Genomic DNA, 54,341 nt, shown 5'->3' on the forward strand with positions numbered 1-54,341 from the left:
CGCCGCAGCCGACGTTGATCACGACTTTATCCAGCTTCGGGATTTGCATCACGCTTTTGTAGTTGAATTTCTTCATCAGAGCGGGAGCAATTTCCTTGGCGTAGGTTTCCTGTAATCTTGCCATTCTTTTCTACTCCCTTTCTTAAAACTCGGCGCCGCATTTTTTGCAGACGCGAACTTTTTTGCCGTCCTTTTCGGTGTGGCCCACACGCGTGGCCTTGCCGCACTTCGGGCAAACCGGCATGACCTTGCTGGCGTACATGGCGCCCTCGGCCTTGACGATACCGCCCTGCTCGCCCTGACGGCGGGGTTTCACGTGTTTGGTCACCATATTGCGGCCTTCCACGATCACTTTGCCTTCCTTGGGGCTTACCTGCAGTACCTTACCGGAGTTACCGCGGTCTTTGCCGCTGATAACCATAACGGTGTCGCCGGTTTTAACATGAACTTTTGCCATTCTGTTAAACCTCCTTACAGCGATTCCGGAGCAAGGCTGACGATCTTCAGGTAGCCATTGTCACGCAGCTCGCGCGCGACTGGTCCAAAGATACGAGTGCCCCTCGGGTTTTTGTCGTCGCGGATGATGACCGCGGCGTTTTCGTCGAAACGGATATAGGAACCGTCCTCGCGGCGCAGGCCCTGTTTGCTGCGAACCACAACAGCCTTGACCACATCGCCTTTTTTCACTTGGCCATTGGGCGCCGCTTTCTTCACGGAAGCTACGATCACGTCGCCAATGCCGGCATATCTCTTGCGGGAGCCGCCAAGCACGCGGATGCACATGATTTCCTTCGCACCGGTGTTGTCAGCCACTTTGAGATAGCTTTGCATCTGTACCATAAGACAGAATCTCCTTTCAAAGCTGCTCGCTTATTTCGCCTTTTCGATGATCTGCACCAGGCGCCAGCGTTTGTCGGCGCTGATGGGGCGGGTCTCCATGATTTCCACACGGTCGCCCACGCCGCACTCGTTTTTCTCGTCGTGCGCTTTGAACTTCACGGTGCGTTTCATGATCTTTTTGTAGAGAGGGTGCTGCACACTGTCCTTAACGGCGACAACGATGGTCTTATCCATCTTGTCGGACACAACGACACCCACGCGGGTTTTTCTCAAATTGCGTTCCATGTCTTTCCTCCCTCTCTTATTGTGCGTCTTTCAGCTCATTGCTGCGCATGACGGTCTTCACGCGGGCAATGTCTTTTTTGACGGTTTCGATACGGCCGGGATTCTCAAGCTGGTTGATCGCGTGCTGGAAGCGCAGGTTGAAAAGCTCTTCTTTCAGCTCGGCCAGTTTCTTGGTCAGCTCGGCCGCGCTCATATCACGCAGTTCATTCGCCTTCATTTACGCTTCCTCCAATCCTTCACGTTTCACAAACTTGCACTTGACGGGCAGCTTGTGTGCGGCAAGGCGCAGGGCCTCGCGCGCGGTCTCCTCGCTCACGTCCGCGATCTCGAACAGAACGCGGCCGGGCTTTACCACGGCCACCCAGTACTCGGGGCTGCCTTTACCGGAGCCCATTCGGGTCTCGGCCGGCTTCTCGGTAACGGGCTTATCCGGGAAGATCTTGATCCAAACCTTACCGCCACGTTTGATGTAGCGGGTCATGGCGATACGGGCCGCCTCGATCTGGTTCGAGGTGATCCAGGACGGCTCCAGGGCAACAATGCCAAAATCGCCCTGAGAAACTGTATTACCGCGCATGGCCTTGCCGGTCATACGGCCACGGTGCACGCGGCGGTATTTAACGCGTTTCGGCAGTAACATTATTTGTTGCCTCCTTCTTTCCGTGCTCTGGGCTTCGCGCCTTTCAGCACTTCGCCCTTATAGATCCAAACCTTGATGCCGATCTTGCCGTAGGTGGTGTCCGCCTCGGCAAAGCCGTAATCGATGTCCGCGCGCAGCGTCTGCAGGGGAATGGTGCCCTCGTGATAGCTCTCGCTGCGGGCGATGTCGGCGCCGTTCAGACGGCCGCCGATCTGGATCTTGATGCCCTTCGCGGCAACCGCGCCGGAGCCGCGGCGGGGGCTCATCGCATTGCGCATGGCCATCTTCGTGGCGCGGCGGAAAGCGATGCGGCGCTCAAGCTGGGACGCAATGTCCTCGGCCACAAGCTGCGCGTTGGTGGACATGTTGTTTACTTCCACGATGTTCACCAGCACGTCCTTGCCGGTCATCTTGGAGAGCTGAGCCTGGATCTTCTCCTTCTCAGCGCCCTGACGGCCGATGACCATGCCCGGCTTCGCGCAATGGATGGTAACGCGGATGCGGGGCTTGCTGGTGGCGTTGTCGATCGTGCGCTCGATCTCGATCTTGGGCACGCCGGCATTGTAAAGCTGCTTTTTCAGCACCTTGCGGATCTTGTAATCTTCAACCAGGGTGTCGCCGAATTCGCGCTTGGACGTAAACCAGCGGCTGTCCCAATCTTTGATGACGCCCACGCGAAGTCCGTGGGGATTGACTTTCTGACCCATACTGTTTTACCTCCTTACTCTTTCTCTTTGAGCACGACCGTGATATGGCTCGTTCTCTTCAAGATACGGAACGCACGGCCCTGCGCGCGGGGCATCACGCGCTTCAGCGTGGGGCCCGGGGTGACGAAGCACTCGGCGACGTACAGGTTGTTCTTATCCATATTGTGGTTGTTTTCCGCATTGGCGGCGGCAGATTTCACCAGTTTGTAAAGGAGCTCAGAGGCGGCCTTCGGGGTGTACTGCAGAATCGCCAGCGCTTTGTCAAGGTCCTCGCCGCGGATGAGGTCCAGCACGACGGAAACCTTGCGGGGCGCGATGCGGGCGTATCTAAGATGTGCCCTTGCTTCCATTGTAATCCTCTCCTATCCTTCTTTATCGACCGGTGGTCTTGCCGCCCGCGTGGCCCTTAAAGGTGCGGGTGGGGGCGAACTCGCCCAGCTTGTGGCCAACCATGTCCTCGGTAACGTATACGGGAACATGCTTGCGGCCGTCATGCACAGCGAACGTGTGGCCGACAAAATCCGGGAAAATGGTAGAGGAGCGGCTCCAGGTTTTGAGCACGCGCTTCTCGCCCGCTTCGTTCATCGCTTTCACGCGTTTCAGCAGCACCGGCTGTACAAAAGGTCCTTTTTTAACACTTCTACCCATGACAGCTCTCCTCCTTACTTCGTGGCGCGTTTCACGATGAACTTATCGGAACGCGCGTGATGTTTGCGTGTCTTGTAACCCATAGCGGGCTTGCCCCACGGGGTGACAGGGCCGGGACGGCCCACCGGGCTCTTGCCCTCGCCGCCGCCGTGCGGGTGGTCGCAGGGGTTCATGACGGAACCGCGGACGGTCGGACGCCAGCCCATATGGCGCTTGCGGCCGGCCTTGCCGATGTTCACGTTCTCATGGTCGACGTTGCCGACCTGGCCGATCGTGGCGATGCAGTTCACGGGAACGTTGCGCATTTCGCCGGACGGCAGGCGCACCAGAGCGTATTTGCCCTCTTTCGCCATCAGCTGCGCCATGTTGCCGGCGCTGCGCACCAGCTGCGCGCCCTTGCCGGGGTACAGCTCGATGTTGTGGATAATGGTGCCGACGGGGATATTGGCGAACGGCAGGCAGTTGCCCGGCTTGATGTCGGCGCCTGCGCCGCTCATCACGGTGTCGCCCACCTTCAGGCCTTCCGGAGCAATGATGTAGCGCTTTTCGCCGTCCTCATACTGCACCAGCGCAATGTGCGCGGAACGGTTGGGGTCGTACTCCAGCGTCTTGACAACGGCGGGCATATCCACCTTGTCGCGCTTAAAGTCAATGACGCGGTACTTCGTGCGGTTGCCGCCGCCGTGATGGCGGACGGTGATGCGGCCCAGGTTGTTGCGGCCGGCGGATTTTTTCATCGGCTCGAGCAGGCTTCTCTCGGGCTCGACCTTGGAAAGAACCGAATAGTCGGTCACGGTCATGCCGCGGCGGCCCGGCGTAGTCGGTTTATACTTTTTGATAGCCATGTTCTTTCTCACTTTCTTGTCTTATGACATTATTATCGGAGTCATATCTCCATAGGCGGCCCCTCTGGGGCCTTGGCGCCTTCTTATGCGGCGCGCGCACCCATGTGCGCTTAGACCATGGATTCGAAGAAGTCGATGCCCTTGGAATCCTTGGTGAGGGTGACGATGGCTTTTTTGGACGAAGCCGTGTAGCCTGCGTGGGCACCCTGGCGGCGGAAACGACCGCGCACGGAAATGGTGTTCACCTTGGCGACCTTCACGCCGAACAGCTCTTCAGCCGCACGGGCGACGTCCACCTTGGTGGCGTTGGTGGCAACCTTGAAGGTGTACTTCTTCAGCGCGATGCCAGCCATGGAAGCCTCGGTAATGACCGGGGCGAGGATGATGTCCTGAGCGGGAGTTTTCATTACGCAAATACCTCCTCGAGTTTCTTCGCGGCATCCACGCTGATGACGAACTTGCCGCCGTTCAGCACTTCATAGGTGTTGATGCTGTCGGCCGTAGCGGTCTTGACGCCCGGGATGTTGGCGGCGCTCTTCACGAGCTTCGCGTCCACAGCCGGGGTGACGATGAGCGCCTTCTTGTCGGCGCCGATGGCCGTGAGCATGTTCACGACGGTCTTGGTCTTGTACTCGGCGGCCTTCAGCTCGTCGATGACGATGATGTCGCCGCTCTGGGCCTTGCTGCTCAAAGCAGACAGCAGCGCCAGACGCTTGACCTTCTTGTTCAGGCGATAGCTGTAATCGCGGGGCTTGGGGCCCAGCGCTACACCGCCATGCGTCCACTGCGGGCTGCGGGTAGAGCCCTGGCGCGCACGGCCGGTGCCCTTCTGGCGCCACGGCTTGCGGCCGCCGCCGGACACTTCGCTGCGCGTCTTGGTGCTCTGCGTGCCCTGACGCTGATTGGCGAGGAAATTCACAACAGCCGCGTGCATAACTTTTTCATTGGGAGTGATGCCAAAGACGGCGTCGGAAAGCTCAACCGTGGATACCTTCTTGCCGTTCATATCTAAAACGTCAAATTTTGCCATGATGCTTTCCTCCTTTACGCCTTCACGCTGTCAGAGATGCAAACCACGCTGCCCTTGGGGCCCGGGATCGCACCTTTGATAGCGATCAGATTATTTTCTGCGTCAACCTTGACGACCTTGAGGTTCTGGATGGTAACGCGCTCGGCGCCCAGATGGCCCGGCAGGCGTTTGCCCTTGAACACGCGGGACGGCGTGGAGCAGGAGCCCATGGAACCGGCGTGGCGCGCCACAGGGCCGGTGCCGTGGCTTTCACGCAGACGGTGCTGGTTCCAGCGCTTGATGGCGCCGGCGTAGCCCTTGCCCTTGCTGGTGCCCACAACGTCGATGCGGTCGCCCACGGCGAACACGTCGGCCTTGAGGATATCGCCCACGTTCATGGCGCTGATGTCGTCCAGGCGGAACTCACGCAGCGTGCGCTTGGGCGCGACGTCCGCTTTATCGAAGTGGCCCTTGGCGGGTTTCGAAACCTTCTTGGCCGAAATATCGCCGTAGCCCAGCTGAACGGCCACATAGCCGTCGCTCTCCACCGTTTTCTTCTGCACGACCGTGCAGGGGCCTGCTTCCACAACCGTGACGGGCACGACTTTGCCGTTCTCGTCAAAGATCTGGGTCATGCCCATCTTCTTGCCGATGATACCTTTTTGCATTTCGTTTTGCCTCCTAACAGGTTATTGGTTGATGCCGTTCACGGGGCACCAACATGACCTCTCCTACGAGAGCTGACAAACGGGGAACCCGCTGCATTGTCCTTTTATAAAAAAGAATTACAGCTTGATCTCGATGTCAACGCCGGCGGGGAGCTGCAGGCTCGTAAGAGCCTCGACCGTCTTGTTGGACGGCTTCAGGATGTCGATGAGACGCTTGTGGGTGCGGTTCTCGAACTGCTCGCGGCTGTCTTTGTACTTGTGTACCGCGCGCAGGATCGTGATGACCTCTTTGTCAGTGGGAAGAGGGACCGGGCCGGACACGCGGGCGCCTGTGCGCTTCGCCGTTTCCACGATCTTCTCCGCCGCGCTGTCGATGAGGGACGCATCGTAGCTCTTCAAACGAATCCTGATTTTCTCCTTGACTGCCATTTGTTTCGCCTCCTTAAAATTTTGCGTGGGACGAACCATTCGATAAATACTGAACACTGCGCCGGGTGTTTCACGCCATTGCATCAGAAAATCCGGTGAACCGCCATGCAGTTCCTCCGGAAGCACTTTCAGCAAATTAGTGTGGACATTGGTTTGAGGGGAGCAACTTCCCGCAAACGTATCCCTTTGCATTCAGTATTCTTTCGCCCGGTTCATTGATCGGACATACTCGGCGGAAAAACCGGCACAAAGTGCCGCAACCTCCCGCGTCAACGCATATCGCTGCCCTGCGAAAATGCAGGGCATTCGCAGTCGCCTAATAATAATACCAAAAACCCCTGCGCAATGCAAGGGTTTTTGATAAATTTTATAAGAAGTTTTCGATTTTACGCTTTGCACAGAACCCCCGATTTTCACCGGGCGGCGCTTGGTTATTTTGCCGCGCCTGCTCATTTCGCCCGCAGGCGCTCCGCCAGCGCCGGGTCCGGCGTGACGACGGCCGTCTCGTAAGGGTCGTACAGCACCATGCCGGGCTTTGCCCCGTTCGCCTTCCAGACGTTCCGCACCTCGGTATAATCCACCTGCACCTTTGCGCCGCCGTTCTGGCTGGAGTGCACCGCCGCAAGGACGGCCGCCTCCGTCTTGGTGGTGTCCGGCACGGGCTGTCCGCCGCTGAGCACCACCGCGTGGCTGCCGGGCGCGTTCTTCACATGGAACCAGACATCCCTACCCCGCGCGGTCTTGAGCGTCAGCCTGTCGTTTTGGGCATTGTTCCGTCCCACCAGGATGGGGAAGCCGTCCGAGGACACATACCGCAGAAAATCCGCAGGCTTCTGCTTTTTGTCCTTCGCTTTATAATACTTCAGGTATCCCTGACTCTTCAGCTCGGCGCGGATCTCCGCCAGCGCGGCCTCGCCCTCGGCCGTCTCCACCTCGTATTGCACCGTAGCCAGATACTCCGCCTCCGCGTCGCTTTCCGCGATCAGCTCCGTCAGCATGCGGGCGGCCGTCTGTTTTTTCTTGTATTCCTTAAAATACTTCTGGGCATTGGCGCTGGGCGAAAGGCGCACATCCAGCGGGATCGTCACTTCCTTACCGTCATAGTAATTCGTCAGCGTCACGTTTTTCGCGCCGCGCTGGATGGCCCACAGATTGGCACTCAGAAGCTCACCGTAAACGCGCAGTTCCTCCGAGGCCGCACTCTGCGCCTGTTCCTCCCGGCGGGCGGCGGCTTTGCGCACGGCACGCTCGTGCAGATTGTGCACGGTCTTTGCCAAATCGCGGCTCTTCTGACGCAGGCGCTCCGCCTTGTCCTTGGCTGCGTAGTAGCTCTCCAGCAGTTCCGAATAGCTGCCGTATTCCACAAGATCCGCCCCGCTGTACTGCGTCAGCGGCAAAAAGCTGAATTCCACCGGGCGCCCGTCCACCACAACCGCCACCGGCGTGCCGCCGTCCGCGTAAGCCGCCTGAACAAAGGTCACCGCCTCCAGCAGAGCCGCCTTTTCCTGCTCCGTCATCCGGCTGGCGGTCACGTCCCGCCCGCCGAAAGCGCGGTACGCGGCTTCGCGGCAAACCACCGGGCCCACGCCGCCCGTTGTCTTGATGAGTGCCTCCGCTACGGGCAGTTCTTTCTGCGACACCGCCGCCACGATGCCCGCCGCGCTGACGCCCAGAAACGACGCCTTCTGCGGCTGGGGCGGCAGCGTGTAAGCAAGGCCCGGCAAAAGCTGCCGAACCTCGCTGTCCTCAAAGTCCACGCGTTTGAGCGCGTCGATGATCTTCCCCTCCGCCGCCGGGTTTGCCGGGTTTTTCGTCTGCACCAGCACCAGGTTGGAATACCGGCCCATCAGCTCGGCCGCCATCGTGTTCACCACGGTGTCGCCCATTTCGTTGGTGCACTGGAAGTCAAAAAACAGAATGCGCTCGTCCGGCAGCGTGCGCACCTCCAACAGCCGTCCGCCCGTGAAATGCTTGCGCAGCAGCATGCAAAACGAGGGCGGCGTCTGCGGATTCTCAAACGTCTCTTTTGTCAGGCACGCGCGGGCCGAGCCGCTGCGGGCCGAAAGGAACAGGCGCGGATTGTCCGTGCGCGTGCGCAGATTGAGTACGACCTCGTCCCGGGTCGGCTCGAATATTTTATCGATCCTCGCGTCCGCCAGTGCGGCGGACAGCTCTTTTGCGCACAGCGCAAGGGCAGCGGCGTCTAAAGCCATTGTTTTCTCCTTTTTCCATCCGGGCCAAAGCATTTCATCCCGCACACGCCCGGCAGCGGTTTCACCGGCGCGTTATCACTCACGCCGCAGATATTTCACAAAGCATACGGCCCCAGCACATACCGCGCTGTGGGAAACACCGAAAAAATCATCAGCATTCCAGCCTCATCCATCTTCTTCAGATCTCTTTCCATCGGCCGGAACCGTCGTTCGTCCGGCGCGCGCCTGTTTTTGGCATATTACTCTTTGCTGTCTATCATTACATTATATAATATATAACGCAAGCGGTCAAAGACCGTCTCTGCGTTCCAAAAAATCTTATGTATGCAGGCAGGCCAAGGCTCCGCCCGTGCGGCCGCGTCAAAAGCAGCGATGCGCCTGCCAAACGACCGCGCTTCCCCGTTGTTAAAAATAAAGGAAAGGGTCCGCATCCGCAGCGCTGCGCTGTACACGCAGGCCCGGGAACGCTTCGGCGATCCGGTGCGCCAGTACACCGGCAATGGCTGTCTCCGTGGCAAAATGCGTCGCGGCTATCAGCGTGACGCCTGCCGCCAATGCATCCAGCGCGTCATGGTGCCCGGCCTCGCCCGTCACAAGGCAGTCCGCGCCCGCGGCGGCCGCCTCTGCGGAAAAATCGCCGCCGCTGCCGCTCACAACGGCCACGCGGCGCACCGGGCCGTGGGCGTCCGCCCATTTCACGGGCGCGGCAAGCGCCTTGCCCACAAATTGCGCAAACGCGGCCGCTTCCATCGTTTCCGGCAGCACGCCGACACGTCCGATGCCTCCGGCAAACGGCTCTGTGTCCCGCAGGCCCAGCGCCTGCGCCAGCACGTCGTTTACACCGCCCTGCGCCTTGTCCAGATTCGTATGCATGCATACGGCGGAAACGCCCTCCCGCACCAACAGGGCGGGAACGTCATCCTGGCGAAGCTCCTTCAAAGGGCGAAATATGACCGGGTGGTGCGAAACAATTGCATTGCACCCCACAGCACGCGCTTCCCGCACCGTGGCGGGGGTGATGTCCAGCGCGCACAGCACGCCCGTCACCTCCTGCGCGCAGCGCACCAAAACGCCCACGTTGTCCCAGCTCTCCGCAGTCTGCGCCGGAGCGATGCTTTCCAGATAAGACGCAAGCTCTGTCAGGCTTGGCATGTATTCGCTGCCTCCTCCACCGCGGCGGCAAGCGCCAGCAGCCGTTTTGATTCCTCCGGCGCGGCTCCCCGCGCCTCCTTTTTAAGAAGCATGGCCTCCCGGGCAAGATAGCCTGCCGCATGCGGTCCGCGCCCGGCACGGCCCACGACGCACCACAGAGGATCGGGCGTCTTTGTTCCGCCAGTATAAGCCGCGTGCATCACGGTATAATACCGTCCGGCGGCCAAAACCGGCGTCTCATCCAGCAGCGTAAAGCCGTGCTGTGCCAGCCAGCGGCGCAAAAAAGGGTGCTTTGTAGCCGGGATGAAGATGAAGCGCATGTCGGGTTTCGCGGCATAGAACGCTTCCGGAGCCTGCTCCAACATCCCGCACACCGTCACGCCCGAAACGCCCGCAATGACGATATCGTCCGCTTCGCCCGGGCGCAGCACAGAAAGCCCCGCGCCAAGGCGGCATTCCACCACGTCCCCGCAGCCATGCAGGGTAACGAGGCGCTGCGCCGTGGCAAGCGGGGCCGAGCGGATATCGCTTGCGATGATCTTTCTGCATTTGCCCTGCGCGGCCAGCGCCACGGACAGCCTGCCGTGGTCGCAGCCGACGTCCGCCGCCACGCAGCCCGGCCGTACATAAGCGGCCGCGGCGGCAAGGCGTGCGTCCAGGACCGGGGGCTGCAGCATCTTACTTTCCGGCAATGGCCGCGTTCAGCTTGGCCAGCAGCGCGTCAACGTCCTGGCCGTGGACATAGCAGGCCTGCTCCACCGTCTCGCTGCGGGCGGACGGGCAGCCCAGACAATGCATGCCGATCTCAATGAACAGGGGCGCGGTCTCCGGCGCGGCGTCCAGAATATCGCCGAGAATGGTGTCTTTGGTAATGGTCATGGAAAAATCCCTCCGTAAAACGATATACAAAAGCCGGCCTTTCCGGCTCTGCTGCTGATGATGCTTCCAGCCTCATGCGCGCAAAGCGCGCGTGGCGGCGTAAGCGGCGGCCTTGAGGTTATTATACCACGATGCCGCCGCAGGCGGCCACAACAAAACCGCACTTGCTGCGGTTTTGCGCGGTTCAATGTTCTCAAAGCCCTGTGCGTTAGCGCAAAAGCGAGTGCGGCGCACACGCGCAGCCGCGGCAGCGGCGGCTTTGAGGTTATTATACCCCAAACGCCGTCAGGTTTGCAAGAGGCTCCCCGCCTTGCCGGAGCCTCTGAGGCAACAGAGAGAAAGCAGCGGCCGGGCACCGCTGCTTTTATCAACCGTAAAGGGCTTCATTCATTTTGCGAAGGGAAGCGTCCAACGCCGTGCCACGCGCTCAGGCACGCAGCAAAAAGCACCGGTCGGCCAAAAGCGCCGTCCAGTACACGGCGTTTTTATAGCGCAGCGTCACCCAGGTAAAGCCGCCGTAGCAGCCAACCGACTGCGCCACCGCCTCGTACCGGCCCACAGGAAGCGTACCCGCCACGTCATAAATATCCGGCTTGTAAAAATACTCACAGTTAAGCGTCCCATATACCTCCAGCTTCAGGCCGGGCACCGGCACCATCTCCAGCCCGGGTATCTCAGGTTCATAGCCATTGTAGCCTCCCGCCTGAATGGCCGGCAGAAAATCCACATACGAATGGTCCAGGTCCACATTGCCCGATATACCCGGTACACGCCCTGTGCTGGAATACTGCCACATCTGGTAAGTACCCGGATAGGTAACGCTGCCCGTGTAATCCGCCACAAAAAACGGATAAGCACTGAGCTTCGCCATATCCAGCCGGTTTTTCGCAAAATTGGAATAGGTGTACAGGCCCGGATACCACCCCGCCGCACGCAGTTTTTCCAGTGCGTAGAGCGCAAGCTGCGTCGCCCTCGCCCGGCCCAGTGCGGCGATGCCCTCGGCCTCCATATCTACAAATACCGGATATTCCAGCTTCTTGCCCGCCAGAACTGCCGTCAGCGCCTCCAGCTCCCTGTCGGCGTAGCTCTCTGTTTGGGCATAGGTGTAGTAATAAACACCCACCCGAAGCCCGGCGGCCTTTGCCCCCGCATAGTTCTTCTCGAACATGGGGTCTACATACACGCCGGAATTGTTGGAGGATACCGCGCGGATAACGGCAAACTGCTTGCCCGCCCGGGCCACCGCGGCCCAGTCGATGGTACCCTGATAACGGGATACGTCGATTCCCGTTTGATAAATAGCTGCCATAAAACCTCCCTGCTGCCGCACAGGCTGTGCCGGGCGGCGGCCGCCTCTTTCGGCGGGCGGCTGGCCGGTCTGCAGCGGAGCGCGGCATGCGCCCCCTGCGTTCATCCTATGCGTATCCGCAGCGTTTTGTCCGCGCTTCGGGCGCATGATGTTCGTTTGCACAGCAAGGGCGTACATGCTATACTGAAAAAGCACGGCGCTCCAACAGGACAGCGCCGCATCGGGAGGCTTTTTTGTGGAGATCGATATCAGACGTGCAGCTCAGGAGGATCTGGATGCCGCGGAGCAGCTTTACAACGATGTCTGCAGCGCTTTGGAGGCCGGTACAAACTGGCCCGGCTGGCGGCAAGGCGTTTACCCCACCCGCGCCGACGCCCGGCGCGCCCAGGCGGCCGGGGCGCTGTACCTCGCCTGGGACGGTGCCCGCGCCATAGGAAGCATGGTGCTGAATCACGACGCCGCCCCGGATTATGCCCAGGTTCCCGGCTGGGGACCGGACGCGGACTGGCCGCACCTGCTGCTGATCCACACGTTGGCCGTGCATCCCGCGTATCAGGGGCGGGGCCTGGCCCGGCGGCTGCTCGCCCATGCGGAGGTCCTTGCGCGGCAAAGCGGCATGCGTGCGCTTCGCCTGGATGTCTGTGTGGGCAACGTCCCTGCCATCCGCCTGTATGAGCAGTGCAGCTTTGCGTGCGCCGGCACAGCCGAGATGCACTTCTGCGTCGGCACCGTCGACCCGTGCCGCCTGTACGAGAAAACGCTGTGACACGGGACAGCACGCGGAAAGAAGGCCGTGCGCACCCGGACGACCCGCGCGTCCGTATTTTGCTGCACCGCATCGCCGCAGCCTGCCGCAACACCCTCGGCGACACGCTTGCGGGTGTTTACGTCCACGGCTCTCTCGCTTTCGGCTGCTTTTGTTGGACACAAAGCGATATCGATTTTCTCGTTGCCGTGCGAAGGCCGCTTTCTCAGACGCAAAAGGAGGCCCTGCTCCGCGCGCTGCTGGCGCTGGAGCCGGACGCCCCGTCCAAAGGGCTGGAGGTGAGCGCAGTACTGGAGGCATACTGCCGGGCCTTTATCCACCCCACGCCCTACGAGCTGCATTATTCGCCCATGCACCGCGCCCGCTGCCTGCGTGACCTCCCCGCTTACTGCGCGGAAATGCATGGCGCAGACCCGGACCTTGCGGCGCATTTCACCGTAGCCCGCGCCGTCGGCCTCACCCTTTGGGGGCCGCCTGCCGAAAGCATATTCGGTCCTGTGCCCCGCGCGGCGTATCTGGACAGCATCCGCCAAGACGTGGGCACCGCCTGTTCGGACATCCTGCGGACGCCCGCCTCCACCACGCTGAACCTGTGCCGAACGCTTTCTTTTGCACAGGAAGGGCTCGTCTTGTCCAAAGAACAAGGCGGGCTTTGGGCCGCGCTTTGTGCGAAGCCGCCCCCATATGCCGGCTTCGCACAAAGCGCGGCGGAAAGCTACCGTTCCGGCGCGCCTTTTCTGCCCGCGCCCGCACAGGCACAGGCATTCGCAGCCTTTCTTCTGCCGTCCATCTTCCACCCGGACCTCTTCGGGCAAAACATTTGAGCACAAGCCGGGATACGACAGTGAAAAGAGCGTTTCCCGCAGGCTGTCCCGCCTGTGGAAAACGCTCTTTTTATCTCCTGTTTTACCGTTCAGCCGCCCCGCAGCGCGCGCTGTGCCACACCCTCGGCGGCTTCCAGATCCGCGCTGCGCACATAAACATACCAGATGCCCGCATCCGCGGAGTGCGCGTTCGTCATGCGGCGGTCGGCCCCGGTGTAGTTGCGTCCGCTGCGCACGATGCATTCAAAGCCGATACCGGCCTGCTCCAGTGCTGTGCGCACGGCGTAAAGCTGTGGGCCGTCTTTTCCCATATACACCTCTCTGCGCTGCCAAAACCACATGCCCGCTCCTTTCCCTCGCAGCCGCTCACCGCACCGCAGCGATGCGTTCGATCTCGTCCAGCTCCTGCTGGGTAAACGGCGCGGCGTTTACTATGGCGGCGTTCTCCACGATCTGCTGCGGACGGGACGCGCCAATGAGCACGCTGGTCACGCCGCTGTCCTTGAGCACCCACCAAAGCGCCATCTGCGCCAGCGTCTGGCCCCGGGCGGCAGCCAGCTCGTTCAGCGCCGCGATCTGTGCCAGCCGCTCCGGCGTAAGGGCGCTCTCCTTCAAAAAAACACCGCTTTTTTTGATGCGGCTGTCTGCGGGCACGCCGTGCAGATATTTGTCCGTCAGCAGTCCCTGCGCCAGCGGGCTGAAAGCGATGACACCCACACCATGGGCCGCGGCATACGCCTTCAGCCCGTTTTTTTCGATGGTGCGGTCAAAGATGGAGTACCGGCTCTGATTGATGATGAACGGGCAATGCAGCTCTTTCAGGATAGCCGCCGCCCGCGCTGTCGTCTCGCCGTCGTAATTGGAGATGCCGGCGTACAGCGCCTTACCCTGCTGCACGGCGGAAGCCAGCGCGCCCATGGTCTCCTCCAGCGGGGTCTCCGGGTCCATCCGATGGGAATAAAAAATATCGAAATACTCCAGCCCGGTGCGCTTGAGGCTCTGGTCCAGGCTGGCCAGCAGATACTTGCGGCTGCCGAAATCCCCGTAAGGGCCGGGCCACATGGTATATCCCGCTTTGCTGGAAAGCACCAGCTCATCCCGGTAGGGACGCAGGTCTTTTTCAAAAATACGGCCGAAATTCTCCTCGGCAGCGCCGGGCACAGGGCCGTAGTTGTTCGCCATATCGATGTGCGTGATGCCGCAGTCGAATGCGGCGCGCAGCATGGCGCGCATATTGTCGAAGGCGTCGCACGAGCCGAAGTTGTGCCACAGCCCCAGCGAAACGCGGGGCAGCTTCAGGCCGCTTTTGCCGCAGCGGGCGTATTGCATCGCCTCATAACGGCGCTCGTTGGCAGTGTAAGGCATGGTTTGGTCCCCCTTTTGTCTTTTCTTTTATTTTGAATTCCGCGGCGGACGGCCCGCCAGCAGATATGCGACCCAGGCAAACGGCGCAAGCGCCACCAGCAGCACCCAGGTGCGGTAATTCAGCGTGCGCGTTCCGCCGTGGCCCCTCTGGTACAGCAGCACGCAGATGCGCGCCAAAATATCCGCCAGCCCCGCCAGAGCGACGATCAGAATCTGTTCCGTAGCTTTCCCTCCCCGGCGATATTCTTGCCTATTTGTTGCTGTACTGCCATATTTCCAGGCTCGCACTTCCCATCCTGCCCGTGTTCCCTGAGAAACATGGTATCCTACGCCGCCAAGCGCATACTTCGCCTGCGGCTCATATTTGCTAAACAGCCATATTATGGCCATGACGCCGCTGCAAGGCGGCCTTCCACAAAACCGCACCTGCTGCGGTTTTGCATGGTTCAAATTCCCCAAAGTTCTGTGCGCCGGCACAGCAGCGTGTGTTTTTGCACACGCGCAGCCGCATTAGCGGCAACTTTGGGGTCATTATACCGCAACCCGCCCTCATGCGCAAGAGAAAAAACGCGGCACGCCCCGGCTACCGGGAAGCCACGGCATGCGCATGCCCGTGTGCGTTTTCGAAAAAACGACGGACATTCCCCCGCGCCAAACGGGCATCCCCCGGTAAGAACGGGACAGCAGCTTTGCCCAAACCGTTCCCGGTGGCCGAAAAAGGCCGAAACCGGCTTTTTTCCGCCTTTGCGCCCCCAAAGACTATCCTGTATAATATCTATCATACCGCGGGGCCGCTGCAAAATGGCCCCGCGGGCAGCAGAAGCGCTCCCCATCCGTCGGCGCCAGCGGCGGGAGCGCTTCCATCCTTCCGCACCCGTAAACACAGGAAGCATTGCCTCGCTTTCTCTCCCGCAAAGGGCAGCGGTCGCTCTCACGCACTGGCAGAATTTTTATTGTTAAAACACGCCGAACCGTATGCGCCGAAAGATTCAGCTTTCTTCCCGCTGCCAGCAAGCTTCCCATTGCTAAAAACGCCGCCGAACCGCATGCGCCGAGGGATTCAGCTTTCTTCCCGCTCCCGGCAAGCTTCCCATTGCTAAAAACGCCGCTGACCCGCATGCGCCGAGGGATTCAGCTTCCTTCCCGCTGCCGGCAAGCTTCCCATTGTTAAAAACGCCGCTGACCCGCATGTGCCGAGAGATTCAGTTTCCTTCCCTCAGCAACAAGCTTCCCATTATTAAAAAAGGAGAAAAATATGAAAGAAGTAAAAAAATTCCGATTCATCCCCATCCTGCTCGCAGTCATTCTCGCCGTGTTTCTGCTGCTCTCCAGCGTCACGACCATTCCCGCGGGCCACACCGGCGTCGTCACCACCTTCGGAAAGGTGAGCAGCACCGTGCTGGGCGAGGGCCTGCATTTCAAATTGCCGTTCATCACCAATGTTGTCAAAATCGACAACCGCGTGCTCAAAACCGAGGTATCCAGCAGCTCCGCCAGTAAGGATCTGCAGACTGTCAACAGTACCATTGCGCTGAACTACCGCATCGGCCGCGCCAATTCGGCCAGCATTTATCAGAACATCGGCACGGATTTTGAAAATGTGCTCATCAATCCCGCCATTCAGGAATGCGTAAAAAGCGTCACCGCCCAGTTCACTGCCGAGGAGCTCATCACCGAACGCCAGAAGGTAGGCGACCTGATGCGCGAGGCGCTGGCCGAAAAAATCGGCCCCTATGGCTTCGACATCGAGGTATTCAACATCACCAGCTTTGAGTTCAGCGAGGAATTCAACGCCGCCATCGAGGCCAAGCAGACCGCCCAGCAGAACGCGCTGAAAGCCGAGCAGGACCTGGCCCGCATCAAAGTGGAAGCTCAGCAGCAGATCGAACAGGCCCGTGCCGAGGCCGAGAGCTACCGGCTGAAAAACCAGGAGATCACCCAGGAAACACTTGCCATGGAATGGATCAACAAATGGGACGGCAAGCTGCCCAGCGTCGCTTCCGACGGCTCGATGATGTTCGATATTTCCGATATCATCGCCGCAGCCGGCTCCGGCAAAAGCGCCTCCGCTCCCTCAACACCCGTGGCTCCCTCAGCGCCGAGCGCCGCTTCCGCCGCAGCCGGTGAATGAGCATTTTGTCCTTCTCTCGAATACATTTTATTCAAAAACCGTCAATATGTGCAATTTTTGCCCGTCTGCCGCGTGCAGACGGGCATTTTTGTGCATTGACAACCGCGCGGCAGCCTTTATAATAAATACCATACACTTTATTTTGATAAAGTGATTTTGTATTTTGGAGGAAAAGGAATTATGGCACGAGTATACAATTTCAGCGCGGGCCCATCCATGCTGCCCGAATCCGTCCTGAGAACCGCTCAGGCAGAGATGCTTGAGTACGGGTCATCCGGCCAGAGCGTGATGGAGATGAGCCACCGCAGTTCTGTGTACGACGCCATCATCAAGGAGACCGAGGCCGCTCTGCGCCGCGTGCTCTGTATTCCGGATAATTATAAGGTGGGCTTCATTCAAGGCGGCGCGTCCACACAGTTCGCCATGGTGCCCATGAACCTGATGACCACCGGCGAGGCCGATTATCTTGTAACGGGCCAGTTCTCCGGCAAGGCCGCGAAGGAGGCCGAAAAATTCGGCAGGGTGAATGTGCCCGCCTCGTCCAAGGATAAAAACTTCACCTATATTCCGGACGTTGACGCCGTCGAATATTCCAAAAACGCCAGCTATATCCACATTTGTGAAAACAACACCATTTACGGCACGCGCTTTACAAAGCTGCCCCATGCGGACGGTGTGCCGCTGGTGGCCGATCTATCCAGCTGCATCCTCAGCCGTCCCACAGACGTCTCCCAATACGGGCTGATCTACTTCGGCGTGCAGAAAAATGTCGCGCCCGCGGGCATGGCTGTAGCCATCATCCGGGAAGACCTGATGGAAAACGCCCGCACGGATATCGCCCGGCCCGCCATGCTGGATTACAAAACGCTCATCGACGCCGAGAGCATGTACAACACGCCGCCCTGCTACACCATCTATATGATGGGCCTTGTGCTGAAATGGATCGAAACCGAAGTGGGCGGCCTTGCCAACATGGAGGCCCGCAACAACGCCAAGGCCAAGCTGCTGTACGATTATCTGGACGGCTCGTCTTTCTTCAGCAATCCCGTGAACAAGCCGGACCGCAGCATTATGAACGTCACGTTCACCAGCCCCAGCCCGGAGCTGGACAAAAAATTCTGCGCCGAAGCCGCGGCCGCGGGCTTTGTCAACCTGAAGGGACACCGCAGCGTGGGCGGCATGCGCGCTTCCATTTATAATGCCATGCCCGCCGAAGGCGTGGAAAAGCTGGTGGAATTCATGAAGCAGTTCGAGGCGGATAACGCCTGACGCACAGCCGGAACAGGGGGAAACGAAAATGTACAATATCAAAACACTGAACAATATTTCGTCCAAGGGGCTGGAGCGCCTTTCCAGCAACCTGTTTGCCGTGGATGAGGAGGGCGCGCAGCCCGACGGCATTCTGGTGCGCAGCGCCGCCATGCAGGATATGGCGCTGCCGGAAAGCCTGCTGGGCATTGCACGGGCGGGCGCAGGCGTCAACAATATCCCGGTGGACAAATGCAGCGAGGCAGGCATCGTGGTGTTCAACACGCCGGGCGCCAACGCCAATGCGGTGAAGGAACTGGTGCTGGGCGGGCTGGTGCTGGCCAGCCGCAAGGTAGGCAAAGGCATGGAGTGGGCCAAAACGCTGGCCGGCCAGGGCGACGCCATCGGCAAGCTGGTGGAAAAGGGGAAAAGCCAATTTACCGGGCCGGAGCTTGCGGGCAAGACCCTGGGCGTCGTGGGCCTGGGCGCCATCGGCGTGAAGGTCGCCAATATGGCCACCCATCTGGGCATGGAGGTGCTGGGGTACGACCCGTACATCTCTGTGGAGGGTGCCTGGAGTCTTTCGCGCAGCGTGCGCCACTGCGTCAATTTGTCCGACCTCATCGCCCAGTGTGACTATATCACGCTGCACATTCCCGCCACGGCTGAAACAAAAGGCTTTGTGAACGACAGCCTCATTGCCCAAATGAAGCACGGCGTGCGCATCCTGAACTTTGCCCGGGGCGAGCTGGTGAATACGGCCGCCATGGTGAACGCGCTGAAAACGGGCCGCGTGGCCTGTTATGTGTGCGATTTCCCCAGCGAGGCGCTGCTTTCCGCGGAAGGCGCGGTGTGCATCCCGCACCTGGGCGCCTCCACACCGGAGAGCGAAGACAACTGCGCCGTGATGGCCGCGGATGAGCTGGGGGATTATCTGCTGAACGGCAACATCAAAAACAGTGTGAACTTTCCCTCGGTCTCCATGCCCCGTGCGGGCGGCAGCCGCATCTGCGTGGTACACCGCAATATCCCGGGCATCCTGGCCGCCATTACAGACGTGACCAGCAAGGCGGGGCTGAACATCGACAACATGACGAACAAATCCCGCGGGGATTATGCCTATACGATGCTGGACACCGGCGGCAGCGTCGGCACGGCCGACGCCGCCCGCCTGTTGGACGTAAGCGGTATCATCCGCGTGCGTGTGGTGTGACACAGCCGCTGCTAAAAAGCGAAGAAACAGACGCCCTGCGCGCCCAATGGCGCGCAGGGCGCTTCAGCTTGTCGAAAAAGCTACGCTTTTGCGCCAAGCTGCCTACGAACAGGGCCTTTGGCCCCGTTCGCCGCGCACGGCGCGGGGCCATTTTAAATGAAAAAGGGGTTCACCACCCCTTTTTCAAGCTTTTTCCCCGGACTTTTCTTTTACTTCTTTGCTTTTTTCGACAGTCTGACGCCCTGCGCGCCATTGGGCGCGCAGGGCGCTTTTTCTATTCCAGCTCAAACAGCGCGTCCTCATAATCCTGCACATAATAGCGGATATTCGTGCGGCCCCGCCGGATGACGGTGTGCCCCTCTGCCTCCAGACGCGCACGTTGGGCCTCCGCGCCGCCCGGATATTTTGCGTTCAGCTCGCCGTCCGCTTTCAGCGTGCGCCAGTAAGGCGTTTCGTCTGTCTGCCGCTGGGCGCTGGCCCATGCCGAAATGGATACAAAAATGCCCGCAGTGATGGGATCGGTAAAATCAGCGCCGTTTTTCCGGGCGAAATATTCCCGGATCTTCCCTACCGTGAGTACTTTTCCGAAAGGCACCCGCTTCATTACCGCGTCATAATCCGCCGCCGGGGCAAAGTACATCCGTGCTCCGCCGTATTTTTGCACTGTGGCCGCGTCCGTCACCAGCTGTATCCTGGGCATATCCGTGGCCCTGTGCAGCATCGCGTTGAAATCTTTCTTATCCTCGTTCGCCATTGCGAAACCACCTCCTATGCCCTCAGCATACCGTATCGGAGCCGGACATGCAATGAGGCGGTTTGATTTTTACGGCAGAATTTCCACATAATAAAGCACCGGGCAGCAGCATGCGCCGCGGCCCGGTTTTGCCGAATGTTTCAGTCGCTCAGTGGCTGTTCAGCACGCGGTCGATGGTTTCCATCGCCCGCTCCGCGCTGGCGCCCGCCTTTTTCATCATCTTTTTCATTTCCTTCGGGTTTTTCTGAGCCACATACGCGCCCGCCGCGCCTACCGCGCCGCCGGCCAGCAGCCCTAAGGCCGCGCCCTTCATCATACTCTCTGTATTTTTGCGCATATTTATCCTCCTCGTTTTATTATCTTTTGTATGCATTGCCGCGGCTTGTGCCGCTTTATTGCTAGTATGCCCGCCGGTGCGCCAAAATGCGGGGGCAAATTTTTCCACTTGTTCATAAAACCCCCTCTTATTCCGGCAAAAAATATGCTATACTAAAGAATAACCGCAGGCCGCCGTCTGTGCGGCCCGGAGGAAAGGAGGGCCCGCATGCAAAAACAGCATACCGTTCTGTGCATACAGGATCTCTCCTGTGTGGGACGGTGCAGCCTGGCCGTTGTGCTGCCCGCTCTGGCCGCCATGGGCGTGCAGCCCTGCGCGCTGCCCACGGCTCTGCTCTCCACCCACACCGGAGGGCTTGGCAGGCCCGCGCGCACAGATGAGAGCGGATTTATTTCCGCCGCACTGGCACACTATGCGCAGCTGGGCCTTGCATTTGACTGTGTATACAGCGGCTATCTTGCCGGCGCCGCACAGGTGGCGCTGGTGGAACAGGCCTTCCGCCAGGCTCCGGCGGCGCTGAAGCTGGTGGACCCTGTGATGGCGGACCACGGCAGGCCCTACGCCTCCATGACGCCTGAAATACGCGCCGCCGTCGCACAACTGTGCGGACAGGCGGATGTGATCGTCCCAAATGCAACAGAAGCCGCGCTCCTTCTGGAGGAGCTTCCCGGCCCGGCGGCGGACGGAACGCGCGCCGCCCGCCATGCATCCCTTTTGCTGCAGCGCTTTCCCGCGCTGCGCTGCGCCGTGGTAACCGGCGGCGCTCTTTCGGACGGACAGCGGGGCAACGTGTGCGCTGTGCGCGGCAGGGCGCCCGTTTTCCTGCCCTATTCCCCCGTCCCCCAAGATTATCCCGGCACGGGCGATCTGTTTGCCGCCGTGCTCACCGGCGGGCTACTGCGCGGCTTTTCCGAAGCCGCCGCCATCCGTCTCGCCGCGCGTTTTGTGGCGCTGGCGGCTGAACAGACCCTTCACGCCGGAGCGGATCCCCGCTTCGGCGTGCGGTTCGAGCCGCTTCTCGGAACGCTTTCCCACTGGGCCGAAACGCCTGCACAGCCCTGTACGGACGCTGTTTTTCCGCTGTAAAAACACCAGACAGAAGGAGCGCAATCTCACCCATGAAACCGTTGAATATCGTGCTGGTGGAGCCGCAGATCCCCCAAAACACCGGCAACATCTCCCGCACCTGCGCGGCCACGGGCGCGCGGCTGCACCTTGTGGGGCCCATGGGCTTTACCGTGGATGACAAAAAGCTCAAACGTGCCGGCCTTGACTACTGGCACCTGCTTGATATAACATATTATGAAGGGCTGACGGATTTTTTTGCCCGCAATGAAGGTCCGTTTTACTATTTCACCACAAAGGCACCGCAGCGCTACACGGACGTCGCCTACCCCGACGGCGCGTACCTTGTATTCGGGCGCGAAGACGCGGGCCTGCCCGAAGCATTATTGGTAGAAAACCAGGAAGCCTGCGTGCGCCTTCCGATGATCCCGGACGCACGCAGCCTGAATTTGTCAAACACGGTGGCTGTGGGCGTATACGAGGCCCTGCGCCAGCGTGATTTTGCGGGTCTGCTCGACACCGGGCGCCTGCGTGGATATGAATGGAAGTGAACAAGTGAGTAAAACAGCTGTTTTGACGGATTCCGCCAGCGACATCCCACGCGAGCTGGAAGAAAAATACGGCATTGATATCCTCCCGTTCAGCATCGTGGTGGACGGGCAGAGCTATACCGAACGCGTGGATTTCACCAACGAACAATATTACGAGATGCTCACCAAAGCCGAAGGCATCCCCAAAACATCGCAGATCACGATGCTGCGCTTTTTGGAAAAGTTTTGCACGTATGCCGACGAAGGCTATACGGATGTGATCTTCGTGTCCATCAATTCGGCCGGTTCCAACACCTACAACGCGGCCTGCATGGCCGCCGAGAGCCTGCGCGACGAACGCCCCGGCTGCACGATGAACGTGCATGTGGTGGACAGCCACACCTATTCCATGACATACGGCTGGCACGTATGCGAGGCCGCGCGCAAGCTGCAGGCGGGCGCGGACGTAAAAAGCGTCGTGGAATATCTGGAGGACCAGCTGGCGCGTATGGAGATCATGCTCTCCATGTATACGCTGCGCTTTGTAAAAAAAAGCGGCCGTGTCTCTGCGGCAGCCGCATTCGCCGGCGAGCTGCTCGGCCTGCGCCCCATCATCCATATGGTGGACGACACCACCTCCACCATCGCCAAGGTGCGCGGCGATAGCGCCGTGATGCCCGGGCTCATCGTCCAGACCAAAAAACGGATGGCAGAGGGCACGCCTTATCTCATCGGCGCAACGGACGATGGCAACGCCAAAATGCTGGCCAAGATGTGCAAAAAAGAATTCGGTTATGCGCCGGCCGCCACTTTCCTGCTGGGAGCGGCCGTCGCCACGAACACAGGCCCCAATGCCGTGGCCATCGTATACCAAGGTGAAAAACGCCGCTGAACCATCCTTTTTTCCGGATGAACAAGCGTCCGCGCCCCATAAGAACATAAAAGGAGAACGTCCCAATGGGAAACCCCATCCTGTATATTGTGATTCCCTGTTACAATGAAGAGGCCGTGCTGCCCCTGACCAGCGGCATGTTCCTGAAAAAAATCAAAGACCTTGCCGCAGCGGGCAAGATATCGGACAAAAGCCGCATACTGTTCGTCAACGACGGTTCCAAGGATAAGACCTGGGACATCATCCGAAGCCTGGCTGAAGCGGACGAGCATTACAGGGGCGTCTGCCTTTCCCGCAACCGCGGCCATCAGAACGCTCTGCTGGCGGGCCTGATGACCGCCAAGGACCTGGCCGACGTGACCATTTCCATCGACTGCGACGGCCAGGACGACATCAACGCCATGGACGCGATGATCGACGAATACTTGGCGGGCATGGACGTGGTGTACGGCGTGCGCTCCAAGCGCGAGACGGACACCTGGTTCAAACGAACCACCGCCGAGGGCTTTTACAAAGTGATGAAGGCGCTGGGAGCGGATGTGGTGTTCAATCACGCCGATTACCGTCTGCTGAGCAAACGCGCGCTGGAGGGCCTGGCCGAGTTCCGGGAAGTGAACCTGTTCCTGCGCGGCCTTGTGCCGCTGGTGGGCTACCGCTGCTCCAGCGTATACTACGAGCGCGCCGAACGCATTGCGGGTGAAAGCCATTACCCGCTGAAGAAAATGCTCGCCTTTGCCTTCGACGGCATCACCAGCCTTTCGGTAAAGCCGCTACGCCTCATCACACTGGCGGGCATGCTGGTCAGCGCCGTCAGCTTTGTCGCCATCATCGTCACGCTCATCACAAAGCTGGTGGGCTTTACGGTAACGGGCTGGACAAGCATGATCTGCGCCATCTACTTCCTGGGCGGCGTGCAGCTGCTGGGAATCGGCGTCATCGGGGAATATGTGGGCAAGATCTACAACGAAACAAAAGCGCGTCCACGCTTCATCATCAGCGAGACGACGTTTGAAAAGGAGAAGCCATGAGCAAGCAGGTCTGGAAAGGCTCGGCGCTCGTCGCGCCCGTGCCGCCCGCGCTGGTAAGCTGCGGTACGCTGGAGGCACCGAACGTGCTGACGGTGGCTTGGACGGGCATGCTGCAGTCACAGCCTCCCAAAGCCTATATCTCCGTGCGGCCGGAGCGGTACAGCCACGGCCTCATAACGGAAAGCCGGGAATTCGTGATCAACCTGCCCACCGCCGCGCTGGTGCGCGCCATCGACTATTGCGGCGGCCGGAGCGGGCGGGACGAAAGCAAATTCGAAGCCATGCACCTTACTGCGCTTGCCGCTTCGCAGGTTTCCTGCCCGTTGGTGGGCGAAAGCCCCGTGAATCTGGAATGCCGCGTGACAGACATTGTAAAGCTGGGCGGCTCCCATGATATGTTCATTGCGGACATCGTTGCCGTGAACGTGGACGAGGAGCTTCTGGACGAAAAGGGCAGGCTGCGCTTGGCCAAGGCGGGCCTGTGCACATATGCCCACGGCGAATATTTTGCACTGGGCAAAAAAATCGGCGATTTCGGTTTTTCCGTCAAGAAAAAGAAGAAAAAGCCCCAGTACGACAGGCGGAAATAAGGCCGTCCGCCTGTGCAAAGGCAATTCCCTGTTCACCTGAAAAGAAGCAAAAACGCGCCCCGGTACGGCTGAAAAGCGATACCGGGGCGCGTTTTATATGCATGCTTCAACCGCGCGGCGCCGTTTTTCCGCCGCCCGGAAAGCACAGGCGGAATTGAAGCGCCGCTTGCTTTGCGAAGGAAAACATTTCTGATGCAAAGCAGCGTTCGTTCCGCAGCTTTCAAACAAACACAAGCTGCACCAGCAGCATGTACAGTACCGTACCCACGCCCACGCTCAAAAGCGTGTTCTTTTTCCAAACATGCAGGCCCGCCGTCGCCGCCACGGCGATCAGCTCCGGCAGGCCGTAGGGCGCGGCCGCCGGCTGCACATCCTTCAAACAGTACACCACCAACAGGCCCATCACAGCACAGGGCAGCACCTTTCCCAGATATGCCACGATGCGCGGCGCCGGTTTCCCCTTGGGAAACAGCCAAAACGGCAGAAAACGTGTGAACACTGTACCCAGCGCGATTATCCCAATGGTGATCAGGCTTTGTGCCGTCGTCATCGTACCGCCCCCTTTTTGTCCAGTGCGGGCCGCATTACAAGCAGCAGCAATACAATAAGCGCCATCGCGGGCAGAATAAAATTCCCCGCCCCGAACAACGCGAGGCACAGCACCGATGCGCCCAGTCTCACCAGCGCCGGGCGGTGCTCTCTGTCTTCCATCCACTGGCCTGTAAAAATGGTAACGAAAAGCGCCGTCATCACAAACTCAATGCCCTTTGTACTGACAGTGAGCACGCGGCCCAGCAGCCCGCCCAGCGCGGACGCCGCCACCCAGTAAAATTGGTCCAGCAGGGACACCCAGAACATGAACCAGCCGCGGTCCACGCCTTCGGGCGGGCAGGCGGACACATTGACGGAGAACGTCTCGTCCGACATTGCAAATACCAGATACGGCGTTTTCTTTCCCGCGGCACGGTACGGCTCCAGCATGGATACGCCGTAGAACAGGTGCCGCGCGTTTACCATCAGCGTCAGAAAAAACGCGCCCGCAGGGTCGAATGCCGCACCCAGCAGAGGCACTGCCGCATACTGCATGCTGCCCGCGTATACCACCAGGCTGATGAGCGCCGGATACCAGAACGGGAACCCCGCGCTCTGCATCAAAATGCCGTACGCCAGCCCCAAAAACGCATAGCCCGTCAGCACGGGCAGCGTGTGGGGAAACGCCGCCCGCAATGCTTTCCTCTTCATAATCTCTTGCCCTCCCCGGACCGCGCCAAACCGCGCCGCCCTTCGCATGCCCTTTTTCGGGCACATATTTGGAAATAATTATAGCACAGCGCGCAGGTTTGTGCTATACTATGCGTTGCGGCCCTGCGCCGCACAGCAGGCCGTTTTGCGCCGCGCTTTTACAGGCGCGAAACAGCCTGACGGGCAACTTAGAAGGCTGTGCCTTCCGTGGGATTTTGTGCCCGCCGCGCTTTTGCGCGGACCACCCCTCCGGCCCGGCGGCACCGGTGGGGTAAAATACTGCCGCTAAGGAAAACTGTACCATGAAAAAAACAAAAACCAGAACCATCGTCCGCTGCGCGCTCATTGCGTCGCTCTACACCGCTGTGAGCCTCGTGCTCGCCCCCATCGCCTTTGGCGCCGTACAGGCCCGTGTGAGCGAGGCCTTCACGCTGCTGCCCGTGCTTGTGCCGGACGCCGTTGTGGGCGTCACGCTGGGCTGTTTCCTCACGAACCTTGTGGGCGTGTTTACCGGGGCAAACGTGCTGGGCGCGCTGGACATCGTATTCGGTACCGCCGCCACGCTCACTGCCGCGCTGTGTACGCGCCGCCTTGCCCGTGTGCGCCTCAGGGGCCTGCCCGTGGCCGCGGCTGTGCCGCCTGTGCTCATCAACGCCGTTGTCGTGGGCGCAGAGCTTGCGTGGGCGTTCGGCCCGCGCACCTTTGCGGGCTTTTTGCTTCAGGCCGGCGGTGTTGCGCTGGGGCAGCTCTTCTCCTGCTTCGCGCTGGGCCTGCCGCTGGTGCGCATCATTGAAAAAACGCCCGCGCTGCGGGCGTGGTTCCGGGATTGAACGTTTTTTCCGCTTGTTCCGCGACAAGAGCTTATCCTGTCGGCCCGTATGGCCGAACCGACGGCCCGCGGCTGTTTCGCATTTTTACCGACCAAGGAGTGAGACCATGCCTGTTTTCGACACGGTCCTGTGGGATTGGAACGGCACGCTGCTGGATGACGCCGCGCTGTGCTGCGAGCTTTTGAACACGATGCTTGCCCGCCACGGTTATGCGCCCGTGGGCAGCATGGAAGCCTACCGGCAGGTCTTCTGCTTTCCCATCGAGACCTATTACCGCCGGGCGGGGTTCGATTTTTCCCGTCATCCGTTCGCCGCACTTGCGGATGAATACATGCGGCTGTACACGCCCCGCAGCCTTGGCTGTCCACTGCAGCCGGATGCCTGCGCCGTGCTGGACGCGCTGCGTGCGCAGGGCATGCGCCAAGTGATGCTCTCCGCCTCCAAACGGGAGAATCTGCAGCAGCAGGTGGAGCATTTCGGCCTGCGTTCCCGTTTCGACACGCTGCTGGGCCTGTCGGACATCTATGCCAAAAGCAAAACGGAAGTGGGCCTGCGCTGGCTGCGGGAAAGCGGCGCGGACCCGGCCCGCATCATGATGGTCGGCGACAGCGAGCATGATTTTGAAGTGGCCCGTGCGCTGGGCGTACGCTGCGTGCTGTTTTCGGGCGGGCACCAGCCACGGGAAGTGCTGGCCGCAACGGGCGCACCTGTCATCGACGCGCTGGCGCAGCTTTTGCCTCTGCTGGCACAGCTTGCGGCAGAATAACCGAAAACGCCGCTGTCCGGGTCGATCCCCATCCGGACGGCGGCGTTTTTTGTGGCGCGCGGTGCGGCGGCGTGCTATACTGATGGTGTACCCGCCGCCCGCCGGGCGGCTCAGACGGAAAGGATGGGATAGGATGAACGAAGCTCTTGCTTATGTGGTTGCGCAGCGCATGGAGCGCACTGCCGCCGCGCTGCGAAAAAACAACATGGAGGCCTATTGCGTCAAAACGGCCGACGAAGTGGTGCCTCTTGTCAAAACGCTGTTGGCGGAAGGCGCGACTGTTGGCGCGGGCGGCAGCATGACGCTGGAGGAATGCGGCGTGATGGATCTGCTGCGAAGCGGCGCATACCATTTTCTTGACCGTGGCGCTCCCGGCCTGACGCCGGAGGATATTGGGAAGATCTACCGACAGATCTTTTCCGCCGACTGCTATTTTGCCTCTGCCAACGCCGTCACCGAGGCGGGCGAAGTTTTGAACGTGGACGGCAACGCCAACCGTGTGGCCGCCATTACCTTCGGCCCCGCCAGTGTTATCCTCGTGGTGGGCTCCAACAAAATCGTGAAAGACCTTGCCGCCGCCGACGCCCGTGTCAAGGCCGTTGCCGCGCCGGCAAATGCCAAACGTCTTTCCTGCAAAACGCCCTGCGCCGTTACAGGCCAGTGCGAAAACTGCCAAAGCCCCGGCCGCATCTGCTGCACATACGTGCTGCACCGCTACCAGCGCGTGCCGGGCCGCATCAAGGTCATCCTCGTGGGCCAGGAGCTGGGCTACTGAACCCGAACCTCAGCGGCAAAAAGAGCGCGTGCTTTTCAGCACGCGCCCTTTCCTGTTTTCAATCAGTAACCTGCCCTGCCGTCTGCGCCACACCAAAACCTACCGAAATGGCAGGTGGGTGCCCTGCCGGAGTTTCACGCTCCCTTCCTCCGCTTGCGGCCAAGGCCGGGCGGGAGGTCTGCGATCCCCTCACATAGGACTCCGGGCTCCCTTTAAATGGTTAGTAGGATTAAATATATGGCGCATCAAATCGCACAGGGCAGGCTGCCTGCCGGTTTATTGGCCGCCGTTGAGGTCGATGTCGTACAACTCCTCCAAACGGCGCGCGAACATGTCGCTCACCTCGTAAAGCTCCTCATCGTCATCCACAACGTCCAGATATTCTTCGCCGTCCTCTTCGCCCACGCGCATGATGATGAGGTTTGCGTCCTCCTCCAACTGCTCCGTGGAATCCTCGGCATAGGGCACCACCGCCAGGTAGCGCTCGTCGTTGTAATCGGCGGCGTCGATCACTTCAAAGCTGAACTCCTTGCCGTCTTCATCCGTCAGGGTGATGAGGTCCGGGGAGTAATCGTCCAGTTGTTCGTCCTGAGGCATGGGAATGATCTCCTTCACTGCTCGTCGTTCCTGTTTCTGTTTTTATTGTACCCAATCCGGCGCCCGCCGTCAAGCATGCCCCGTAAATTTACAGTTCATTCACTTCTTTCCCTCCGGGTTTGTGATAAAATAATTTCAAAGCCAAAGCCCGCGCGCACATGCCGTGAACGCGCTTTGCGCTGCGGCCTGCAAGCTCCGTTCACACTGCCGCGCAGGGCGGCGGAGCGTAAAAAACATTCTTTTATCTTTATCCGGTATCCGGGCGTTTGCGCCCGGATACCGCCGCACAGGGGGAAACAGCCTTGACCAAACGTATCTTTATCACCTTTTGTGCCGCAGCCGCGTGCTGCGTGCTGCTGGGCGCCTGCGAAAGCGGGAGCCTCGCTGCCGCCGCGGGCAAGCGCACCCGTCCCGCAGACCTTGGCGAGCTCCAGTTCATCACGCCCGCCGAAGGCGACCCCATCGCTACGCTCTCCACAACGCTGGGCGATATTTCTTTTGTATTGTACCCGGATATCGCCCCCATGGCTGTGGAAAATTTTGTCGGTCTGGCCCAGCAGGGCTATTACAACGGCCTGTCCTTCCACCGGGTGATCGAGGGCTTTCTGGTCCAGACAGGCGACGCCACAGGTACCGGCGCAGGCGGCTCCACCATTTGGAACGGAAATTCTTATCCCAACGAGATCTCCGACCGTCTGCACCATTATGCCGGTGCCGTTGCCATGGCGCACGCCTCGGATGGTGCTTCGGGCAACCTGAGCCAGTTTTATATCGTGCAGAGCGCCCAGGATTCCGTGGATAAGACTCTGGCCAAAACGCTGACCGAGGCAGGTGTGCGCGAGGCCGTGGTAACCGCCTATCAGGCCGTGGGCGGCGCGCCTTATCTTGACAACCTGAACACCGTGTTCGGCCAGGTGTACGACGGCATGGACGTCGTGGACGCCATTGCCGCCGTGGAATGCGGCGAAGACGACCGCCCGCTGGAAGACGTCATCGTCAACAGCGTTACCATCGGCACTTATTCCGCCGCGCAGAGCGGCAGCACGCCCGCATCCGGCGCATCCGGTTCCGACAGCGCCGCCTGAATCGCCCCATACAAACCTTACAAGGCGCGCTCCGCATTGCGGGGCGCGCCTTTTTATCGGCAGTTTTCCCGGTCACTCCCGGCAAAGCCTACTGCATTACTATTTTTTTTGCGCGAAATATGGTACACTATAAAGCATCGGGACAAGCGCTCTCTTGCGTCTGTGTGGAGGTACGGTGTGAAAAAGATACTCAAATTTCTGCTCTCCCGGACATTCCTGTTCGGGCTTCTGATCGCATGCCAGGTGGGGCTTTTTGCGGCGCTCATGCTGGTATTCAGCCGCGCGGGTACGGTGGCTTACATCATCCTCACGCTGGTCAGCGTGTTGGTGGTCATCGCCGTGATCGAACGCGACAACATCAATCCCGCTTACAAAATCATGTGGCTGCTCATTGTGGTGGCCCTGCCCGTTACAGGGGCGGTATTCTACCTGTGGTGGGGCAACCAGGGCGTCACCCCCAAAAACGCGCGTAAATTTGCAGACATCGAACGGGCCGCGTCCGCCGCCATGGTGCAGGACGATGCGGTAACAGAGGCCCTGTACGCCCGGGAGCCCGCTTTTCGCCGCAGCGTGGAATATCTGTCCCGCAACGCCTCGGCCCCTCTCTACTGCAACACGCAGAGCGAGTATTATCCCATGGGGCAGGATTTTTTCGCCCGTTTTCTGGAGGTCATCCGCGGCGCGAAGAAATATATCTTCATGGAATATTTTATCGTTGAAGAAGGCGAAATGTGGAACGAAACGCTGGCCGTGCTTAAGGAAAAAGCCGCCGCGGGCGTGGACGTGCGCCTGATCTACGACGGCTTCGGTTCCATGTTCACACTGCCCGGTGATTATGACGAAGAGATACGCCGCGCGGGCATCAAGTGCCATGTATTCAATCCGCTGCATTTTTCGCTGCATATCTCTGACTATAAAATGCTCAACCACCGAGACCACCGCAAGATCACCGTCGTGGACGGTGAAACAGCTTTCACCGGCGGGCTGAACTTTGCGGACGAGTACATCAACCGCAAGCAACGCTGCGGCGTGTGGAAGGATACGGGCCTGATGCTGAAAGGGCCGGGCGTTTATCCGCTTACCGTAACATTTTTGAAAATGTGGGACTTTGTGGCGGGCACCACCACCCCGTACACCGATTATATGCCCCTGGGCGAATACGAAGCGGACGGCTATGTGCAGCCCTATTGTGATTCTCCGCTGGACGGCGAAGCCGTGGCCGAAAGCGCGTATCTGAACGTGCTTCAGCACGCGCGGGATTATGTGTACATCGTTACGCCCTACCTGATCGTGGACAACGAGATGGTCACCGCGCTGTGCCTTGCAGCCAAAAGCGGCGTGGACGTGCGCATCCTCACGCCCGGTGTGCCGGATAAATGGTATGTGTATTATGTGACGCAGAGCTATTATCCGCGCCTGCTGGAAGCGGGTGTGCGCATTTACGAGTACACCCCCGGCTTCGTGCACGCAAAAATGTATGTCAGCGACGACCGCGAGGCCATTGTGGGCAGCGCCAACATGGATTACCGCAGCCTGTACCTGCACTTTGAAAACTGCTGCGCGTTTTACGGCGGCCACATGGTTCGGGACGTGCTGGAAGACGTGCGCGCCACGCTGGCTGAAAGCCATGAGGTAACGATGGCGGATGTGCTGCGCACGCCGCTGTACAAATGGCTGGCGCAGGTGTTCCTGCGCTTCTTCTCGCCGCTGATGTAAGGAGGACGGAATATGGATATTGTTATCATCGACGGGCAGGGAGGCGGCTTTGGCCGCGCGCTCATCGAGGCGCTGCGCGCGGGCGGCGTGACGCAGGAGATCGTGGCGGTGGGCACCAACGCGCTGGCCACCAGCGCCATGCTCCGGGCGGGTGCATCCGCCGGAGCCACGGGAGAAAACGCCGTGATCGTGAACGCCGCGCGGGCGCGTATTCTGGCGGGTCCCATCGGCCTTGTGATGGCAAACAGCATGCTGGGCGAATGCAGCCCGGCCATGGCCCGCGCCGTGGCGGAAAGCCCGGCTCACAAGGTGCTCATCCCCGTTGCCAAATGCGGGGCGCACATTGCGGGCCTTCCGGAAAAGCCGCTGGCCCAATACATAGCGGATGCCGCAGAGCTGATTCGCGGCCTGCTGTAAGGGCATGCCGCCCGGATGTGCGCCGGGCGGGCAAACAGCCCCGCAACAGAAAAGCACCCCCATCCGCGGATGGGGGTGCTTTTGCGATTTACACGGCAAAATTGTCGAAATAGCCCTGGATGAGGATGATGGGGGTCCCCTTGTCGCCGGAGCCGGAGGTCAGGTCGCACAGGCTGCCGATCAGGTCTGTCAGGCGGCGGGGCGTAGTGCCCTGGCTGGACATTTGGCCCTTCAAATCCGCATTTTTGTGGGAGATGCTGTCCTTGATGGCGCTGGTCAGCGCATCGCCGGAAAGAGAGGCAAAATCGTTGTCCGCCAGATACTTCAGCTTCAGCTCATTGGGCTGGCCCTCCAGGCCGCTGGTGTATGCGGGGCTCACGACAGGGTCGGCCAGCTCCCAGATCTTGCCCACGGGGTCCTTAAAGGCTCCGTCGCCGTACACCATGACCTCGATCTGTCTGCCCGTGGCGCTGCGCAGGCTCTGTGCAAGCGCGTCCACAAAGCTGCGGCAATCGCGCGGGAACAGCTTCACGCTTTCCTCCGTGGCCTTGTTTGAGCCCAGCAGGCCAAACTGCTCGTTGTACCCGCTGCCGTTCACCGGGGCCGTCATAAGGTCGCTCAGCAGCAGCACCTTTTCCGCGCCCGCAGCCAGCAGGCGGCGCCTGGAGCGCTCGCGGGTGTGGATGTCGCAGCACAGCACATTCTTTGTATACGGCAGCACGGCGCGCACGTCGTTTCCGAACAGGAATACCGGCTCGCAGCCCTCCGCACGGAACAGGTCTCCGTAATACTCCACATAATCCACGCCGGTGAAGGGATGCTTCTCATAGCCGAACAGCTCGCGGTATTTCGCCTCGTCCAGCACGTCGCTCCAGGGGTTTACGCCCTTTTCATCCAGCAGGTCCTCGTCGAACAGATGGTTTCCAACCTCGTCGGAGGGATAGCTCATAAGGATATACACTTTTTTAAAAGCCTTTGCAATGCCTTTCAGGCAGATGGCAATGCGGTTGCGGCTGAGGATGGGAAATGTGAGCGCCACCGTATCGGCGCCGAATTTTGCGCGGCAGTCGGCGGCGATGTCCTCCACACCGGCGTAGTTCCCCTGGCTGCGTGCCACAACAGCCTCTGTAACAGCCACGATATCGCGGTCATGGAAGGTGAGGCCCTGCTCTTCACCGCAGGCGAGGATGGCGTCGGTGACGATTTTGACCAGATCGTCGCCCTCACGGACGACCGGGCAGCGTACGCCGCGCGAAGTGGTGCCAACAGTTCTCATTTGTACTAACCCCTCTTTTATTGATGTAAAATTGCAACACAAAAAACGGCCTTGCCTCAAGGCCGTTTTATATTATATCCCAAACTGTACTGTGCGCACAATAGCAATTTGCAAAATCAGCAGAAATACTCATCTTCCGGGCGAATCCCGGCGTTCAGCCGTTTGAACGGCCATAGAAAACCGGAAAAACGGGGCGAACGCCTGCAACAGCGGCAGCCTCCCCGTTTTTCCGGCGGCATGTTCCTAAGGCGGCGGTCACAGCCGGGAATGCACCTTGTGTGCAAGCGCGGAATACCGCTTGGCCATATCCCGTATCGAAAACGCCTCCGTGTTCTTCAGATAAGTATCCATACGGTCGTGAAAGCACTCGTACAGCTCCGGGGCGATCGCGCTCTTGCCCAAAACCGCGCCCAGAATGCTGCCTGCGGAGGCGGCGGTACAGTCGCTGTCAAGGCCCATCGCAACAGTCTGGGACAGTCCCCGCATCAGGTCTCCCTCCGCCAGCTTGAGGCCAAACACGATCAGACACAGGTTGTTGTTGGTGTGAACGGCATGCATTCCCGCGAACCGTTCATCCACCAGCCGGCGCGCATCGCCGTGGCCGCGCACCGCGCCGCAATGCTCCAGCGCCCAGGCGAGGTCCCGGTAAAGCAGGCACTCCCGTGGGATCTCCGCCATGCCGGCCCGCACGGCGTCCAGGGGGTCGCTCACAGCAAAAGCCGCACTCTGTGCCGCCGCCAGGAACATCTCTCCGTAAATACCGTTGCGCCTGTGGCTCAGGCGGGCGTCGCGCCAGGCCATTTCTGCCGCCAGCTCCGGCAGGCCGGCCGCTGCCCAGCCAAATCCGTCAGAACGGATGGCGGCGCCGATCCACTGGCAGAACGGATTGTCCCTGTCCGCAGCCTCCCGCGCCGGCACGCCTTTTTTCATGTTGTCCAAAGCGGCCTGCTCCGCCGTACAGGCAACGGGAAGATATTTTTTCCATGCCTCCCCAACGTCCTCGGTCGTAAAATCAGGCCCGTATTCTTCCAAAATCAGCAGCGCAAGCTGTGTATAGGCCAGGTCGTCATCTACCGGAGCGGACCGGAGCGCGCATTTCCGGTATTCGCCGCGCTGACGGCCGTAGCAGTTCCAAAGCTCCGGATTTTGCACTTCTTCCCAATAGGAAACCGGCGGGAAGGGCTTGCCGATGTACTCGCTCCATGCACGCATGCTTTCCACCGAGAGCCCTTCTACGGGCACGCCCAGCAGGCAGCCAATGATGCGCCCCAGCAGCGCGCCCTCCAATTTGTCCATCCAGATATCCTCGGGCGGCAGCGCCTCCCACAGGCGGCGCTGCGCCGGTGCACGCAGCGCGCGGATGGCGTCCAGTTCGTTTGGTTCACAGGCAGACAGAGCGGCATCGTCCGGCAGCTCCTGCAGAAGCCGGACCGTACAGCGCATGGTCTCCGTCAATTGACCGATCAGTGCGGCGGCGCCTGTTTCCGCTCCCTGCTCGCATTTCAATCTGGCATATTCCCGCAGGGGTGTGCTCAGCGCGTCCAGCTGTGTGAAATCAGGGTATTTTACAATGGGGTCCATATCAAAACACCTTTCGCAGTAAATAGCCGGGCAGCCGACAGAAAAAGGCTGTTTTCCCTTAGTCGGGAATGCCCGGTTCTTCCTTCAGTACAATAAATATACAATAATAAACAGCCCAAATCTATGCAAAAAAAGGATAAAATCATGCAGTTTCGCGCAAGTCCCGCCCCCACTGCGCGCCTTGCAGAAAATTCCGCCGGAGCGGATAAAAAAGCCCTTTATGCCAACGCCGCGGCATAAAGGGCACGGGAGCGGCAGCCTGCCAATCGGACGGAGATGAACCGGGCGCGCACTCAGGCAAGCGGTGCTTCCGGCTGCCGAACGCGCTTGTACAGCAGCTGCATGCGCTTTGTCAGAGCCTGCAGATCGGTCTCGTGAAAATTCCCCATTGTCGTGTGTATCGTATTATTGAACTGCGCATACCAGTGCTCAGGCAGGCCATCGGCGAAATAAGCGCCCAAAATGGAACCGCAGCTGCAGGCAAAGCTGTCTGAATCGTTCCCCTGCGCCACCTGCATGCCGATTCCCTCCTCAGCATCCCGGGCAAACTTCAGGGTATTGATGACTGTGCCGATCTCCTGTACGACCTGCCCCGCTCCAAACGCGCCGTATTCGGTATGGACCGCGTTATAACCATCTTCGAAAGAAGCGGCGTCATCCACCATGCGCAAGCAGATGGAAGCCTGTTCGTAAAATCTGCTGCGCTGGGGAACATACTGCAGCGCGGTGACGACGATCTCCTTCCAATTTTCCGCAGTAAACGCGGCGGCAATTGCCGCCGCAACAAACATTGCACTGTATACGCCGGTTTTCCGGTGTGTAAAGGATGCGTCACGGAATGCAAGCCGTGCGGCAAGCTCCGGGTCGCCGGGACACGCATAGCCATAGGCATCCGCACGAATCATTGCACCGCAAAGCTCCTGGCCCGGATTCAGCCGCGCCGCCCAATCGTCCATATCATAAGGCAGATCGGGCGCCAAAACCGCAAGGCCGGCGCGCAGCAGCACCGTCCTCTCGGGGCCCCAGCACAAATAGATCGGAAGGTTCTCCAGCCAAAGCTGACGCATGTCCTCGTGCGAAAAATCCTTCCCCCGCTTTTCAAGCAGCAGCATGCCCATGATGGTATAGGTGATGTCGTCATCGGACGCGGCATAGCGCACTCTTCCTCTGGTCGTTTCCACCCAGGATGGGTTCCGCCTCCCCCACGCCGTAAGCATCGCATCGCTCACATAATCCCGCAGAGGCCATTCTCCGCTTGCCTGCGCGGCGGCGCGGATGTCCTCGAGGCCGCCGTAGGGAGCCTCCTCCAGGGGCTTGCCCAGGATGCATGCGCAAACCGAAGTCAGGAACGCGGAGCGGACGCGCGCCTCGATCTCCCCATCGGAAAGCAGACGGGACGCTTCCCGCCTGCGCATCGGGTCACACGCCGCCATCACGCTTTCCAGGTCGTCCGGCTCCTCGTACGGCCAATCCTGCCGTATGGGCGCCTCTTTGATACGCTGTGAAAGCGCCAGCAGCGCGTCACAGCTGCCGGACGCCTTCCCCAGAAGAGGCCGCAGCGCTTCCACATCGTATCCCTGCTTCCGGCGTTCTTCCAATTCCGCCGCAACAATGCGGCCGAGTATCTCCTTCATACTTTTCCCTCCGATTTTGTCCGCCGGGCCTCTTTTTCGAGCCGCGGAAATCATTGCTGTTTTTCCCCATATCCCCATGCAGCACGGCGCGCCTGATAATATTGTAAATACCGGGCATACAATTCCTTTGCGGGCTCCCCTCCCAGAGAAAAGCGGGAGGCCGGATGGTTCATCAGCCCCGTATACTGGTAGCCGTAGCACTGCTCCAGAGCGTCATATTGACGGATCTCACGAAGCAGCGCTTCCATCGTCTTGGGTACAAGCCCATCCTCAAAGGGCTCCCGGAACATCTCCATATCCACCCACATGTGCGTGCCGCATTCGTCGCAGATCTGCTTCATCTGCACGACATTCAGATGTTCCGGATCGCGCGCAAAAGCAAACGGGATCAAAATATCAACAAAGGGCAGGATGGTTTTCCATTCCTCCGCATAAAGATGGAACCGTACATTATTGGGCGCAAAAGCCACCGGTTTTGTGGGAGCAAGTTCCTGTACAAAAGTACGGAACTCGCGAAAGAACACGGCAAGCTCCTTCCAGCGCTCTGCGGAGTGCGGCATGTACGAATAATACAGGTCTCCCATGATCTCTTCTGAAACATACCAGCCATAGAAGGACGCATGGCCTCCATACCGCTGAAAGAGCTCCCGTGCAACGCGCCTGTGCCATTCCAGCGACTGTTCCGAAAAATCAAACCAGGCGAACAGGCCCACACCCAGCAGCACATGCATCCCACACCGGTCAGCGGCCCGCAGCACCGCCTCAATGGGGTCCCGCGCGGCAAGCGGCATTCTTCCGGGATAGAGCCCGGAAGGATAAAATGCCCGGCCGTCATAGCTCCCGCAGGTCATCTCATGGCGGCCCACATAATGGGAGGAATCAAATACATTCTGGATCACAACGCCCCGTATTCCAAGAAGGGACATCTCCTCGATATGCCGTTCGAAATCCTCGTCCCGCATTTTTTTGAGTTCCGAATTAAAGAACACCGCTTCCTGTTCGCTCCAGTGGCAGATGGATATCCAGCAGCCGTCGATCAGGCCTGTGGCGGGCACACTGCCGGGAACGACCTGATACGGCGCCGAGCTTGTCTCCACCTCCTTCTCTCCCCTGTAAAACCGGAAGCGCAGCTCCACATCGCCCACAGCCCCCTTCAGGCTGTAACGAAACACCGATGTTTTTCCCGGCGTCAGCTTCCGCGTGCAGCCCAACAATATGCATCCGCCCCGGAGCACGTCGATCTGCAGGGCATCCGCCTCATGGGAAAATACGCGAAATTCCGGCTGGACCTGTTCGGATACGCGCACCGCCGGGATCACTGTGACTGTGTTCATGCCATTCGCCTCTTTCTTCCGTCATCTGGCGGCGCCTCCGGCAGCCCTTTTTTCCATGGACGCGCCGTGCCAATGCCTGTCAAAGCGCCGCGGCTCCTGTTCCCCGTAAGCTCTCCAGTGGTTCCCCCTGCGCCGCGCTGAAATCCAATACTTCCCTCCATGTGGGAATGCTTGCCGAAGCGCCTTCCCGGCTTACTGCAAGCGCAGCCGCCATACTTGCGCAGCGCAGGCATTTTCCCGGGTCAAACCCGCGGATCATACCTGCCAGAAAATACCCTGTGAATGTATCTCCCGCGGCCGTTGTGTCCACGACCTTCACAGGATATGCCCTCTGGCGGAGCAGCACGCCGCCCTTACGGTACAGCGCGCCCTCGCCTCCCACGGTAAGAACGACAGCCACGTGGGGAAAACGTTCCGCAAGCGCTGTCAAAACCGCTTCGTTTTCGTTTGCCGGAGTGCCCGACAAAAGCCCTCCCTCCGTCTCGTTGACGAACAGCACGTCCGCCAGTGCAAGCACATCCTGTGTCAGGGAACCGTCTATGGGCGAAGGATTGAACGCGACCGTCATTCCCTTTTCTCTGGCCTGTTCCATTGCATAACGGACACAGGATGTTTCATTCTGAAGCAGCAGCAGATCACCGGGGCCGTAGTCCTTTAAAAAAGCGTCCACATCCTGCGGCCGGGTCATCCGGTTTGCCCCACCGTACACGATGATACAATTCTGTCCCGCACAGGACTGGATCACGGCATGCCCGCTCACCGTTTCCAGAACGCGCAGATACGTCGTGCCGGCGCCCTCAGCCTTGAGCAGCGCGTGAAATTCCGTCGTCTCCCGCCCCACTGCTCCGGCATGCTCCACAAAGATACCCGCCCTTGCCAGCGCGACAGACTGGTTCAGCCCCTTTCCTCCTAAAAACTGGTTCTGTTCCTGTGCGCTGATGGTCTCTCCCTCGCGCACAAAGTGCGCGACTTTATACACCTTATCCAGGTTGAGAGAGCCAAAGTTCAATATTTTCACGACAGTTCCTTCTTTCCTATCAATTTGTCCGCTCCGCAGAGCGCCCTTTTGCCGCACGGTAAAAGGCAGATTCAATACCACTCCGGCGGGACGGGCGCGCCGCTGCCGAAAAGATCCGGGTCTTTTTTCAGCAGCTCCAGCGTAACGGCCAGCAAGTCTTTGCCGCGGAACAAAAGGCATTCGGCATTGCCGAACGGGACGCGCCGCAGTATATTCCTGTGAAACATCACCGGTTCAAGCTTGACGTAATGGTCCGAATTGGCGTTTTGATGGCGGCGGGACGGCACGGAAAGCAGCCGCCCGCTTTGATCGCGCACAAACAGCGGATGATGCTCTGCTGTAAGGCGGCCGGGCACGTTTGCGATCTCCTCGATGCAGTGTACGCTGGTGTTGCAGGCAAACGTGACCCCCACCATCATCACCTGCGCGTTTTGCCGCAGCAGCTCGCCGTAACAGGAGCCGGGCGCACAGGGCGTATCGAACCGCTCCTGCCCTTCTGCAAACGCCTGTGCCCGGGGCCCGTAAACGCACAGCGAATGCGTGGGGTGCAGCGTCCGCACCACGCCCTTCCGCCGCCGGAACAGATCCGGCAGAAGCCCGACGCAGGGCTTTGTTTTCCGCACGTCAAACACGGGGTTTTCATCGTTGACATTGCTCCAGGTGTGACAGGGAACGATCAGCAATCCATTTTTCATGTATTCCATCAAAGCGTCCAGCACCGTGTCGGCGCCGTTTTCCACGGGGCCGATCTTTTTCATTGAAAGATGGCACAGCAGCATGCCGTGCGGGTCTATACCCGCACGGCCCAGGTCTTCAAGCAAAGCGGCTTTCGTGATCATGCGTCATTCTCCTGTATCTGTCTTTTCCTTAGTACCTTCTGCGCGGAGCACTTCTTCCAGCCGGACATGCAGCCGGATGTAAAAGATTCCGTCCCACTGGAATTGCAGCGTGTCCACAATGGGACGGCGGCCGCGTATCCCGGCCGTAAACTTCTCGTCCAGAAGCGCTTGCAGCCCATGCCTGAAATATTCCGCCGCATCCCCGTAATGCCGCCCAAGCGCATAAGGGTCTACCGTGCCCGCAGTCTCCGCAAGGTACCTGTGCAGCACATTGGATTGATACAGCCAGTCGCTGGCAAGACGGCTCGCCATGAACTCCTCCGACCGCCGGAGCTGCTCCGGCCTGCCGCAAAAGCCATTGTAATAGCTCGCGATCACAAGCTGCGCCAGCACGACGCCAATGGTATTCTGCGCGGTGTTCCAGCCTCCCACAGCGGTCAGGTAATCATAGGTTCCGGTCAGCAGTCCCAATTCCATGCAGTCGTTTTCGCATCCATTGGCTACCGATACCTCCGCCAGGCCCACCGGACGGCCGTATTCCTCATGATAATAGCGCATATAACGGAAAAGCTCATTCAAATTCAGATGCGTGGAAAAGGTGAGGTCCTTTGTATATTGCTCGACGGATTCAATCATATGCTTTCCCGGGCTGTTTACAGCCAGCATGCAGTCGGAATCACCGGGCGCATCCAAAACTACGCCTCCCAGAGAGGTGATCTGCGCTTTTATTCCCTCCTGCAGCGGCCGGTCCTCATAGCGCGGCACAATAAACGGGCCGTACACGGAGGAATATCTTACGTAAATGCGCGGGCGGTAGTTTTTGATCTGGTTGAAAACACGGGCAAACAGCACGCTTCCCACCTCGTCGGCCCCCGGATATACGAAGACGCGGTCCGGCAGCCGAAGCTCGCGCACTCTCTTTGCAATGGCCATCTGGTCCAGCGCCGCGTACCCGTACTCGGCGGTATCGTCCTTTGGGACGGTAAGCACATCGAATACACCGTCCCGCACCAGGTCCACACACGCAAGATTGACCGCCCGGTCCACCGCGCGGCGCGCCAGAAAATCGTCCAGAACGCCGTCCGGTATCTCGCGCCGGAGCGCGGCGCATTCCCCGCGCTCCGCCTCATCCGCCTCTCCCCGCTCGGCCTTGTCCGTCAGGCATGCATAACGCCATATTTTTCTTCCGTATGACGCCCAGTAATCCGGGTCCTCCGCGTCGCTGTCATATGCCGCCACCCGCGCCACCAGATTGAACGCATGAATGGAAAGCTCCGGGTTTTTCCGCTTCAGCTCGGTGAACCGGGAGAGCGTTTCCATGCATGCCTCCAGGGGGCGGTGATGCGTTCGGGAATTGATGATATTGCCGTAAACCAGCGTATCCACGGAAAGGATGGCGTGGCTGCATTGCCCCGCATTCTCGAAAAGCCAGGCCCAGAGCGCGTCGATATCCGCCGGCTTTTTTTTGAAGCCCATCCAGCCGACGGGCGGTTCCACCAGAGCGACGTCCTCTGTCATGCCTGCCAGAAGCGCGGGGAATTCATAATTACAGGCACGTTCGTCCAGCGGAACATACAATATCCGATTCATAAAAGCACCCTTTCCGGCATCAGCCCTTTACACCCGTTACCGTGATGCCTTCGATAAAGTATTTTTGTGCAAAGAAAAACAGGACGATCATCGGGATCGTAAAAATAGCAGAAGCCGCCATCAGAATGCCCCACTGCACATAGTGCTGCTGCAAAAAAGCCTGCAGGCCAATGGAAAGCGTGTAGCTTTCCTGACGGTTCAGATACAGCATAGGACCCATAAAATCGGACCATGTGTTGATGAAAGTGAAAATAGCGACACTTGCCATTGCAGGTTTGCACAAAGGCAGCATGATCTGTGCAAAAATGCGCACCTCTCCGGCGCCGTCGATCTCCGCGGCTTCCAGCAGGGAATCCGGGATGCTCTTAAAGAACTGGCGAAGCAGAAAAATGTAGTATGCGCCGCCGAAAAACGCGGGCACCACCAGGGGCGCGATGCTGCCGATCAGCCCCAGCTTGTTCCATATCATATACAGCGGGATCAAAGTGACCTGATATGGGATCATCATCGTGGCCACGATGATCGGGAACAAATATTTTTTCCCGTTCCACCGCACCTTCGACATGGAATAGGCCACCATCGCGGAGGATATCACGGTTCCCACAACGCACAGTGCGGTGATGACGATGGTATTCCACGCATAGCGAAGGAACGGTATCTGCGTAACAGCCAGAATATAATTGTCGAAGTGCAGCTTTGTCGGAAAAATAGTACGCTGATAAACCTCTTCCATGGACTTCAGCGAAGTAAGCAGCATCCATGCAAACGGTACCAGAAAGACGACGGACAGCGCCACAAGCAGAAATACCGTGACCGCCTTTCCGCACAGCTTGCGCCGCCTGATGTTTTTGTTCGCACGCGCGAGAGAAGCATTATTCTTCACCGTAGCTCACCCACCTATCCTGCGTTTTAAAAACGACTGCGGTCACAACAGCCACAACAACAAACAAGATCCAGGCCATCGCGGACGCTTTGCCCATTTTGAAAAGGTTGAATGCGTTCTGATACAGATACAGCGCATAAAACAGCAGGGAATTTTCAGCGCCGCCGCTGACCACGTTCAGACCGCCGCCCGTGGAACTTCCGATCATCAGATATGCTTGTGTGAAATACTGAAAATTGTTGATGATCCCCATGATCAGCTGGAAAAAGATCGCAGGAGAAATTCCGGGCAGAGTGATGTAAAAAAAGCGCTTCAGAGCATTTGCACCATCGATCTCGGCAGCCTCATACAAAGTGCGGGGCACGTCCTGCAGCGCCGCCAGAAAGATGATCATAATACTGCCGACACCCCACACGCCCATGATCAGCAGCGCAGGTTTCGTAAAACGCGGGTCGGTCAGCCAGTTGGGCTGGTACAGCCCCAGTTTCTGCAGGATGTTGTTCAAAAGGCCGTACTGCGGGTTCAAAATCCACAGCCACAGCATGGAGGATGCGACAAGCGGCACGATGCTGGGAAGATAAAAGAACGTTCGGAAAATGGGCATGGCACGCACCTTCTGGTTCAGAAGCACCGCCAGAAGCAGGCCTGCCACGAGGCACAGCGGCGTGCCCAGAACCGTCATATACAGCGTATTGCCCAGGCTTTTATAAAATTTTTCATCCTGAAACAGCGCCGAATAATTTTCAAGCCCTACAAATTTCGGCGTTTGGAACATGTTGAAGTCTGTCAGGCTGTAATACACCGACATGATGATGGGATACAGGCTGAACGCCAAAAAACCAATGATCCAGGGCAGCGCGAATAAAATACCCGCCGCCGTATGATTTCTACGTTTTGAAGCTCTGCTTTTGATGGCCCTGTGTTGAAGCATGATGATATCCACCTTTCAAGAAGCTATGCAATATAACATGTGTAAAGGGGCCTTTACATGCAAGGCCCCTTTACGAACAGTTAACTGTGCATTCGTTCCTACAGAACGAACCTGTTAACAAACAGCAAATATATGCGCACCACTACTTGAACAGTTCAGAGCCCTTATCATAGATGTTTTGCAGCGCCTGCTCCGGAGTCTGCTTGAGATTGAGCGCAAGCTCTACCTCTTCCTTGATGATCGTATTGTACTCGGTGCTCTGCGGCACGTTGGGCAGGGCAAACAGATTTGGGCTGGCGGCCAATTCGGCGAACACGTCGCTGTTGTAGCTGCCGTTTACAAACTCGTCGCTCTCCAGCTGTGACAACAGCGAAGGGAATCCGCCGTGGGACACGCTCTGAAGCATCGTTCCCTCCGGGCCGCAGATGAAGGTGAGGAAATCATAGGCGCCGTCCGGGTTTTTGCTGTTGCTGGGGATATAGAACATGGACGAGCTGGCAATGCCGCGTCCTTTCAGCTCTTCATGGCCTTCCGGATAAGGAATGAATGTGCAGCCGTAATCCACATCCACCTTAAAGGTATCGTTGATGTTGGCGCCAAGCCAGTTTCCGTCCACGCGGAAGGTCTGCTTTCCAGCCAGGAAGGGGTCGGTGGGGTCCAGATATTTGCCTGCGGAACCAAATTTGGCTACGTTTTCAACGCCGAATTTCTCACGGTACATCACCGCATATTTCAAAGCCATGAGGTTGCCTTCGTTGTCGGGCGACGCAGGCTTTCCGTTTTCATCGTACCAGCCGCCGCCCAGCGCCGCCGCAAAGTTGTCTGTATAATAAACAGAGGGAAAATCCGGATAGCCCATCACGTCAATCGTTCCATCCGGATTGAGCTTTGTGGTGTTGACAGCCATCTCATACATTTCTTCCATTGTTTTGGGCGGCTCGGTATAACCTGCTTCAGCCAGCAGCGTTTTATTGTAAAACAGCGCCATCAGGTTCATGCCGGCGGGCAGCGCGTAGGTTTTCCCCTCATATTTGCAGGCTTCCAGCGTGGAGGGAATGATGTCGGACAAGTCGGTATTGTTCTTGGCAATATAGTCATCCAGCGGGAGCATGATGCCTTTCGAAGCATACGCGCCGATGTTGTTTGTAAAGTCATCCGTAATGTCGGGTCCGTCGCCGGATTGAATCGCTACCATGATCTTCTGAGAATCCGGTACGGAGAGGGCCTCCACATAATATTTATCGCTCTGCGCGTTGTAAGCCGCCACAGCGTCATCCAAGTATCCGGCTTCTACACCGGTCCACAGATGCCAAAGCACGACCTTCTCCTTCTCTGTTTCGGGAGCTGCAGGCTCTGCCTGTCCCTCTGACGAAGCAGACGGTGCGGAAGAACTGCCGTTGGCGCCGCCGCAGGCTGTCAGCATGCCGCAGAGCATTGCACCGGCGAGGCCCAGGGCCAACACTTTTTTGATCGACCTTTTTTTCATGAAACTCAACCTCCATTTTATATTTGAATCCGGCTTTCGCCGAATCAATTTTGAGGGTCGTGCTTTTCGCAGCCGAGCAAACATTTTTTGGTCTCCGGCCCTAGATATGTACTCCGCCGGATGCGAAAACATTCGTGCCGCACTGCGGCTCCTCTCCCGCTTCCCCGTCCTCACCCGTTTGGCGAAATGGATTTTTCCGACAAAAAGGTAATTTTTTCAGCCTTGAGCGGTATCTTTTCAAATTCATTGCCATCCCAGCAAATTCAGTATACAATAGCTGATGAGGCAAATCCACGCAAAATGGAGGCAAAATTATGCAGATTCAATCAAGCTGCACAGAAAGCATCGCAGACAAGTTAAAAGTTCTGTACGAACATACCGTTTTTGAAAAAGGCGATCCATTCTTTTTATGGCCGCAGAATTCCCCCGGCAAAATGGACACCCACGCAAGGTATTTGCATTATCACAACGAACTTGAACTGGGCTGGTGCACGGAAGGCAGCGGGATATTTTTTGTGGAGGATAAGGTCATCCCATTTCAGGCTCCCTGTGCCTCGGTCATCTACCAGGGGCAGATCCATATCGCCCAGAGCAATCCCGATAAGCCCGCAAAATGGTATTTTATCAATGTCGATGAATGCATTCTCAGCGCCAAAGATGACGAATCCCTTACGGCGGGACATATCGGCGCCCCCATACTGGATGACTCCACTGCCGAGGGCCGCGATATCCTGACACTCGTTCAGATGGTGGTGGATGAATTGCAGGCCAAAAGGCCCGGCAGCCGCCAATGCGCAGAGTGGCTGGTGAGAAGCATTCTATACAAGCATGCACGTCTCTCCGACCACCGCCAGGTTGCCCCTTGGCGTCTTGCCGAAGTCTCACCTGCAGTGACCTATGTTTCCAACCATTATGCCGAGCCTTGCCCGATCGAAACGCTGGAACAGCTCTGCAATATGAGCGTATCGACCCTGCGTCGAAAATTTTACAGCGCATTGGAATGCGCGCCTTCCGATTATATCCACCGCGTCCGCATCGGAGCGGCAACGGTAATGCTTTCCGCCGAGAATAAATCGATACTGGAAATATGCCACCAAGTGGGCTATATGTCCCTGTCCAGCTTCAATCGCCAGTTTCGCAAGCTGACGGGCGAAAGCCCGCGCGAAATGCGCAACCGCATGCGAAAAAAGCAGACATCCCCCCTTCCGGAGTGAGCCGGTACAAAAGCTGCGCCCAAGCCATTCAGCTAAGGCAAAAGCATCTGTCTCCGGCGTTGCTCCCCATACGAAAAAGTGCGTTTCCCGTTTGGGAAACGCACTCATTTTTTCAAAGCCTCAGAGCGCCTGTAAACAGCATCGGCCGCTCAGCAGAGCGACTGTATACTCCATGCCGTAAGCCAGCGCGTCTTCGTCCAAGCGATACCGGGCATTATGATGGGGAGCATCGCTTCCCTTTTCCGGGTTTGCCGCGCCCAGCTCAAGGAAAAAACCCGGGCACACCTGGTCGTAATAGCAAAAATCGTCTCCCGGCGCGATCGGTGAAAGCTCATGCACCGCCTGCGTGCCAAAGGTTTGCGCAATCATATTTCGCGCCCAGCCGGTCAGCGCCGGATCGTTGCGGATGGAATCGTACCCGCGCACATATTCCACCTGCACATCCGCCCCTGCCGAGGCGGCAATGCCTTCGCTGATCTCGCGGATACGCCGCTCGGCAGTGGCGCGCACCCGCTCATCGTAGCTGCGCACCGAGCCGGTCAAATGCATGCTGCCGGGTATAATATTGTAGGCCGAGCCGGAATGGGCCTGGCATACCGAGAGCACCGCCGGGTCGCTGGGCCGAAGCGAACGGGAAAGCACGGTCTGCAGCGCAAGGATGATCTGTGCGCCGGTCACAATAGGGTCTATGCATTCCTGCGGCATGCTGGAATGTCCGCCGCGGCCGGTGATCTCGATCTCAAAACGGTCCGTGGCCGAGGTGAGAACGCCGCTGCACACGCCGAAGCTGCCCGTGGGCAGCGTGCTTGTAAGATGCAGACCGAACACCTCGTCCACACCCTTCAGCACGCCGGCGCGGATGACTTCCACCGCACCGCCGGGAGGGGTCTCCTCCGCATGCTGAAAAATAAAGCGCAGTTCCCCGCACAGCTCCTCCCGCCGGCGGCACAGCAGCCGCACGGAATTCAGCAGGATAGCCGCATGCCCGTCATGGCCGCAGGCGTGCATCACGCCTTCATTGCAGGAGCGATAATCCAGCTCGTTTTCCTCGCGGATGGGCAGCGCGTCGATGTCCGCACGAATGGCGAGGCAGCGGCCGGGCCTTCCGGTGCGCAGTACCGCCATCACACTGGTGGGTGTAGGACGGCTGAGTTCCAGCCCTTCCAGTTCGCACAGCGCCTGCTCCAGATAATCCGCTGTCTTGTATTCCCGGAAGGACAGCTCGGCATGCCGGTGCAGCCAGCGTCTGTCCTCGATGCACTGCGGCAGAAGCTCCAATACCTGTTGATGCAGATTTTTCATAGCCAACGCCTCGATTTCTTGCAGTGATCAGAAAATAAAATACAGTACCATAAGCACGCCAAGCACCCAGGCGGGCCACTGCGGGACGTACTTCGCATCGCGGTTTACAAGCGCGCGGATGACGCTGACCACCAGATAAGTGAACATGCCCAGCGCGATGCCCGCGACATAGTCGCCTTTATAGGCAGTCACCAGAAGCATGACGGCCACAGGCAAAAATTCAGAGCCCGAAAAGTCTACGTCGCGCAGCGTTTCCAGCATGGAGATGCCCACCACGATCAGCGCGCTGCCGGTTGCCGCGCCGGGAATCATGAGGAACAACGGGCTGAACAGCATGCACAGCAGGAAGAAAAACGCGGTGCTCAGGTTGGAAAGGCCCGTGCGGCTGCCGCTCTCAACCCCGGCGGCGCTCTCCGCAAAGCAGCTCACGGTGGTGATGCCGAACAGGCTGCCCAGGATGGTGGCGCTGGAGTCCACCAGGAACACCTTGCCGAAGGCCGGGAAATTCCCGTCCTCATCCAGCAGCCCCGCTTTGCCCGCCATGGCGAGGCCCGTGCCCAATGTGCCGAAGAAATCGTTGATCAGCAGCATGATGATGAACGGAACAAAACTCAGTTTGAGGGCGCCGAGAATATCCACCTGGAACGCCACATTGCCGATGGATGCCAGCGCACCACGGGTGAAGATATTTTCGGGCAATACCGTAACGCCCATGGGGATACCGATGATCGTTGTAAGAACAATAGAGATCAGCAGCGCGCCCTTGATTTTATAGGTGCGGCCGTTGACCGTGATTTTGAGATACGTCAGCAGCAGGGCGATGGCCAAACCGATCAGCCCCAGCTGCACGCTTTTATCGCTGAAATTGATGAAGCTGCCATCCTCACCCGCAGCGGCCAGGCCGCTGGTATTCAGGCCAATGCTGGCAATCAGCAGGCCCACCGCACCGCCGATGCCGATCTTGATGTTTTTGGGCAGGCTCCGTGCAAACAGGTCGCGCAGTTTGAAAACAGAGATCAGCAAAAAGACGATGCCGGAAATTGCCACCGTGCCAAACGCCTGGCCGTAAGTAGCCTCGCCGCTGGCCACCATCCCGGCCACCAGGTTCGGGATAACAAGAACAGGCGCCAATGCGATGGGCGCGTTGGCGACCAGGCCCATGGCGATGCAGGAAATGGCCGTGATAAGCGCGGTGCACAGCAGCACACCCGTCAGGTCAATGCCCGGCACCGCGGACATCGCCCCGGTCATGTAGGCCAAAATATAGGCCATGGTGGCAAAGGTCGTGGCGCCGCCGATCAGCTCCGTGCCGATGGTGGAGCCTCGCTGGGAGATACGAAAGTACTTGTCCAGCTTGGTTTTCATACAGATTCCTCCAGTTTCTCAGTTGTTTTATTTATCCTGAACCGGCGCGGCCGCGCCGGTACCCGATACAAAACGATCAGATGCCAAACATCCGGCGGGCGTTTTCACGCGCAGCCAAAGCCACCTCCTGCGGGGTAACGTCTCCGCGTATCTGTGCGACAACTTCACATACGTCCGCAATCATATCCGAAGTCGCTCGTTTGCCTTCAAAGCGGGCGCTGGGTAAAAACGGAGCGTCCGTTTCCAGCAACAGCCGCTCCAACGGCATCTGCCGCACCACCTGGACCAGCTCCCCCGCATTGGAATAAGTGACAGCCGGGCCGATTCCCAGCGAAAGGCCCATTTCCAGAAGCTGAAAGCCATATTCGGCACGGCTGAAAAAACGGTGGATCATCCCGGGGCACGGCAGTTCCGCCAACAGCCGGATGACGTCCTCATCCGCATCCCGGTCGTGGATGACCACAGGCATTCCCTTCCGGCGCGCCAGCTCCAGCTGGGCACGAAATACATTTTTTTGCGTCTCCCGCTGCGCGTATGTGGGACCTGCGCCATCCTCCAAATGGTAATCCAGTCCGATCTCTCCAACGGCCACACACCCGTCCTCCTCCGCCATATCGGAGATCTGCTCCAACCAGCCGGACGGCACGTTGTAGGCCTCCAACGGAAATACGCCTACACTGGCATATACTCCCTCGAACCGTTTCGCCAGGTCCAGTGAGCGCCGGGAGGACGGCACGCTCGAGCCCGAATTGACAATGGCGCACACGCCCGCTTCGCGCAAGGTACGCAGCACCTCGCCGCGGTCTGTGTCGAAGACGGCTTCATCGTAATGTGCGTGTACATCGGTGATGGAATGCAGCATAAAACAACCTCCTGCCCTGTTCAATAAATGCAAAAAAATACGGCCGCCTGCCGCAAAGCATGACGACCACAGCTACAGCACCACGCCCCGCCGGAGCATAGTCCATCTATGGATGACATAGTACCCGGTTTACGGCTGGGTGTAGAAACTGCTCTCCCTATCAGAGCATTATATGCATTTTCAGGAAAACACTTTGAATTCCTGTAATAGCATACCAAAATATGAATTAAAATTCAACAGTATCCGACAAAAAACTCCAACTTTCCGGCATCGTCCTTTTGCCCTCCGGGTTCGTAAACAGCCGCGCCGGGAATGGATACGCAGTCTGTACACCGGCGCAGGCGCCAAGCAAAAGAGCCCGCCCGACCCCATAACCGCGCGGCAAAAGCGGCGGACAGACTTCAGCGGATAACCTGCCGCTTTTTACAATTACACCGGCGGACTGTTGCCGGGCGCCGTCGGGAAATGCCTCAATCAAATATTCGGCATTTTTGCGGTAGGCATCATCAGCACCTTGCCCGTACCACGGTACACATTTACAAGTCCCTCCCCGGAAGCCGCCGAACCGATCAGGCTCTTACCAGACCGCTCCACCGTAAATTCAAGGCCCGCGCTCCAGGCGATCGCGTAGTTCCCGTCGATCTTCAACACATCATTTTCCAATATGATCTCTACCAATTCTTCCTTGGGGCACTCTGCCTCGATGCAAAACACACCACTGCCGTTCAAGCTCAGATTAAACAGCCCTTCGCCGCCGGCGACCGCCGAGGAGAAATTTGAGCGCATGACTGCTTTGTGTTTGAGGCTTGAGTCACAGGCAAGAAACAAGCCGTCGTCCAGCACCACAGAGCCGCCCCAATCGGCCGCATCCATCAGCAGGAGATGCTTATAGGTAGGTTCCAAAACAAGCATACCGCTGCCGGTATATTCCGGCTTGATCGCAGATTCCCCCGTCACCTTGCCCCATACAGCTTTTCCGAAAAGGTCCCCAACGCCTTTGATTCCTGTGGTCGCGCTGACATTGCCCAGCATCCACTGCATGGCCCCGGCCTGGATGGTAATATTCGCATGATTCAAATCACATATGACCTGCCGCTTTTTTACGTTCATCTGAGCACAGTAAAAAGCCGTGACAGCCGAACCCGGCGTCACGCTCAGGTCCCTTTGGTATTCAATAACGGTGAAGGGCCCTTTTTGATCAAGTGTTTTAACGTCATCATTGTCGGTAAAATTGGATACGCGATACATATTTTTCCCTCTCTTCGTTGTTTTGTTGTCTACGGTTCCGCCGCACGCCGGCTCTCAAGAGTGCTTTAATCGAAAAATCAGCTTACAGCCACAGCACTGTATTTGCACCCCTCCCTTTTACAGTGCGCGCCTTCCGATTTTCAGCATAACTTTTTTTACATCTTTTTTCAATAACGTACAAAATGTAAAATATTTTGAGTTCTTGACCAGAAAACCTGTAAACGGCCAATAACGCTATAGACCATATTTTCCACAAAACCTGCCGGAGCGCTTTATGGTATCCGCCGGAGACGCAGCTTCGCCTGCTGATGTTCCCGGAAACTGTTGAGCCCTCAAAACTGTTTGTCCTGATTTTTTGTGGCTGCCATGCAGTGTCCATGTTATAATAAGAAAAACGGGTCCGCTGCCCGTAAATCATCGAAACGAAGGTGGATACTATGTGCAAATATATCACACAAGGCAAAGCGGATGGAAACTCCTGCGGAGCTTTCACCTTGGCTTATTACGAATGGGAGATTTCCGGGCACGCCAAAGCTGAAGCCGCCGACAGGGCATACATATCTGCTCTGTATAACGACATTGTCTTTGGCTGCGCGATGCCAGGCTTTGAAAGCTATTCCAACCCCATGCTTATGATGCGCCGCTTGGCAAAGCAGGGCGCAAAACCAGTATTCCATCTCGGGGAAAACCCGCTGATCCGGCAAATGTTCGGTGTACTGAGTGCGGCCGCCAAGCAGGAAGTCGCACAAATGAAGATGTTTGGAACGCTCTGTGAAGCCGCGCTGGACGTGGAACAGGCGGCAGAATACGCCATCCTGGTGTGTCAAATGCTGGAAAATGGCGCGCCTGTAAACAAACTTCATTATGTTCTGATGAAAAAGAGCTGTGATAGGGAGCCGCTCATCCTGAACCCGTGGCACGGTGAAGCCCTCCCTCCGGCCCAACCTCTCATCCCCGGCGCATCTGTGGAACCAAGCCTTGTCTGGACAGGTGCAGCCATTGAAATTCTTCTTCCCGGCTGAACCGCAAGCGCAGCGGCAGGGAATCCAAAAGTCTAAAATCGCAGAAAAAACCGGCTGCAATTTGAATTTAAACAGTCTAAATTCAAATTACAGCCGGTTCTGTTTTGGCGGAGAAGGAGGGATTTGAACCCTCGCGCCGGTTTCCCGACCTACGCCCTTAGCAGGGGCGCCTCGTCACCACTTGAGTACTTCTCCAAAATGGCAGCGTTCATTTTTCCGCTATTCTGTTTTATGCACCAGCCGCCGGTTCCTTAAATGGCGGAGAAGGTGGGATTCGAACCCACGGAACATTGCTGTTCAACGGTTTTCAAGACCGCCTCCTTAAACCACTCGGACACCTCTCCCCGGTCTTGCGGCTTAGAGTGCGTTAATAATGATAACATATCCTTCCGTCGCTGTCAATATTATCGCCAAGATTTCGCACCGAAAAACATCTTCTATATTTTTTGGGGGAAATATGCTTTCAAACAGTTCTTTTTGCAAATAATCATCCACCGGCAAATGAACTGTTCCGGAACCAGAGGACAGTTCACGAGCCGGTGGTTTTCGGGATGCAAAGAAACAGGCGCCCGGGCAGGCGCCTGTTTCTTACAAATTGAAATTATTCCGCATTATCCACAAGGACAACTTCCGTATTACCGGCTTTGGCCTGCTTCTCAACAGCTGCCATCAGTACTTTCACGGACTCGCTGGACGAAGTTGCGCCAGCCACAGCCTCGATTTTATCGGCAGTACCAGCGGCTTTGACGTTTTCCTCAAGCTGGGGAATCCACTCGGAAGGAAGCGGATCCATCGGGTAAGTCTCTGCCGTGGCTTCGCTCTTCAGGTTGCCGTTGGCATCCTTCGCATCAAAATCCACATCCGTGATCACGCCGTCCTTATAAGTGACGGACAGATACTCCGTCCAATCATGGGACGGTTCCTTGTACTGGGCGGTATATGTGCCGTCCTTGATGCTGCCGCTGCCGCCGCAGGCCACCAGAGAAAGCGCCAGCACAGCCGCCAGAGCCAAAGTAAGCAGTTTCTTCATAGGGAATTACCTCCTAATTCAATCGCAAAACTCTGCTTGTGAAAGTTTTGTCATGGTTAGAATATCATTATCTGCACTGTAAGTCAACAGCAAAATAGTTACAATTCCTATTTTTTTACTCTGCTATCATCAATGCCCGTAAAACTATCTTTCCCATCCTGTGCCCAATCATGCAACACGCATGGGTGTCTGTTCCTTGGCAGCAACGCGCAGCACCGGCGCTTTGGGCGCGGGACGGAACAGGTTTTTCTCAGCCTGATACGCGGCATAAGCCAGTGCCGCACAGGCAGGCGTCAGCAGCATTTCCGCGCAAAGTTTTCCGGCGCCATAGGCTCCTACAAAGCAGATCGCGCCCAATACCAACAGAACGACCGCCATACGCAAAAAAAGCTTTTCATTTCCTTTTTCATCATGATTCCTCTTTTCACAGCTTGAATCGCTGAATATTTCCTCTGTGTTTTCACAATAATACAACCGTTAGTTGTTGTCAAGACCGTTTAACAACTTTTTTTACAATTTAAAAGAAAAACCCGCTTTACTTTGACAACCATAAGTAGTAAAATCAAATATAGAATGATAGATAGAAATGAGGCATCCGCATGTTTGCACAACGTTTGAAAGAGCTGCGCAAGCTGAATGGGCTCTCCCAGGCGGCGCTTTCCAGCCTGCTGGGCGTCACGCAGCAGGCTGTCGGCAAGTGGGAGACCGGGCGTTCCACCCCGGACCCACAGACGCTCGCGCGCGTTGCCGCTTACTTTAAAGTAAGCACCGATTATTTGCTGGGCTGTGCTCCCGCCCCTATCACCTCCGCCGTTGCGGCAGCGGATGGTCCCCGTGAATTTCCCATACCCATTATCGGCACAGTGCGCGCAGGTTTTGGCGCGTTCGCCTTTGAAGAGGACTACGGCGAGGAATACGCCCGCGTAAAAGACCCCGGCAGTTATTTTTATCTGTTGGTAAAAGGCGACAGCATGGAACCCCGCATCAGCGACGGTGACCTTGCTCTGGTGCACCGCCAGCCCACGCTCGAGAACGGAGATCTGGGTGTCGTTATTTTCGGAGAGGGTGAGGGAACGCTGAAAAAATTCATCCGGCGGGGCAACACCATCATCCTGCAGCCCTTCAACAATGTATATGCGCCGCAGATCATCATGGGTGAAGATCTGGAACACCTATATATCGCCGGCAAGGTTGTGGAGACACGTGCACGCTGGTAGACCGCTCCTCTTTGTCTCTCAGGATATCAGAATATTTGTCCCATAATACGTACTTTTGGAGGAAATATGCCAGCAACTGAAATTTACCTGATACGCCACGGCCAGACCGATTACAACCGGCAGTTCCGTCTGCAGGGCCGCAGCGATATTCCGCTGAACAGGCTCGGGCTCGCCCAAGCCCGGGCTGCGCACGAAGCATTGCGCGGCGTTCATTTTGACGCTGTATACGCAAGCCCGCTGCGGCGTGCGGTAGATACCGCATGTATCGTCTCGGGCTGGCCCGAAGAAAAAATAGAGCTGGACCCACGCCTGATCGAGATTGGTTTCGGCATTTGGGAAGGCAGCGATTTCCGCACGCTTGGCCCTGCCGGTACGGCCTTTTTTGAAACGCCGCAAAATTATACGCCGCCGCAGGGCGGCGAAAGCCTGGATTCCGTGCTGCGCCGCACCGGAGGTTTTCTGGATGCCCTTCAACAACTGCCGGAAGATCGGCACGTCCTTGTCGCCAGCCATGGCGCTGCACTGAACGCGCTCTACCTGCAGATCAAAGGACTTCCTCTCTCCCTGTTTTGGACGCATCGTTTCGGCAATTGCAGCATTGTCCGCCTGGGCCTCTCCGGCGGCAGGCTGTCGGTTCTGGAGGAATATCCGGAGCCGGTCGCCCCCGCCTGAGCCCGGAGGGGACCGCGCGCCGGGAGCATGCTGGCCGCGGAA

63 protein-coding genes, 2 tRNA genes, 1 other RNA gene and 1 riboswitch (1 of these 67 cut by a window edge) are annotated in these 54,341 nt (G+C 58.3%); of the genes, 20 read left to right on the plus strand and 46 right to left on the minus strand.

From position 1 onward, the window contains the following. The 19 genes from rplE to TQ39_RS05305 all read right to left on the minus strand — a co-directional run. Positions 1-124: the 5' portion of a 50S ribosomal protein L5 gene (rplE, locus tag TQ39_RS05210; RefSeq protein ID WP_009322240.1), read on the minus strand. Its footprint begins 416 nt before the window's first position; only the first 124 of its 540 coding nucleotides appear in the window; it begins with the start codon at positions 122-124; its stop codon lies beyond the left edge, outside the window. Positions 125-142: 18 nt separating this feature from the next. Further along, positions 143-457: a 50S ribosomal protein L24 gene (rplX, locus tag TQ39_RS05215; protein WP_009322238.1), complete on the minus strand. Its 315-nt coding sequence runs from the start codon at positions 455-457 to the stop codon at positions 143-145. Between the two features lie 14 nt (positions 458-471). Next, positions 472-840, minus strand: a complete 369-nt coding sequence (gene rplN, locus TQ39_RS05220; protein ID WP_009322236.1) for a 50S ribosomal protein L14 — start codon at positions 838-840, stop codon at positions 472-474. A gap of 30 nt (positions 841-870) precedes the next feature. Further along, positions 871-1,125, minus strand: coding sequence for a 30S ribosomal protein S17 (gene rpsQ / locus TQ39_RS05225; protein ID WP_009322234.1), 255 nt, complete (start codon positions 1,123-1,125; stop codon positions 871-873). Between the two features lie 16 nt (positions 1,126-1,141). Then, complete coding sequence (rpmC, locus tag TQ39_RS05230; RefSeq protein ID WP_009322233.1) at positions 1,142-1,342, minus strand: 50S ribosomal protein L29; 201 nt, start codon at positions 1,340-1,342, stop codon at positions 1,142-1,144. Then, positions 1,343-1,765 carry a 50S ribosomal protein L16 gene (rplP, locus tag TQ39_RS05235; RefSeq protein WP_009322231.1) on the minus strand — a complete coding sequence of 141 codons (423 nt, stop codon included), beginning with the start codon at positions 1,763-1,765 and terminating at the stop codon, positions 1,343-1,345. It lies immediately after the preceding gene. Continuing rightward, positions 1,765-2,472: a 30S ribosomal protein S3 gene (rpsC, locus tag TQ39_RS05240; RefSeq protein ID WP_009322229.1), complete on the minus strand. Its 708-nt coding sequence runs from the start codon at positions 2,470-2,472 to the stop codon at positions 1,765-1,767. The genes rplP and rpsC overlap by 1 nt, the downstream gene beginning before the upstream one ends. A gap of 14 nt (positions 2,473-2,486) precedes the next feature. Continuing rightward, positions 2,487-2,822 (minus strand): 50S ribosomal protein L22, encoded by a 336-nt coding sequence (rplV, locus tag TQ39_RS05245; RefSeq protein WP_009322227.1) that lies wholly within the window; start codon positions 2,820-2,822, stop codon positions 2,487-2,489. 22 nt (positions 2,823-2,844) lie between these two features. Beyond that, complete coding sequence (rpsS, locus tag TQ39_RS05250) at positions 2,845-3,120, minus strand: 30S ribosomal protein S19 (RefSeq protein WP_009322225.1); 276 nt, start codon at positions 3,118-3,120, stop codon at positions 2,845-2,847. A gap of 14 nt (positions 3,121-3,134) precedes the next feature. Beyond that, positions 3,135-3,965, minus strand: coding sequence for a 50S ribosomal protein L2 (gene rplB / locus TQ39_RS05255; protein WP_009322223.1), 831 nt, complete (start codon positions 3,963-3,965; stop codon positions 3,135-3,137). A 110-nt stretch (positions 3,966-4,075) separates the two neighbouring features. After that, complete coding sequence (rplW, locus tag TQ39_RS05260; RefSeq protein WP_009322221.1) at positions 4,076-4,372, minus strand: 50S ribosomal protein L23; 297 nt, start codon at positions 4,370-4,372, stop codon at positions 4,076-4,078. Beyond that, the gene (gene rplD, locus TQ39_RS05265; RefSeq protein WP_009322220.1) at positions 4,372-4,995 is read right to left on the minus strand and encodes a 50S ribosomal protein L4; all 624 of its coding nucleotides are present in this window, start codon (positions 4,993-4,995) and stop codon (positions 4,372-4,374) included. Before rplD ends, rplW begins: the two co-directional genes overlap by 1 nt. Before the next feature lie 14 nt (positions 4,996-5,009). Further along, entirely contained in the window at positions 5,010-5,642 is a 633-nt protein-coding gene (gene rplC / locus TQ39_RS05270) for a 50S ribosomal protein L3 (RefSeq protein ID WP_009322218.1), read from the minus strand. 117 nt (positions 5,643-5,759) lie between these two features. Beyond that, complete coding sequence (gene rpsJ, locus TQ39_RS05275) at positions 5,760-6,071, minus strand: 30S ribosomal protein S10 (RefSeq protein ID WP_009322216.1); 312 nt, start codon at positions 6,069-6,071, stop codon at positions 5,760-5,762. Positions 6,072-6,520: 449 nt separating this feature from the next. Further along, positions 6,521-8,284 carry an Rqc2 family fibronectin-binding protein gene (locus TQ39_RS05280; RefSeq protein ID WP_050004798.1) on the minus strand — a complete coding sequence of 588 codons (1,764 nt, stop codon included), beginning with the start codon at positions 8,282-8,284 and terminating at the stop codon, positions 6,521-6,523. Between the two features lie 405 nt (positions 8,285-8,689). Next, positions 8,690-9,436, minus strand: coding sequence for a Nif3-like dinuclear metal center hexameric protein (locus TQ39_RS05285; RefSeq protein ID WP_050004799.1), 747 nt, complete (start codon positions 9,434-9,436; stop codon positions 8,690-8,692). Continuing rightward, positions 9,424-10,113 (minus strand): class I SAM-dependent methyltransferase, encoded by a 690-nt coding sequence (locus TQ39_RS05290; RefSeq protein WP_050004800.1) that lies wholly within the window; start codon positions 10,111-10,113, stop codon positions 9,424-9,426. Before TQ39_RS05290 ends, TQ39_RS05285 begins: the two co-directional genes overlap by 13 nt. 1 nt (position 10,114) lies before the next feature. After that, positions 10,115-10,315 carry a DUF1858 domain-containing protein gene (locus tag TQ39_RS05295; RefSeq protein ID WP_009322208.1) on the minus strand — a complete coding sequence of 67 codons (201 nt, stop codon included), beginning with the start codon at positions 10,313-10,315 and terminating at the stop codon, positions 10,115-10,117. Between the two features lie 427 nt (positions 10,316-10,742). Further along, on the minus strand, positions 10,743-11,624 hold the full coding sequence (locus tag TQ39_RS05305; protein ID WP_050004852.1) for a glycoside hydrolase family 25 protein: 882 nt from the start codon (positions 11,622-11,624) through the stop codon (positions 10,743-10,745). A gap of 235 nt (positions 11,625-11,859) precedes the next feature. Here TQ39_RS05305 and TQ39_RS05310 point away from each other — a divergent pair, with 235 nt between their 5' ends. Continuing rightward, complete coding sequence (locus tag TQ39_RS05310; protein ID WP_050004801.1) at positions 11,860-12,390, plus strand: GNAT family N-acetyltransferase; 531 nt, start codon at positions 11,860-11,862, stop codon at positions 12,388-12,390. Continuing rightward, positions 12,387-13,214: an aminoglycoside adenylyltransferase domain-containing protein gene (locus tag TQ39_RS05315; RefSeq protein WP_050004802.1), complete on the plus strand. Its 828-nt coding sequence runs from the start codon at positions 12,387-12,389 to the stop codon at positions 13,212-13,214. Before TQ39_RS05310 ends, TQ39_RS05315 begins: the two co-directional genes overlap by 4 nt. 89 nt (positions 13,215-13,303) lie before the next feature. Here TQ39_RS05315 and TQ39_RS05320 read toward each other — a convergent pair whose 3' ends face one another. Genes TQ39_RS05320 through TQ39_RS05330 form a run of 3 tightly spaced genes read right to left on the minus strand, consistent with a single transcriptional unit; the run spans position 13,304 to position 14,969 of the window. Next, the gene (locus TQ39_RS05320; RefSeq protein WP_133303729.1) at positions 13,304-13,525 is read right to left on the minus strand and encodes a hypothetical protein; all 222 of its coding nucleotides are present in this window, start codon (positions 13,523-13,525) and stop codon (positions 13,304-13,306) included. Between the two features lie 55 nt (positions 13,526-13,580). Beyond that, positions 13,581-14,579 carry an L-glyceraldehyde 3-phosphate reductase gene (gene mgrA, locus TQ39_RS05325; protein ID WP_050004803.1) on the minus strand — a complete coding sequence of 333 codons (999 nt, stop codon included), beginning with the start codon at positions 14,577-14,579 and terminating at the stop codon, positions 13,581-13,583. A 27-nt stretch (positions 14,580-14,606) separates the two neighbouring features. Further along, the gene (locus TQ39_RS05330) at positions 14,607-14,969 is read right to left on the minus strand and encodes a hypothetical protein (RefSeq protein WP_040909616.1); all 363 of its coding nucleotides are present in this window, start codon (positions 14,967-14,969) and stop codon (positions 14,607-14,609) included. 865 nt (positions 14,970-15,834) lie between these two features. Here TQ39_RS05330 and TQ39_RS05335 point away from each other — a divergent pair. From TQ39_RS05335 to TQ39_RS05345, 3 genes are all read left to right on the plus strand, one after another. Beyond that, entirely contained in the window at positions 15,835-16,710 is an 876-nt protein-coding gene (locus TQ39_RS05335; protein ID WP_069955694.1) for a prohibitin family protein, read from the plus strand. A gap of 180 nt (positions 16,711-16,890) precedes the next feature. Then, the gene (gene serC, locus TQ39_RS05340) at positions 16,891-17,979 is read left to right on the plus strand and encodes a 3-phosphoserine/phosphohydroxythreonine transaminase (protein WP_009322192.1); all 1,089 of its coding nucleotides are present in this window, start codon (positions 16,891-16,893) and stop codon (positions 17,977-17,979) included. 28 nt (positions 17,980-18,007) lie between these two features. Next, entirely contained in the window at positions 18,008-19,171 is a 1,164-nt protein-coding gene (locus TQ39_RS05345; RefSeq protein ID WP_009322190.1) for a phosphoglycerate dehydrogenase, read from the plus strand. Positions 19,172-19,445: 274 nt separating this feature from the next. On the opposite strand, the gene TQ39_RS05350 is transcribed toward TQ39_RS05345, so the two are convergent. Both TQ39_RS05350 and TQ39_RS05355 read right to left on the minus strand, forming a co-directional pair. After that, positions 19,446-19,925: an MGMT family protein gene (locus tag TQ39_RS05350; RefSeq protein ID WP_009322183.1), complete on the minus strand. Its 480-nt coding sequence runs from the start codon at positions 19,923-19,925 to the stop codon at positions 19,446-19,448. Positions 19,926-20,073: 148 nt separating this feature from the next. After that, entirely contained in the window at positions 20,074-20,262 is a 189-nt protein-coding gene (locus tag TQ39_RS05355; RefSeq protein ID WP_009322181.1) for a hypothetical protein, read from the minus strand. Between the two features lie 207 nt (positions 20,263-20,469). Between TQ39_RS05355 and TQ39_RS05360 the strand changes: the two genes are divergently transcribed. From TQ39_RS05360 to TQ39_RS05380, 5 genes are all read left to right on the plus strand, one after another. Beyond that, on the plus strand, positions 20,470-21,348 hold the full coding sequence (locus tag TQ39_RS05360; RefSeq protein WP_009322179.1) for a PfkB family carbohydrate kinase: 879 nt from the start codon (positions 20,470-20,472) through the stop codon (positions 21,346-21,348). 32 nt (positions 21,349-21,380) lie between these two features. After that, a complete protein-coding gene (locus TQ39_RS05365) occupies positions 21,381-21,878 on the plus strand; it encodes a tRNA (cytidine(34)-2'-O)-methyltransferase (protein WP_009322177.1) in 498 nt (165 codons plus the stop codon). Positions 21,879-21,882: 4 nt separating this feature from the next. Next, positions 21,883-22,749 (plus strand): DegV family protein, encoded by an 867-nt coding sequence (locus tag TQ39_RS05370; RefSeq protein ID WP_117473232.1) that lies wholly within the window; start codon positions 21,883-21,885, stop codon positions 22,747-22,749. Positions 22,750-22,814: 65 nt separating this feature from the next. Then, positions 22,815-23,777: a glycosyltransferase family 2 protein gene (locus TQ39_RS05375; RefSeq protein ID WP_009322174.1), complete on the plus strand. Its 963-nt coding sequence runs from the start codon at positions 22,815-22,817 to the stop codon at positions 23,775-23,777. Then, the gene (locus TQ39_RS05380; protein ID WP_050004804.1) at positions 23,774-24,367 is read left to right on the plus strand and encodes a flavin reductase family protein; all 594 of its coding nucleotides are present in this window, start codon (positions 23,774-23,776) and stop codon (positions 24,365-24,367) included. The genes TQ39_RS05375 and TQ39_RS05380 overlap by 4 nt, the downstream gene beginning before the upstream one ends. A gap of 220 nt (positions 24,368-24,587) precedes the next feature. Here the strand turns inward: TQ39_RS05380 and TQ39_RS05390 are convergent, their stop codons facing one another. Further along, entirely contained in the window at positions 24,588-24,917 is a 330-nt protein-coding gene (locus tag TQ39_RS05390) for a branched-chain amino acid transporter permease (protein WP_050004806.1), read from the minus strand. Next, positions 24,914-25,609, minus strand: a complete 696-nt coding sequence (locus tag TQ39_RS05395) for an AzlC family ABC transporter permease (RefSeq protein WP_050004807.1) — start codon at positions 25,607-25,609, stop codon at positions 24,914-24,916. Before TQ39_RS05395 ends, TQ39_RS05390 begins: the two co-directional genes overlap by 4 nt. A 302-nt stretch (positions 25,610-25,911) precedes the next feature. On the opposite strand from TQ39_RS05395, the gene TQ39_RS05405 reads away from it, so the two are divergent. The 3 genes from TQ39_RS05405 to TQ39_RS05415 all read left to right on the plus strand — a co-directional run bounded on the left by TQ39_RS05405 (position 25,912) and on the right by TQ39_RS05415 (position 27,980). Beyond that, positions 25,912-26,439: a QueT transporter family protein gene (locus TQ39_RS05405; RefSeq protein WP_009322170.1), complete on the plus strand. Its 528-nt coding sequence runs from the start codon at positions 25,912-25,914 to the stop codon at positions 26,437-26,439. Positions 26,440-26,545: 106 nt separating this feature from the next. After that, positions 26,546-27,205, plus strand: coding sequence for an HAD family hydrolase (locus tag TQ39_RS05410; protein WP_009322169.1), 660 nt, complete (start codon positions 26,546-26,548; stop codon positions 27,203-27,205). A gap of 133 nt (positions 27,206-27,338) precedes the next feature. Next, the gene (locus TQ39_RS05415; RefSeq protein ID WP_050004809.1) at positions 27,339-27,980 is read left to right on the plus strand and encodes a lactate utilization protein; all 642 of its coding nucleotides are present in this window, start codon (positions 27,339-27,341) and stop codon (positions 27,978-27,980) included. Between the two features lie 63 nt (positions 27,981-28,043). Here the strand turns inward: TQ39_RS05415 and ssrS are convergent. Continuing rightward, positions 28,044-28,249: non-coding RNA, 6S RNA (gene ssrS / locus TQ39_RS19930), on the minus strand. A 7-nt stretch (positions 28,250-28,256) separates the two neighbouring features. Continuing rightward, positions 28,257-28,595, minus strand: coding sequence for a DUF1292 domain-containing protein (locus TQ39_RS05420; protein ID WP_242853454.1), 339 nt, complete (start codon positions 28,593-28,595; stop codon positions 28,257-28,259). A 284-nt stretch (positions 28,596-28,879) separates the two neighbouring features. Here TQ39_RS05420 and TQ39_RS05425 point away from each other — a divergent pair, with 284 nt between their 5' ends. The 3 genes from TQ39_RS05425 (at position 28,880) to TQ39_RS05435 (ending at position 31,795) form a co-directional block, all read left to right on the plus strand. Next, on the plus strand, positions 28,880-29,662 hold the full coding sequence (locus tag TQ39_RS05425) for a peptidylprolyl isomerase (protein WP_050004810.1): 783 nt from the start codon (positions 28,880-28,882) through the stop codon (positions 29,660-29,662). A 177-nt stretch (positions 29,663-29,839) separates the two neighbouring features. Next, complete coding sequence (gene cls / locus TQ39_RS05430) at positions 29,840-31,378, plus strand: cardiolipin synthase (protein WP_050004811.1); 1,539 nt, start codon at positions 29,840-29,842, stop codon at positions 31,376-31,378. A 12-nt stretch (positions 31,379-31,390) separates the two neighbouring features. Further along, positions 31,391-31,795 carry a DUF3842 family protein gene (locus TQ39_RS05435; protein WP_009322164.1) on the plus strand — a complete coding sequence of 135 codons (405 nt, stop codon included), beginning with the start codon at positions 31,391-31,393 and terminating at the stop codon, positions 31,793-31,795. 88 nt (positions 31,796-31,883) lie between these two features. Here the strand turns inward: TQ39_RS05435 and TQ39_RS05440 are convergent, their stop codons facing one another. From TQ39_RS05440 to TQ39_RS05485, 10 genes are all read right to left on the minus strand, one after another. Beyond that, positions 31,884-33,071, minus strand: a complete 1,188-nt coding sequence (locus tag TQ39_RS05440) for a coenzyme F420-0:L-glutamate ligase (RefSeq protein WP_050004812.1) — start codon at positions 33,069-33,071, stop codon at positions 31,884-31,886. A 255-nt stretch (positions 33,072-33,326) separates the two neighbouring features. Continuing rightward, on the minus strand, positions 33,327-34,652 hold the full coding sequence (locus TQ39_RS05445) for an ADP-ribosylglycohydrolase family protein (protein WP_050004813.1): 1,326 nt from the start codon (positions 34,650-34,652) through the stop codon (positions 33,327-33,329). Positions 34,653-34,945: 293 nt separating this feature from the next. Then, complete coding sequence (locus tag TQ39_RS05450) at positions 34,946-36,286, minus strand: ADP-ribosylglycohydrolase family protein (protein ID WP_167541525.1); 1,341 nt, start codon at positions 36,284-36,286, stop codon at positions 34,946-34,948. Between the two features lie 50 nt (positions 36,287-36,336). Next, the gene (locus TQ39_RS05455) at positions 36,337-37,620 is read right to left on the minus strand and encodes a DUF4434 domain-containing protein (RefSeq protein ID WP_050004815.1); all 1,284 of its coding nucleotides are present in this window, start codon (positions 37,618-37,620) and stop codon (positions 36,337-36,339) included. A gap of 79 nt (positions 37,621-37,699) precedes the next feature. Beyond that, positions 37,700-38,638, minus strand: coding sequence for a ribokinase (locus tag TQ39_RS05460; protein ID WP_050004816.1), 939 nt, complete (start codon positions 38,636-38,638; stop codon positions 37,700-37,702). Between the two features lie 71 nt (positions 38,639-38,709). Next, the gene (locus TQ39_RS05465; protein WP_050004817.1) at positions 38,710-39,477 is read right to left on the minus strand and encodes an AAC(3) family N-acetyltransferase; all 768 of its coding nucleotides are present in this window, start codon (positions 39,475-39,477) and stop codon (positions 38,710-38,712) included. Between the two features lie 3 nt (positions 39,478-39,480). Then, on the minus strand, positions 39,481-41,067 hold the full coding sequence (locus TQ39_RS05470; RefSeq protein WP_050004818.1) for a DUF4127 family protein: 1,587 nt from the start codon (positions 41,065-41,067) through the stop codon (positions 39,481-39,483). A 19-nt stretch (positions 41,068-41,086) separates the two neighbouring features. Continuing rightward, positions 41,087-41,950: a carbohydrate ABC transporter permease gene (locus TQ39_RS05475; protein WP_082052126.1), complete on the minus strand. Its 864-nt coding sequence runs from the start codon at positions 41,948-41,950 to the stop codon at positions 41,087-41,089. Further along, positions 41,940-42,881 carry a carbohydrate ABC transporter permease gene (locus tag TQ39_RS05480; protein ID WP_050004819.1) on the minus strand — a complete coding sequence of 314 codons (942 nt, stop codon included), beginning with the start codon at positions 42,879-42,881 and terminating at the stop codon, positions 41,940-41,942. Before TQ39_RS05480 ends, TQ39_RS05475 begins: the two co-directional genes overlap by 11 nt. Positions 42,882-43,023: 142 nt before the next feature. Then, on the minus strand, positions 43,024-44,367 hold the full coding sequence (locus TQ39_RS05485) for an ABC transporter substrate-binding protein (protein WP_009322153.1): 1,344 nt from the start codon (positions 44,365-44,367) through the stop codon (positions 43,024-43,026). Between the two features lie 314 nt (positions 44,368-44,681). Here TQ39_RS05485 and TQ39_RS05490 point away from each other — a divergent pair, with 314 nt between their 5' ends. After that, positions 44,682-45,581, plus strand: a complete 900-nt coding sequence (locus TQ39_RS05490) for an AraC family transcriptional regulator (RefSeq protein ID WP_050004820.1) — start codon at positions 44,682-44,684, stop codon at positions 45,579-45,581. Positions 45,582-45,701: 120 nt separating this feature from the next. Here TQ39_RS05490 and TQ39_RS05495 read toward each other — a convergent pair whose 3' ends face one another. The 4 genes from TQ39_RS05495 to TQ39_RS05510 form a co-directional block, all read right to left on the minus strand. After that, positions 45,702-46,883: a M20 metallopeptidase family protein gene (locus tag TQ39_RS05495; RefSeq protein ID WP_009322151.1), complete on the minus strand. Its 1,182-nt coding sequence runs from the start codon at positions 46,881-46,883 to the stop codon at positions 45,702-45,704. 27 nt (positions 46,884-46,910) lie between these two features. Continuing rightward, complete coding sequence (locus TQ39_RS05500; protein ID WP_050004821.1) at positions 46,911-48,248, minus strand: NCS2 family permease; 1,338 nt, start codon at positions 48,246-48,248, stop codon at positions 46,911-46,913. A 76-nt stretch (positions 48,249-48,324) separates the two neighbouring features. Continuing rightward, positions 48,325-49,110 (minus strand): TatD family hydrolase, encoded by a 786-nt coding sequence (locus tag TQ39_RS05505; RefSeq protein WP_050004822.1) that lies wholly within the window; start codon positions 49,108-49,110, stop codon positions 48,325-48,327. Between the two features lie 98 nt (positions 49,111-49,208). Next, positions 49,209-49,306: riboswitch (purine riboswitch) on the minus strand. A gap of 278 nt (positions 49,307-49,584) precedes the next feature. Beyond that, complete coding sequence (locus TQ39_RS05510) at positions 49,585-50,358, minus strand: AIM24 family protein (RefSeq protein WP_050004823.1); 774 nt, start codon at positions 50,356-50,358, stop codon at positions 49,585-49,587. Positions 50,359-50,852: 494 nt separating this feature from the next. Here TQ39_RS05510 and TQ39_RS05515 point away from each other — a divergent pair, with 494 nt between their 5' ends. Next, positions 50,853-51,380, plus strand: a complete 528-nt coding sequence (locus TQ39_RS05515; RefSeq protein ID WP_139056068.1) for a hypothetical protein — start codon at positions 50,853-50,855, stop codon at positions 51,378-51,380. Positions 51,381-51,485: 105 nt separating this feature from the next. Here the strand turns inward: TQ39_RS05515 and TQ39_RS05520 are convergent. From TQ39_RS05520 to TQ39_RS05535, 4 genes are all read right to left on the minus strand, one after another. Continuing rightward, a tRNA-Ser gene (locus tag TQ39_RS05520) sits at positions 51,486-51,575 on the minus strand. 61 nt (positions 51,576-51,636) lie between these two features. Beyond that, positions 51,637-51,724 (minus strand) — tRNA-Ser (locus TQ39_RS05525). 257 nt (positions 51,725-51,981) lie between these two features. Further along, positions 51,982-52,410, minus strand: coding sequence for an FMN-binding protein (locus TQ39_RS05530; RefSeq protein ID WP_009322127.1), 429 nt, complete (start codon positions 52,408-52,410; stop codon positions 51,982-51,984). 168 nt (positions 52,411-52,578) lie between these two features. After that, positions 52,579-52,788: a hypothetical protein gene (locus TQ39_RS05535; protein WP_156146192.1), complete on the minus strand. Its 210-nt coding sequence runs from the start codon at positions 52,786-52,788 to the stop codon at positions 52,579-52,581. Between the two features lie 221 nt (positions 52,789-53,009). On the opposite strand from TQ39_RS05535, the gene TQ39_RS05540 reads away from it, so the two are divergent. Further along, complete coding sequence (locus TQ39_RS05540) at positions 53,010-53,627, plus strand: LexA family protein (protein WP_050004825.1); 618 nt, start codon at positions 53,010-53,012, stop codon at positions 53,625-53,627. Between the two features lie 66 nt (positions 53,628-53,693). Further along, positions 53,694-54,299 carry a histidine phosphatase family protein gene (locus TQ39_RS05545; RefSeq protein WP_009322124.1) on the plus strand — a complete coding sequence of 202 codons (606 nt, stop codon included), beginning with the start codon at positions 53,694-53,696 and terminating at the stop codon, positions 54,297-54,299. The last annotated feature ends 42 nt before the right edge of the window (positions 54,300-54,341 follow it).

This window comes from Ruthenibacterium lactatiformans (genome assembly GCF_000949455.1).
In the GTDB taxonomy this organism is placed as follows: Bacteria; Bacillota; Clostridia; order Oscillospirales; family Ruminococcaceae; genus Ruthenibacterium; species Ruthenibacterium lactatiformans.

Coding starts and splice junctions, on each gene's coding strand:
- rplX (WP_009322238.1), bottom strand. CDS start 457: ATGGCAAAAGTTCATGTTAAAACCGGCGACACCGTTATGGTTATCAGC.
- rplN (WP_009322236.1), bottom strand. CDS start 840: ATGGTACAGATGCAAAGCTATCTCAAAGTGGCTGACAACACCGGTGCG.
- rpsQ (WP_009322234.1), bottom strand. CDS start 1,125: ATGGAACGCAATTTGAGAAAAACCCGCGTGGGTGTCGTTGTGTCCGAC.
- rpmC (WP_009322233.1), bottom strand. CDS start 1,342: ATGAAGGCGAATGAACTGCGTGATATGAGCGCGGCCGAGCTGACCAAG.
- rplP (WP_009322231.1), bottom strand. CDS start 1,765: ATGTTACTGCCGAAACGCGTTAAATACCGCCGCGTGCACCGTGGCCGT.
- rpsC (WP_009322229.1), bottom strand. CDS start 2,472: ATGGGTCAGAAAGTCAATCCCCACGGACTTCGCGTGGGCGTCATCAAA.
- rplV (WP_009322227.1), bottom strand. CDS start 2,822: ATGGAAGCAAGGGCACATCTTAGATACGCCCGCATCGCGCCCCGCAAG.
- rpsS (WP_009322225.1), bottom strand. CDS start 3,120: ATGGGTAGAAGTGTTAAAAAAGGACCTTTTGTACAGCCGGTGCTGCTG.
- rplB (WP_009322223.1), bottom strand. CDS start 3,965: ATGGCTATCAAAAAGTATAAACCGACTACGCCGGGCCGCCGCGGCATG.
- rplW (WP_009322221.1), bottom strand. CDS start 4,372: ATGAAAACTCCCGCTCAGGACATCATCCTCGCCCCGGTCATTACCGAG.
- rplD (WP_009322220.1), bottom strand. CDS start 4,995: ATGGCAAAATTTGACGTTTTAGATATGAACGGCAAGAAGGTATCCACG.
- rplC (WP_009322218.1), bottom strand. CDS start 5,642: ATGCAAAAAGGTATCATCGGCAAGAAGATGGGCATGACCCAGATCTTT.
- rpsJ (WP_009322216.1), bottom strand. CDS start 6,071: ATGGCAGTCAAGGAGAAAATCAGGATTCGTTTGAAGAGCTACGATGCG.
- TQ39_RS05280 (WP_050004798.1), bottom strand. CDS start 8,284: ATGGCTTTAGACGCCGCTGCCCTTGCGCTGTGCGCAAAAGAGCTGTCC.
- TQ39_RS05285 (WP_050004799.1), bottom strand. CDS start 9,436: ATGCCAAGCCTGACAGAGCTTGCGTCTTATCTGGAAAGCATCGCTCCG.
- TQ39_RS05290 (WP_050004800.1), bottom strand. CDS start 10,113: ATGCTGCAGCCCCCGGTCCTGGACGCACGCCTTGCCGCCGCGGCCGCT.
- TQ39_RS05295 (WP_009322208.1), bottom strand. CDS start 10,315: ATGACCATTACCAAAGACACCATTCTCGGCGATATTCTGGACGCCGCG.
- TQ39_RS05305 (WP_050004852.1), bottom strand. CDS start 11,624: ATGGCAGCTATTTATCAAACGGGAATCGACGTATCCCGTTATCAGGGT.
- TQ39_RS05320 (WP_133303729.1), bottom strand. CDS start 13,525: ATGGGAAAAGACGGCCCACAGCTTTACGCCGTGCGCACAGCACTGGAG.
- mgrA (WP_050004803.1), bottom strand. CDS start 14,579: ATGCCTTACACTGCCAACGAGCGCCGTTATGAGGCGATGCAATACGCC.
- TQ39_RS05330 (WP_040909616.1), bottom strand. CDS start 14,969: ATGGCCATAATATGGCTGTTTAGCAAATATGAGCCGCAGGCGAAGTAT.
- TQ39_RS05335 (WP_069955694.1), top strand. CDS start 15,835: ATGAAAGAAGTAAAAAAATTCCGATTCATCCCCATCCTGCTCGCAGTC.
- serC (WP_009322192.1), top strand. CDS start 16,891: ATGGCACGAGTATACAATTTCAGCGCGGGCCCATCCATGCTGCCCGAA.
- TQ39_RS05345 (WP_009322190.1), top strand. CDS start 18,008: ATGTACAATATCAAAACACTGAACAATATTTCGTCCAAGGGGCTGGAG.
- TQ39_RS05350 (WP_009322183.1), bottom strand. CDS start 19,925: ATGGCGAACGAGGATAAGAAAGATTTCAACGCGATGCTGCACAGGGCC.
- TQ39_RS05355 (WP_009322181.1), bottom strand. CDS start 20,262: ATGCGCAAAAATACAGAGAGTATGATGAAGGGCGCGGCCTTAGGGCTG.
- TQ39_RS05360 (WP_009322179.1), top strand. CDS start 20,470: ATGCAAAAACAGCATACCGTTCTGTGCATACAGGATCTCTCCTGTGTG.
- TQ39_RS05365 (WP_009322177.1), top strand. CDS start 21,381: ATGAAACCGTTGAATATCGTGCTGGTGGAGCCGCAGATCCCCCAAAAC.
- TQ39_RS05375 (WP_009322174.1), top strand. CDS start 22,815: ATGGGAAACCCCATCCTGTATATTGTGATTCCCTGTTACAATGAAGAG.
- TQ39_RS05380 (WP_050004804.1), top strand. CDS start 23,774: ATGAGCAAGCAGGTCTGGAAAGGCTCGGCGCTCGTCGCGCCCGTGCCG.
- TQ39_RS05390 (WP_050004806.1), bottom strand. CDS start 24,917: ATGACGACGGCACAAAGCCTGATCACCATTGGGATAATCGCGCTGGGT.
- TQ39_RS05395 (WP_050004807.1), bottom strand. CDS start 25,609: ATGAAGAGGAAAGCATTGCGGGCGGCGTTTCCCCACACGCTGCCCGTG.
- TQ39_RS05405 (WP_009322170.1), top strand. CDS start 25,912: ATGAAAAAAACAAAAACCAGAACCATCGTCCGCTGCGCGCTCATTGCG.
- TQ39_RS05410 (WP_009322169.1), top strand. CDS start 26,546: ATGCCTGTTTTCGACACGGTCCTGTGGGATTGGAACGGCACGCTGCTG.
- TQ39_RS05415 (WP_050004809.1), top strand. CDS start 27,339: ATGAACGAAGCTCTTGCTTATGTGGTTGCGCAGCGCATGGAGCGCACT.
- TQ39_RS05435 (WP_009322164.1), top strand. CDS start 31,391: ATGGATATTGTTATCATCGACGGGCAGGGAGGCGGCTTTGGCCGCGCG.
- TQ39_RS05440 (WP_050004812.1), bottom strand. CDS start 33,071: ATGAGAACTGTTGGCACCACTTCGCGCGGCGTACGCTGCCCGGTCGTC.
- TQ39_RS05445 (WP_050004813.1), bottom strand. CDS start 34,652: ATGGACCCCATTGTAAAATACCCTGATTTCACACAGCTGGACGCGCTG.
- TQ39_RS05450 (WP_167541525.1), bottom strand. CDS start 36,286: ATGAAGGAGATACTCGGCCGCATTGTTGCGGCGGAATTGGAAGAACGC.
- TQ39_RS05455 (WP_050004815.1), bottom strand. CDS start 37,620: ATGAACACAGTCACAGTGATCCCGGCGGTGCGCGTATCCGAACAGGTC.
- TQ39_RS05465 (WP_050004817.1), bottom strand. CDS start 39,477: ATGATCACGAAAGCCGCTTTGCTTGAAGACCTGGGCCGTGCGGGTATA.
- TQ39_RS05470 (WP_050004818.1), bottom strand. CDS start 41,067: ATGAATCGGATATTGTATGTTCCGCTGGACGAACGTGCCTGTAATTAT.
- TQ39_RS05480 (WP_050004819.1), bottom strand. CDS start 42,881: ATGCTTCAACACAGGGCCATCAAAAGCAGAGCTTCAAAACGTAGAAAT.
- TQ39_RS05485 (WP_009322153.1), bottom strand. CDS start 44,367: ATGAAAAAAAGGTCGATCAAAAAAGTGTTGGCCCTGGGCCTCGCCGGT.
- TQ39_RS05490 (WP_050004820.1), top strand. CDS start 44,682: ATGCAGATTCAATCAAGCTGCACAGAAAGCATCGCAGACAAGTTAAAA.
- TQ39_RS05495 (WP_009322151.1), bottom strand. CDS start 46,883: ATGAAAAATCTGCATCAACAGGTATTGGAGCTTCTGCCGCAGTGCATC.
- TQ39_RS05500 (WP_050004821.1), bottom strand. CDS start 48,248: ATGAAAACCAAGCTGGACAAGTACTTTCGTATCTCCCAGCGAGGCTCC.
- TQ39_RS05505 (WP_050004822.1), bottom strand. CDS start 49,110: ATGCTGCATTCCATCACCGATGTACACGCACATTACGATGAAGCCGTC.
- TQ39_RS05510 (WP_050004823.1), bottom strand. CDS start 50,358: ATGTATCGCGTATCCAATTTTACCGACAATGATGACGTTAAAACACTT.
- TQ39_RS05530 (WP_009322127.1), bottom strand. CDS start 52,410: ATGAAGAAACTGCTTACTTTGGCTCTGGCGGCTGTGCTGGCGCTTTCT.
- TQ39_RS05535 (WP_156146192.1), bottom strand. CDS start 52,788: ATGGCGGTCGTTCTGTTGGTATTGGGCGCGATCTGCTTTGTAGGAGCC.
- TQ39_RS05540 (WP_050004825.1), top strand. CDS start 53,010: ATGTTTGCACAACGTTTGAAAGAGCTGCGCAAGCTGAATGGGCTCTCC.
- TQ39_RS05545 (WP_009322124.1), top strand. CDS start 53,694: ATGCCAGCAACTGAAATTTACCTGATACGCCACGGCCAGACCGATTAC.